The organism is Dictyoglomus sp., from assembly GCA_025060475.1.
In the GTDB taxonomy this organism is placed as follows: Bacteria; Dictyoglomota; Dictyoglomia; order Dictyoglomales; family Dictyoglomaceae; genus NZ13-RE01.
Genome location: JANXBZ010000005.1, coordinates 1 through 57,671 on the forward strand (window position 1 = coordinate 1; position 57,671 = coordinate 57,671).

Below are 57,671 nucleotides of genomic sequence, written 5' to 3' on the forward strand. Positions count from 1 at the left end.
AAGGCACCTCCGAGAAGAGGAGGTAGATAGGCCGGAGGTGGAAGCGCAGCAATGCGTGGAGCCGACCGGTACTAATATGCCGAGGCTTTGGCGCCTGGCTGGTTATTATGTGATGTCTAATAGTAGAGATAAAAAAAGGGAGGAGGCCCTGGTGATTAGAGCGGAGGGGAAACGCCCGTTCCCATTCCGAACACGGAAGCTAAGCCCTCCAGCGCCGATGGTACTGCCCTGGTAACGGGGTGGGAGAGTAGGTCATCGCCAGGAAGCCTCCTTTTTTATTTCAACTTGAGGATATGGTATTCGAGGATGTCTCATACTTAATAGGGTTTTTATAAAACTTTGAGAAATTTTTTCTAATTCTTCTAAAGTAAGATTAGCATTTTCCAATTGCCCATCTGTGATCTTTTCGCTTATCACTTTTCTAACAATTTTTTCTATTGTTTCAGGATTTGGATTATTTAGAGATCTTGTTGCAGCTTCAACGTTGTCTGCTAACATTACTATTGCAGCCTCTTTAGATTTAGGTTTAGGACCTAAATATCTAAAATCCTCTTCAAAAACATAAGTATGAGATAACTCTTTTTGTTTATGAAAAAAATAAGTTATTAGACTTGTTCCGTGATGTTGCTCTATTATGTCTATTATTGATTTTGGAAATTTATACTCGTCTGCTATTTGAGCCCCTTCTTTTGTATGATTTTTAATTATAAGAGAACTTATATAAGGACTAAGAAAATTGTGAGGGTTTTTTTGTCCAGGCATGAGATTTTCTATGTAATATTGAGGTCTTTTTATTTTGCCAATATCGTGATATAGTGACGCAACTCTTACAAGATAAATATTAGCATTTGAGGCTTCTGCTGCTCTTTCCGCTAAATTGCCCACAATTAAGCTATGATAGTAAGTCCCAGGAGCTTCTAAAAAGAGTTTATGAAGGAGAGGATGATTAGGGTTAGAAAGTTCCAGGAGTCTTAAAGGAGTTGCAATTCTAAAGATATTTTCTATGAAAGGTAAAAAACCAAGAGCTAACACTGTAGATAAAAGCGGGTTTACTAGAGTACTTAAAAATTCTGAAGATTCAATTTTATAATCTCCTGAAAGGAAATTGAAGATAGATATAATAAGTATATTGCTTAGAAAAAGGTAAAAAGTAATTTTTATAAATTTTACTCGATCTTCAATGTCTTTTAAAAAGTAGGCAATAATAAGAAAGTTAAAAAAGGAAATTATTAAAAGTAAGAAGGAATTGTTAATTAGACCAAAAAGTATAGAAAGTTGAAAGTTCATAATAATGGAATAAGAAATATTTAGTGTAGTTAAGATTAAGAAAAAGACTGAAGCTAAGGGAGAAAGATAGGGTGAAATTATAGAGAAAAGTTTAATCAAGAGTAGGCCTAAGGAAAAGAGTACTTGTGAAAGTACAAAGATATTTAAATCTGGATTAAGAGAAAGTTTAAAATAAAAGAGCTTTTGAGATATTTGAAATAGAATAACAAGTATTAATAGACTTATGAACTTAATGATATTATTAAAAGATGTAGTAAGACCAAAAGCGTCTAATATTTTATATCTTTCTTCATTAATTATCTCTCCTCTTTTAACTATAATATCTCCCTTTGAGATTAATTTTTCTATGGGTTTTATCGATTTTAGTAATTCTTGTTTTTTTAGTTCTGTTTCTTTTTCATCAATGTACATGTTAGATTCTATAAGGATTTTAGCGATTTCCTTAGAGAAATAAGAAGGAATATTAAACTCTCTTATTAGAAAATTTGTTAATTCCTCTCTTCTTTGTTCTATATTATCCTTTGAAATTCCTTTTGAATATATATCAGACAACCAAATTTCAGTTTTTTCTATGATTTTATTTATTTTTGAAACAGGAACAGAGGATAAATATTTTTTAGATTTTTCACTAATTCCATAGAAATTTTTAAATACCTCCTCTAATTTTCTTAAAGCACTTATAGTTATATTCTGATCAATCTTATAAACTGGCTTTAATTGAGATAAAAGAAGATTTTTCATTCTATTTGTTTCATCCTTGTCAATATATACAATTGATCTCGGAGCTTCAATGTTTCTTGGGGAAATTTCTCCCAGTCTTAATGGGGGATTTATAAAAAAATCTACTCCGAGAATAATGATATTTATCGCTATGAAGATTAAAAAAGTAATTAAAAAAATTTTTTGCCTTATTTTTTCTTTAATTTTCTCTATGTTTTTTCTTGTTCTTTTTTTAATAATCTTATTTTTCCTCACAGTAGAAATATTTTATCATTTATTGACCAGTTTTTCACCATAGGCTATAATTTAATGTAAACTGGGGAGTAGCCAAGCTGGTAAGGCAGCGGACTTTGGATCCGCCATTCGCTGGTTCGAATCCAGCCTCCCCAGCCACTTTTTCTATTATTACATGAAAGATTGGGTTGCAGTTATATTATCAGCGGGACAAGGAAAAAGAATGAAGACAGAGCGGCCCAAAGTTCTTCATCTTATTTTGGATCGCCCAATTATTTATTATCTTACAGATTTAGTATCGAGGATTGTAAAAGAAAGATATTTCATAGTTGTTAGTCCTAAATTATATAAAATCTTATATAAAGAATATGAGGATCACTTAGTTATCCAAGAGAGACCATTAGGCACAGGAGATGCAGTAAGACAATTGATACCTTTTTTGAAAGAGTTTAAAGGAAATATTCTTATTTTGCCTGGAGATGTTCCTTTAATTAAAGAAGAAACTCTTAAATTATTATGTGAAATTCACGAGAAAAATAATAATGTTTGTACTTTACTCACTACATATATTGAAAATCCTAAGGGATATGGCAGAATAGTAAGAGATGTCAATGGAAATATTTTAAAAATTGTTGAGGAAAAGGATGCTACTGAAGAAGAAAAAAAGATCAAAGAAGTTAATGCTTCCATATATGCATTTTCATGGGAGAGTTTAAAAGAGGTTCTACCTTATTTATCTAATAATAATACCCAAAAGGAATTTTATCTTACAGATACTATATCTTTATTATTGGAAAAAGGAAAAAAGATTGAAACTTTGAGGACTGAGCCTTATGAGGTTATGGGAATAAATAACCAGTTAGAATTGGCAGATATTCAAAGAGTTCTTCAGGAAGCGATAAATAGGAAGTGGATGGAGGAGGGAGTTTCATTTATATCTCCCAATTTAACTTTTATAGGAAAATATGCCATATTGAATAAAGACGTAATTATTTATCCTTGTACTTTTATTTTTGGACAAAGTTATTTAGAAAAAGGAGCAAAAATTTCTTCTAACGTCATGATAGAAGATTATTATATCGGAGAAGATGTAGAGATTGGGTCATTTTCTTTTATTTCATCAAAATTAAGAATTAAAGGAGATTAGCTATGACTCAAAAATGCTTGGCATTATATAGTGGGACATCTAATCCTGCATTGGCACGGGAGGTTGCAGATTACTTAGGGGTAGAATTGGGGGATATAGAGATAAGGCGATTTTCTGATGGGGAGATCTATGCAAGAATTGTTAAAAGTGTTCGAGGGGCAGAAGTTTATGTTATTCAATCTTTAGGAAGTTCTGTAAATGAGTATTTTATGGAATTATTGATTATTATTGATGCTCTTAAAAGGGCCTCTGCAGAGGCGGTTACTGCAGTTATTCCATATTTTGCTTATGCTCGTCAGGATAGAAAAACTAAGTCAAGAGAACCTATTACAGCAAAACTTGTGGCTAATTTATTAACTGTAGCTGGAGCTGATAGAGTTGTAACTATGGATCTTCATGCAGGCCAGATTCAGGGATTTTTTGATATACCTGTGGATAATTTATCTGCATTACCTCTATTTACAAGATATTTCCAAGATATGGATCTTAAAAACCCTGTAGTGGTTTCTCCAGATATAGGTGGGGTTGCTCGAGCAAAAGCTTTAGCTAATAGATTACATACTCCTTTAGCTATAATATATAAAAGAAGACCCTCCCCTGAAGTAGCAGAGGTAGAAGAAATAATTGGAGATGTAAAAGATAGAGATGTGATTATTTGTGATGATATTGTAACTACAGGAAATACTTTATTTTCTGCAGCAAAACTTTTAAGAGAAAAAGGAGCGCGAGATATATACTCTGCAGTTACTCATGGAATTCTTACAAACAATGCTTCAGAAGAACTTCAGAAGTCTGAAATCAAAGAATTAGTTGTAACAAATACTCTCCCTATTGATAAAATTAAGATTGTACCTAAGCTTAAAATTCTTTCTATAGGTAGTCTATTGGGAGAAGCTATTAGAAGAATCTCAAACAAAGATTCTTTAAGTTCATTATTTGATTAAAAGGAGGTTAAAAAATGGATATACTTGAGATAAAAGCATATAAGAGAAAAAAATTAGGAAAGGAATGGGCAAAGAAGTATAGAAAAGAGGGAAAAATTCCTGCTATAATGTATGGAAGTCACTTGGAAGAGAATATTCCTTTAATTTTAGATAAAAAGGAATGTCAAAAGATATTTAAAAAAGGAAAATATGAAACTGAATCTCATATTCTAAAAATTAATATTATAGACGACGGAGAAGTAAGAACGGAGAATGCCCTTTTACAAAGTTTTCAGATTGATCCTCTAACAGATTCTATAATCCATATTGATTTTCATGCTGTAAGGCTAGATGAAGTTGTAGATACTCATGTACCAATAATATTAGTAGGAGAGGCTATAGGAGTTAAAAGAGGTGGAGTTCTCCAGCATGGTATTAGCGAAATTTATATTAGGGCTTTACCTTTAGATATTCCGAGTCATATAGAAATTGATATTTCAAATCTAGATATTGGAGATTCAATATTAGTGAAAAACATTAAGCTTTCTGAAAAAATTAAAATTTTGACGCCCTTAGATGAAGTTATTGTGTCAATTCTTGCTCCTCAAAGGGGTGAGATAGAGTCAGAAGTTCAAGGTGAGGGTGGTGTTTCTTCCTAAAATATTTTTATAAGGAGGAAAAAAATGATTAGAATTGTTACCGATAGTACTGCTGCTTTACCTGAGGAGTTTATTAAAAAATATAATGTACTGGTTGTTCCTTTAAAAGTAGCTTTTGAAAATGAAGTTTATAGAGATGGTTTGGACATAACTCCTCTTCAGTTTTTTGAAAAAATTAAAAGAACTAACATTTTTCCAAAAACTTCGCAACCTTCGGTAGAAGAATTTTATAATGTATATAAAAATTTGGAAGATGCTGATGCTATAATTTCAATTCATATATCTTCAAAGTTAAGTGGAACTATTGGCTCTGCAAATACTGCGAGAGCTATGCTTCCTTTTGCTGAAAAAATTCATGTTATAGATTCTTTAGTAACAGAGTTTGCATTAGGATATATGGTAATTGAAATTGGAAGAGCAATTGAAGAAGGAAAGAATTTAAATGAGATTTTTGATATAATAGATAAAATGAAAAAAAATAATGAAACATTATTTACTGTGGATACATTAGAGTATCTTTATAGAGGTGGAAGAATTGGGGCAGCTCAGGCGTGGATGGGGAGTATTCTACAGATAAAGCCAATTTTAGAATTGAGAAATGGAGCAATAGAGCCTGTAGAGAGGGTAAGAACAAAACAGAAAGTTAAAGATAGGATTTTGGAAATTATGAAGGAGAGGATCGGAGATACTCCTGTAAAGGTAGCTGTTGCTTATTCTGATAATGCTGAAGAACTGAAAAGTATAGAAAAAGAAATTTATGAAAGATTTAATGTTAAAGAATATTATTTTGTCTCTTTCAGTTGTACGATTTTATCCCATATTGGACCAGGTTCATGGGGGATTATTTGTTATAAGATATAGGAAAGGGCTAAGATATGAGACAAGAAATTTTAGACGATCTTGATAAATTATTAGAGATTTTTCCTGAGGATATTAGAAAAAGGTTAAAAGAGGACGAGGACATAAAAGATCTTATTGAAGTAGTTATAGATCTAGGTAGAGAGATAGAGGCTCGTTTTTACAAAAAAAATATCATCTTTCATGGAAGATATGCGACAGAAGAAGATATTAACTATGTTCTTTCTAGAGTAGGAGAATTTAGTGGAGACAAAAGAGCTGGAATTGAAAGAACTCTTCATAGAATTTCTGCAATTGAGAATAGACATGGAAGAATTATCGGTTTGACATGTAGAGTAGGGAGAGCAGTTTTAGGTACTGTAGATATTATAAGAGATGTTATTGAAACAGGGAAAAATATACTTCTTTTAGGAAAGCCAGGAGTTGGAAAAACTACTCTTTTAAGAGAAACAGCAAGGGTATTAGCAGATGAATTGAACAAAAGAGTAATAATCATTGATACATCTAATGAAATAGGAGGAGATGGTGATATTCCTCATCCAGCTATTGGAAGGGCAAGAAGAATGCAGGTTCCAAATCCTGCAAAACAACATGATGTTATGATTGAGGCAGTGGAAAATCATATGCCAGAAGTAATAGTAATTGATGAAATTGGTACAGAGTTAGAAGCAAAAGCAGCAAGAACAATAGCGGAAAGAGGTGTGCAATTAATAGGAACAGCTCATGGGATAACTCTTCAAAATCTTCTTTTGAATCCTACACTTTCTGATTTAGTTGGTGGTATTCAAGTTGTAACCTTAAGTGATGAAGAAGCAAAACGAAGAGGTACTCAAAAAACAGTCTTAGAAAGAAAGGCCCCTCCAACTTTTGATATTGTTATTGAAATCCAGGAAAGAGATAGATTAGCTATTCACCACGATGTGTCAAAGACTATAGATGCTATGCTAAGGGGATATATTATTCCTCCTGAGATTAGAATTAGGACTCCTGAGGGAAAGGTAGAAAAAATATTTGTTCCTCCAGCAAAGATTCAAGAAGAAAAAGAGTCTCCTTCTATGCAAAAGAAGTCTGAGATTTTAAAAATTTTTCCTTATGGAATTAGTAAAAATAAACTAGAAAAAGCAATTAGAAATTTAGGGGTTCCTGCGTACGTTGTTAGAAATTTCTCTGAGGCAAATTGTTTATTGCTTTTGAAAGCTCATCAAAAGAGAGCTAGGGATTTGATAAATGAGGCTGAGAGAAGAAATATGATTTTTTCTATTTTAAGAAGTAACACTGTAACCCAAATGGAAAGATTTTTATCTGATTATTTTAAAATAGGAAATCTTAAGAGTGTAGAAGAAGAGAAGGCTTTAAGAGAGGCTCAAGAGGGGATAGAGTATGTATTGACTCACGAAGAGCCTTATGAGTTATCTCCTCAACCTGCTTATATAAGAAGATTACAGCATCAGTTAATACAGGAATATGGTTTACGTTCTGAGAGTGTAGGGGTTGAGCCAAATAGAAAAGTAAAGATATTTCCTTACTAGGTATGAGTAAATGGAAAGTATTTTTATTACTTTTGAGGGATTGGATGGATGTGGAAAAACCACTCAGGCAAGACTTCTTAAGGAGTTTTTAGAAAGAAAAAATTATAAAATTTATCTTACTAGAGAACCAGGAGGAACAATTTTAGGTGAAAATATAAGAAATATTCTTCTAAACTCTGATATTTCTATTCATCCATGGACCGAGGCGTTATTATATCTTTCTTCAAGAGCTGAAAATTCTTTAGTGATTAAAGAAAAACTTAAAGAAAAATATATAGTAATATGCGAGAGATATATAGATTCAACTTTAGCATACCAAGGATATGGAAGGGGACTTCCTATTAATAAATTAAAAAAGTTAAATGAATTAGTTACCTTTGGGTTGAATCCTGATGTTACTATACTTTTAGACATATCTCCTGAGAAGATATTTCAAAGGAAGGAAAGTCTTGATAGGATTGAAAAAGAGAATTTGAATTTTTATCATAAAGTTAGAGAAGGATATTTAAAGATTGCAAAGGAAAATAAGAGCAGAATTTTTGTAATATCAGGAGAACTTTTAATAGAAGAAATTCACCATATTATTTTAAAAATTATCTTAAAAAAATTGGAGAGGTAAATCTATGAAATTAATTTTAGCAGTTATTCAAGAGGAAGATTGGAAAAAAATAAGAGAGATTTTCATAGAAAAGAACCTTCCGTTTACTTTCTTTAAAAGTAAAGGTGGATTTTTACAGGAAGCGAGTATTACAATACTTACGGTAGTAGAAGAAGAAAAATTAGAAGAAGTATTGACTATCTTAAAGGAAAATTGTAAAGAAAGAGAAAAAGTTATTATTCCTCCTTTACCTTCTGTGGAATTATTGAGAAGTGTTCCTATGCCTGTGAAAATAAAAGTTGGAGGAGCAGTAGTTATTGTTTTAGAAGTATCTCACTTCGAGAAGATTTAGATGGCTTTTCGAGAGATTATAGGACAAAAGCAAGCTATTGAAATTTTAAGGAAAAGCATAAAAGAAGAAAAAATATCCCATACTTACCTTTTTGTCGGTCCCGAAGGTGTGGGAAAGAAGTTAACTGCAATATCTTTTGCTCAAGCTTTAAATTGTCCAGTATTACCAAAGGAAGGATGTGGGGAATGTCCTAAGTGTAATGATATAAAAAATATAAATTTTCCTGATCTTCTTTATTATGAGCCTGAAGGTATGTGGTTTAAAATTCAGCAAGTAAGAGAAATAAAGAAAGAAATACATTGGAAGCCTTTTCAAAGTAAATGGAAGATTATTATATTAGATTCTGCTCATCAACTAAGAAATGAGTCTGCAAATGCTCTATTGAAGTCTCTAGAAGAGCCTCCTCCTTATACTATTTTTATTTTAATTGCTTGGCGTCCTGAGATGCTACTTCCTACAATAATATCTCGAAGCCAGATTGTAGCCTTTACTTATCTAAATGATGAAGAATTAAGATTAATTTTTAAAAATATCCCTGAAGATAAAAAGGAAATATTAATTTCTCTTGCTCAGGGAAGTCCTGGAAAAGGATATTTTTGGTTGGATGAAGAAAATTGGCAAAGAAGAGAAGAATTTTTAAAAGAATTATCTCTTCTAAAAAAAGATAATTTAAATCAGATTTTTGAGCTAGTTGAATTTTTAGTTGAAGATAGAAAAGTAGAATATATTTTGGCTTTATTAGAAATATTATTGTTTTGGTGGAGAGATCTTTTCTTTTGGAAATTATATGAAAAAGAAGAATATATAACTCAGAAAGATTTTGTAAGAGAAATTGCAAGAAAATCTCAAGAATTTTCTTTGGAAAGAATAAGAAGAAATTTCAGGGCAACTCAAGATACAATGAGAGCTATTAGAAATAATGCTCATCTGGTTTTAAGTTTAGAAACTCTATTTTTGAGGCAGGTGTATTAACATGAAAGAATCGTTGTATATAGCTGGAGTTAGGCTAAGAACTTTTAAAATATATTATTTTTCTACTGAAAAAACAAATTTGAAAAGAGGAGACTGGGTGATAGTAAAAACTGTTCAAGGAGTAGAGGCAGGAATAGTTGTTATTCCTCCTTTTCTTGCCCCTCCTGATTTTAAACCTGCAACTCCATTAAAACCAATTCTTAGAAAGGCAAATAAAGAAGATTTAGAAAAAATTAGAAAATATAGAGAGGAAGAAAAAGAAGGAGTTAAATTTGTACAAGAAAAAGCAAATAAACTAAATCTTCCAATGAAGATTCTAGCATGTGAAATCGCTTTTGATTATAGTAAAATCACATTTCATTTTGCTTCTGAAGAGAGGGTGGATTTTAGAGAACTTGTTAAAGAATTGGCTAATCATTACAAAACTCGGATTGAACTTCATCAAGTTGGAGTTAGAGATGAAGTGAAATATTTAGGAGCACTAGGTATCTGTGGAAGAGAAGTTTGTTGTCATACCTTCCTTCCTGAGTTTTGCTCTATTTCAGTTAAAATGGCAAAGGAACAGTCTTTAGCTCTTAATCCCTTAAAAATATCTGGAATTTGTGGTAGATTGATGTGTTGTTTAGCCTATGAATATGAGATTTATCAGGAAATTAAAAAGGAATTTCCACCTAAGGGCAGTATAGTAGAAACTTTACAAGGTCAGGGAGTCATTGTAGATTATCATGTACCTTTGAAGAAAGTTATCGTTGAGTTTGAAGAGGGAAGAAGAGAATTTTTTTCACTAGATGAGCTAAAGAGGATCCATGTTAAAGAAGAGGATAGAAAGCAAGATAAAATAATGGAAAAAATATTGAAAATGTTAGAAGAAAATTAAGAAATTTTATGAAAAATGAAAATAAAGAGAATTATTTTGAAAATTTTTTAGAAAAGTTAGAAGAAATTCGACTTAAAAGAACTCTGAGGTTAAGAGGTTATACTATTACCGAAAGCTGTTCTCTAAATAGGGTAATACTACCGAAGAAGCAAGATATAAAAATATGGGAGACATATTATCAACTTCTTTCTCACTATCGTTTTAGAAGACTTATTAGTGATTTGATTCAAGTTAAAACCTCAGGCTTTATTGATTTAAGCTTATTATTAACGAAATGGACATGGGAAGAAATTTCTAATTATTTTAAATTTCTTGAAGAAGCAGGTATTCTTGAAAGAATAGGGGATAAATTTTATTTTTTGTATGATTTAATCGATAATTTTGGAGAAACTTTAGAGTGGTTTGTAGCACAAATTCTCAAAAGAGAGTTTTCTATTCCTGCCTTTTGGGGAGTTAAGCTTTTAGGTATTTCTGGAGGAGGAGATTTTGATGTACTAGGATTAGTAGAAAATTATCTTTTGTATATTGAATGTAAAACTAGTCCTCCTAATAATATTAGATTGAGAGATCTTTGGGAATTTTTAAGAAGAAGAGAAGTTTTAGGCTCTCAACTTACTATATTTCTTATAGATACTACTCTAAAAGTAGAGAGAAATATTGTCGATAATGTTAAACTACTCTTAGATAGAAGATTTTCTCCATATAAGAAAAATGAGGTAATAAAAGAAAAAGAGGGAGTATATTTTTTCTCTCCTAACCTTTTTATACTTCAGAGTAAAGGAGATTTTATAGTCAATTTTCAACATGTTTTTAGAAAATTTCTTGAGAAAGTTTTTAACTACTAATGGAACAAGAAAAATTTTTTAAAGAAGATAGAAAATACCAACCCCTTGCTTATAGAATGAGACCTCGAAATTTCGAGGAATTGGTAGGATTATCGGAGATAATTGGTGAAAATTCTTTTTTAAGGAGAACTGTAGAAAAGGGTTATCTTCCCTCGCTTATAATATATGGTCCTCCTGGATCTGGAAAAACTACTCTCTCTATTCTTCTAGCTCAAGCTATAGAGGCTGATTTTATAGAATTAAATGCAGCAATTATAGGGGTTTCTGAAATAAGAGAAGCCCTTCAAAGAGCAAAAAGAAATATGGAGATTTTCAAAAAGAGTACAGTTATCTTTTTAGATGAAATCCACCATTTTAATAAGCTTCAACAGGATGTTCTCTTACCTTGGATAGAAAAGGGTTTAGTCATTCTTATTGGAGCAACGACAGAAAACCCATTTTTTACTTTGAATAATACCCTTTTATCTAGATGTAGATTACTAGAACTGAAGCCTCTTTCTAATGATGATATTAGAATAATTATAAGAAGAGCTCTTCAAGATAAAGAAAGAGGTCTAGGTAATCAAAATATTATTTTAGAAGATTTAGCAGAAGAAGAAATAATAAGATTTTCAAATGGAGACGCAAGAGTTGCATTAAATACCCTAGAACTTGCATCGTTTCTTGCTATTCCTGATTCTGAGGGCAGAAATGTAATCAATCTTTCAGTAATTGAGGATGTGATTCAAAAAAGAATTTTTAGATATGATCAAAGAGGAGATGAGCATTATCATGTTATCTCTGCTTTTATTAAAAGTATAAGAGGTTCAGATCCAGATGCAGCGGTGTATTGGCTTTCAAGAATGCTTCTTTCAGGAGAAGATCCAAGATTTATAGCAAGACGTCTTCTTATTCATGCTGCTGAGGATATTGGAATGGCAGATCCTTTTGCTTTAGTGATAGCCCAAGCTGCAGCTTTTGCAGTAGAGTTTGTAGGAATGCCTGAAGCACAAATTCCTTTAACTACTGCCACAATATATTTAGCTTGTGCCTCTAAAAGTAACAGTTCTGTGGTTGCTATAAATAAAGCTAATGAATATCTTAGAAAACATGGTCCTTCTCCTGTTCCTTTACATCTGAGAAGTTCATCCTTTAAAGAATATAAATATCCTCATGATTATCCTGGTCATTTTGTGGAACAAAATTATCTTCCTGAGAATGTGAGGGAAAGATTCTATTATCCTTCGGAAGAAGGAAAAGAGAAAATAATAAGAGAAAGATTGAAGAAGTTATGGGGAAAAAGATTCGAAGAATAATTTTTTTATTAGCATTTTTACCTCTATTATTTTGTTGTAGAAAAAATGAAATTTTAAAAAAAATGGATGAATCTATAATAGAAAACAAAAAAGAAACTACTATTAATCTTGAAATAAATGTTTCTTACGAGATTTTTTCCGAATTTCAGAGGAAATATTCTCAGGATATAAGAAAAATAAATGTAAAAGTAAGAGAGGAGGTTTTTTCGAATTATAACTTAATTTGGAACCAATATGAAGTATATTGGCATAAGTCTTGGGAAGAATTAAAAAATAGCCTGAGGTATGAATTTTCGAGAAGAAATTTAAAATATAAACTAAAAAAGTTAAGGAATTATGATGAAATTATAGTCTTTTATTCTTATTCTTTACCTACTTTTAAAAAAGTTGATTTAAGGCTTTTTAATTTTTATTTTCCAATTACGTTAAAAAAAGAGATAAAAAAACCTCTTCTTGCTATTGTTGTGGATGATATTACTGAGAAAAATTACTGGACTGATAGACTTTTCTCTCTTTCATATACATTAAATTTGGCAATAATACCCACCTCGAAGATAGGAGAATTGCTGAAAGAAACAAAGAGAAAAAATTGGTATGCAATTATACATATGCCTATGGAGTCTATAAGTTATCCTAAAGATGCAAAATATCTTGTATCTTATTCTATATTGCAAGGAATGAATAAAGAAGAAATAGAAAAAATAGTTAATAAAAGCATGGAATATTTCGAAGATTACCCTATTGAGGGAATAAACAATCACATGGGATCTAAGGTTACTTCTGATCCTGAAACTATGAGAAATTTATTTGAAGTATTAAAGGAAAAGAAATTATTTTTTCTAGATAGTAAAACTTCGCATAAAAGTGTTGGGAAAAGAATAGCAAAAGAGGTTGATATTCCCTTTTTGGAAAATGATTTGTTTTTAGATCATGAGAATGATAAAGAGATGATCAGAAAAAGGTTTCAACAAAGTATTGATATTGCGAAAAAGAAAGGTAAAGCTATTGTTATTTGTCATATCAGGCCAAAGACTATTGAAGTTATGGAAGAATTAGAAAAAGAAAATTTTTTTAGAGATGTGGAATTGGTAAAACTTAAAGACTTATTAAATGAATAATAATAGGAGGACGCAAATATGATTTTAGTTTCTGGAGAAGCATTGATTGATTTTACTCCTACAAAAATAGATGATAAAAATGCTTTTATTATTTCTCCTGGCGGTTCTCCATATAATGTTGCTATAACTCTTGGAAGATTAAAAGCAGATGTTTCTTTTTTTGGAAAAATATCTGAAGATATATTTGGGGAAATTTTAGTTTCTTTTTTAAAAGAAAATAATGTCGACTTGAGATATTTAGTAAGAGGAAAAGAGCCTACAACTCTTGCTTTTATTGTTATAGGACCTAATAATGAACCCAATTTTGTTTTTTATGGGGATAATACTGCAGATAGTTCTTTGAAATTGGAGGATTTACCTTCTTTTTCTCCCTCAGAAATAGATTTAATTCACTTTGGATCTATATCTTTAATAAGAGGTTCTACTGCTTTTACTCTAGAAAAATTAATGGAAAGGGAAAAAGAAAGAATTTTAATCTCTTTAGATCCTAACGTTCGTCCCATGCTTATTAGTAATAAGCAGGAGTATATTAAAAAACTTGAAAAATGGATTTCTTGTTCTGATTTAGTTAAAGTAAGTAAAGGAGACTTAAATTGGTTATACCCTGAGAATTCTATAGAAGATATTGCAAAAAATTGGCTTAATTTGGGACCAACTCTTGTGATAGTTACAAAAGGAGATAAAGGAGCAATAGCTTTTAGCAAAGAAGAAAGTGTGGAGGTTCCTGCTTTAGAAATTAACGTAGTAGATACTGTTGGAGCAGGAGATTCTTTTATGGGAGGATTTCTATATTGGCTTTGGAAAAACAAAAAACTTCAAAAAAATAGATTTAAGGATCTTTCTCTATCAGAGATCAAAGAAGGCTTAAAATTTGCTACTAAAGTTGCTGGGATTACTTGTACTCGGATAGGTGCAAATCCTCCATTTTTAGAAGAATTAAATTGAAAAAAAGCTAATTATTGAGTAAACTTATTTATATAATTTTTGATGTTAAAAATAAACAAAAGATTGTTCCATTTAATGTTTTGGAGATTGTAGTAAAAAAAGGAGGTAATTAGAAAATGACACCCTTATGGGTTTTATTAGTTTTTGCTCTTCTTATTATTCCTCACGAGTTTGGGCATTTTATTGCATCGAGAATTTTTGGGGTAAAGGTTTACGAGTTTTCTATAGGTTTTGGCCCAAAAATTTTTGAGATTAAAGGTAAAAAAACAAAATATGTACTAAGAATGATTCCTTTAGGTGGATTTGTTAAAATGGCTGGAGTAGATGATTTAGGAGAAGAAGGCTCAATTTCAAATGAAGAGAAATTTAATAATAAAGCTCCTTGGCAGAGATTTCTTATTCTTTTTTCTGGATCATTAATGAATTTTATTTTAGCTATATTTCTCTTTTGTCTTGTGTTTTTATTAGGGGTTTCTCATCCTGTTCCAAGAGTTAGAGAGGTTCTTCCGGGAAAACCAGCAAGTATAGCAGGATTTCAGCCAAAGGATAAAATTATTTCCATAAATAATATAAAAATTGAGAAAGTTGATGATGCGATAAGAATAATAAGAGAATCTGTTCCTAATCCTCAAATAAGAAAACCTGTTAAGTTTGAAATTGAAAGAAATGGTAAAATATTGACTTTGGAAGTTATTCCTGAGTGGGAAGAGGAAAGAAAAGGGGGTTTTATTGGAATTGCTTTTGATTATGAAGTTAGGCGATATCCTCTTTTTTTAGCAATTAAAGAAAGTTTTTCTTTATTTCTAACTATAATAGTTTTAACTTTTTCTGTTTTAGGTATGTTATTTAAAGGAGCGCAGGGAATATCCTTTACTGGACCCATAGGAATTGCTAAATTGACAGGAGAGGCAGTTTCCGCAGGATATCAATATCTTTTGAATTTTATGGGATTTTTTAGTATTCAGTTGGGAATATTTAATCTTATTCCCTTCCCTGCGTTAGATGGGGGGAGAATTCTTTTTATATTGATTGAAAAGATAAGAGGAAAGCCCTTGGAAACAAGAAAAGAAGAAATAATTCATTGGATTGGGCTTTTAATTTTATTTTCTTTAATGCTATTAATTACATTTTTTGATATTCAAAGGTTGAGAAAATAATGAGAAAAACAAGAGTTGTAAAAGTTGGAAATGTTCTTATTGGTGGAAACAATCCCATAAGGGTACAGTCTATGACAAAAACTCCTACCTATGATGTAAAAAGAACTCTTATGCAAATTCACAGACTATATAAAAGAGGATGTGAGTTAGTAAGGGTGGGAGTGCCTGATAAAGATTCTGCGTTAGCTCTGGGAAAGATTAAAAAGAAGAGTCCTATTCCTATTATTGCTGATATACATTTCGATTATAAATTAGCTTTAATCGCTTTAGAACAAGGAGTGGATAAATTAAGATTAAACCCAGGAAATATTAAGAATCCTAAATATATCTCATTAATAGCAAAGGAAGCTAAAGCAAGGGGGGTGCCGATAAGAGTAGGTAGTAATGCTGGTTCTTTGAGTCAGGAAATTCTAAAAAAACATGGAGGAGTAACACCTCTTGCGTTGGTAGAAAGTGCTCTCTCAGAAATTAGAATCTTAGAAGAAGAAGATTTTCATGATATTGTGGTTTCTGTGAAGGCATCTTCTGTCCCCTTAACTATATCTGCTTATAGAATTTTAAGTGAAAAAGTTGACTATCCTTTACATGTAGGTATTACGGAAGCAGGAACTTTGATTTCTGGAAGTATAAGGTCAAGTATTGGTATAGGAGTATTATTATTAGAAGGAATTGGGGATACCATAAGAGTTTCTTTATCTACAAATCCTGAAAAAGAAGTAGATGTTGCTTATGAGATATTGAGCAGTTTGGGTTTAAGAAGTAAGGGTGTAAGAATAATTTCTTGTCCTATGTGTGCCCGTTCCCATTTTCCTGTGGATAGGATGGCAAAAATTATAGAAAGGGAATTTAGAAATTATCCTCTAAATCTTACTATTGCGATAATGGGATGTGAAGTAAACGGCCCAGGAGAAGCAAAAGAGGCAGATTTAGGTATAACAGGTTCCTCTAATAGGGTTTTTCTTTTTAAATATGGTAAGATAATAAAAGAGGGTTCTTGGGACTATATAATGGAAGAATTAAGGTTAGAACTGGAAAGGATTAAAAAGGAGGTGAAGAGCAATTAATACCTTAATTTATATACTAATATTTGTTATAGGTTCTCTGTTAGGATATTTTGCAAGAAAGGTAATAGAGAAGAAGATTTCTGAAAATGCTGAAAAGAAAGCAAAGGAACTGTTAGAAAGTGCGAGAGTGAGAGCAGAAGAAGAAAAAAAGGCTATTATATTGGAAGGCAAGGAGGAGATTTATAGATTAAAAACAGAAACAGAAAGAGAATTGAGAGAAAAAAAACAAGAATTATTAACTTTGGAAAGAAGAATTCTTCAAAGAGAGGAAAATCTTGAAAGAAAGGAAGAATTATTACTAAAGAAAGAACAGGAAATTGATCATAGATTAAACGAGATAAAAGAATTACAAAGAAAGCAGATAGAAGAGCTTCAGAATATTGCACAATTGACTAAAGAAGAAGCCAAAGAACTCTTATTGATTAAGTTAGAAGAGGAATTACAAAGAGATATTGCTATTAGAATAAAAGAAGCAGAAACGAGATTTAGAGAAATAGCGGATAGGAAAGCAAAGGAAATATTAAGTGAGGCTATTCAGAGATGTGCAGTAGAACATACTATAGAATCTACTGTTTCTGTTGTTTCGCTTCCCAGCGAGGAAATGAAAGGAAGGATAATTGGAAGAGAAGGGAGAAATATCAGAACTTTTGAAACCTTAACAGGAGTAGATCTAATAATTGATGATACTCCTGAAGCAGTAGTACTCTCTTCCTTTGATCCTATAAGAAGAGAAATTGCAAGAATTGCTCTTGAAAGATTAGTAAAAGATGGAAGAATTCATCCTGCAAGGATAGAGGAAATGGTTAATAAAGCAAAGAAGGAAGTAGAAAATAGAATAAGAGAAGAAGGAGAAAGGGCAATGCTGGAAGTAGGAATTCATAATCTCCATCCAGATCTTATTAAAACCTTAGGAAGACTTTATTATAGAAGTAGCTATGGACAAAATGTTCTTCAACATTCCATTGAAGTTGCAAAATTGGCAGGGATAATAGCATCGGAGTTGCACTTGGATGCAGGAATAGCAAAAAGAGCTGGATTACTTCATGATATAGGAAAGGCAATTGATTATGAAACAGAGGGCTCTCACGCTATATTAGGATCCGAACTTCTTAAAAGATATGACGAACATCCTGATATTGTTCATGCTGTGGCAGCTCATCATGAAGAGATACCTTTAGTAAAGCTCTTAGATATTATAATCCAAGTGGCAGATAGCATTTCCGCTGTAAGACCTGGCGCTCGAAGAGAGAGTATCGAGGTTTATATAAAAAGATTAGAAAAATTAGAAGAAATTGCTATGTCTTTTCCAGGAGTTGATAAGGCCTATGCAATACAAGCTGGAAGAGAAGTAAGAGTTATAGTTGATCCTGATAATATAGATGATTTATCTGCAACTCGTTTAGCATATCAAATAGCAAAAAAAATAGAAAAGGAAATGGAATATCCTGGACAAATCAAGGTTACAGTTATAAGAGAAACAAGAGCTATAGAGTATGCAAGGTAAAAAAATATGAAAGTACTTTTTTTAGGTGATATTGTAGGTAACATTGGCAGAAAAGGTATATCCCTATTTCTACCTGAAGTCAAAGAGGAGTATGATATAGATTTAGTAATAGGAAATGTAGAAAATGCTGCTGCTGGTTTTGGAATTACAGAGAAGGTTGTTAAGGAAATTATTGAAGCAGGGGTTGATGTATTGACTAGTGGGAATCATATATGGGATAAAAAAGAGGGAATATCCCTATTAGACTCTTGTGAAAGAATATTAAGACCTGCAAATTATCCCAAAGGGGTACCTGGAAAAGGTTATATTATCCTCTCGCATTTTGGAAGAAAAATTTGTATAATAAATCTACAGGGGAGAATATTTATGGAAGCCATAGATAATCCCTTTACAGTTGTAGAAGAAGTAGTTGAAAAAGTTAAAAAAGAGACTAATATAATATTGGTAGATATGCATGCAGAGGCTACGTCAGAGAAAATGGCAATGGGGTATTTCTTAGATGGTAAAGTTTCTGCAGTTGTTGGAACTCATACTCATGTTCAAACTGCTGATGAGAGAATTTTAGAAGGGGGGACAGGATATATTACAGATGTAGGTATGTGTGGTGCAGAAAATTCTATTTTGGGGGTGGAAAAGGAGGCTGTTCTTAAAAAATTTCTTCTCCAAATTCCTCAACGTTTTGAAATTCCAGAAAAAGGACTTTTTAAAATGGAAGGGGTGATTATCGAGATAGAAGAATCTACAGGTAAAACTAAAAAAATAGAAAGATTGCAAAGGAGGGGAAGAATATAGGAGAGAAAGAAAAATCTGCCATGGGAGAGAAGAAGTGGACAAAAGGAGGTAAAATCATGGAAGTTTTAAAAGTATCAGCTAAATCTAATCCTAATGCAGTTGCAGGAGCATTAGCAGGTGTAATTCGTGAAAGGGGTCGTGCAGAAATTCAAGTTATAGGAGCAGGAGCAGTAAATCAAGCAGTAAAAGCTATAGCGATTACTAGAGGTTATGTTGCTCCAAGTGGCATTGATTTGATTTGTATCCCTGCTTTTACTGATGTACAAATTGATGGAGAAGAAAGAACAGCTATCCGATTTATTGTTGAGCCTCGTTAGAAAAAAATATTTTTGAAATTTCGTTGGAAGGCGGAGAATGTTTTTCTCCGCCTTCTTTAATTTTTATGATATAATTCATAAGATTATAAAGTTATAAAGAAGGAGGATTTTTATAAATTATGAAAAAAGGAATTCATCCATTAATGAAAAAGGCAAAAATTGTTTGTGCCTGTGGAGCAGTATATGAAACATTGTCTACAAAAGAATATATGACAACTGAAATATGTTCTAAATGCCATCCTTTCTTTACAGGGCAAAGAAAATTTGTAGATACAGAAAGAAGAGTAGAAAAGTTTTCTAGGAAATATAATTGGGAAATTAAGTAGTGTTAAGGGTAGAGCTTATTTCTTATACGCCAGAGCCTGAGAAAGTATGTGCTCTGGCTATGCGTCTTTGTCATTTTAAAGGATCCTTAGAAGAATTAAGGGATGCTCTAAATCCTTTAGAGATAGATAGACTTTTAAAAAAAGCAAAAAAGCTTCAACATTTGTCAGTTTTTGAGCATGCTTATTTTACTTTTTATATAGAAGGAATTTCTCGAGTAACTACCCATCAATTAGTAAGACATAGAATTGCCTCATATTCCCAGCAAAGCCAGAGATTTGTTAAAGTAAAAGAGGAAACGATAATTCCTATTAGTATCGAGAGAAATGATGAAATTAAAAAGCTTTATGAATCTGCTATTGAAAATGCTTTTCAATGTTATGAAAAATTAATAGAAATGGGAGTTCCTAAAGAAGATGCTCGTTATCTTTTACCTCAGGCGGTGGAGACAAAAATTATTGTTTCTATGAATGCTAGAGAACTTATGCATTTTTTCTCTCTAAGAACATGCAATAATTCTCAATGGGAGATAAGAGAAATGGCATGGAAAATGTTAGAAAAGGTCAAAGAAGTAGCACCTATTATTTTTTCTGATGCAGGTCCTTATTGTTTTAGGGGTCCATGTCCTGAAGGAAAAAATTGTGTTCCTGAAAGAAGGTGAGGAATTATGGAATTTATTAATAATCCTTCAGGATGGATAGAAGTTATCTGTGGTGGAATGTATAGCGGAAAAAGTGAGGAACTTATTAGAAGAATAAGAAGAGCTCAAATTGCAAGGCAAAAAGTTCAAGTTTTTAAACATAGTTTAGATACAAGATATGGAAGAGATTATGTTATATCTCATACAGGACTAAAAATAGAAGCCATATTAGTGTCTAATAGTGCTGAGATTGAAGAAAAGTTAGATAAAGATGCTCAAGTAATAGCTATCGAAGAAGGACAATTTTTTGATATGGGACTGGTTAAGGTTTGTCAAAAACTAGCAGACCAAGGAAAAAGGGTAATTGTGGCGGGATTAGATCAAGATTTTCGTGGAGAGCCCTTTGGTCCTATGCCATATCTATTAGCAGTAGCGGAGTATGTAGATAAACTTCATGCTATATGTATGAAGTGTGGGAATCTTGCTAGTAAAACTCAAAGGATTATAAATGGTAAACCTGCTTACTATGATGACCCTATAATATTAGTAGGAGCCTTTGAGGTATATGAGGCTCGTTGTAGAAAATGTCATATTGTTTTAAGAAGGGATGATCTATGAAAAGAGAAGAAAATATTGGAGGACAAGCAGTATATGAAGGTGTAATGATGAGGCGGGGATTAAATCTCGCAATAGCGGTAAAGAATTCCCAAGGAGAGATTTTAGTAGAAAAATATCAATTACAATCTTTTCTAAAAAAATGGTTAAATTTTCCCTTTCTAAGGGGTTTAGTAATTCTAATGGATTCTTTAATTTGGGGAATAAAAGCATTAAACTATTCTATAAATGTTTCTTCTCCTTCTGATGAGAAAATTGATGAAAATTGGGGGATATTTTTTGCTTTTTTATTAAGTATAGTTCTTTTTATTGCCCTTTTTATTGTTCTTCCTTTATTAATAATAAAACCTGTAGAAAAATTTATATCATCCTTAATAATTTTAAGATTATTAGAAGGACTAGCTCGTTTAACTATTTTTATAATTTATTTACTTTTTGTAAGTAAAATAAAAGAGATTTATAGAGTGTTTCAATATCATGGAGCGGAACATAAGACTGTTCTTTGTTATGAAGCAGGGGAGAATTTAACTGTGGAAAATTGTAGAAAATTTTCAAGGTTTCATCCTCGATGTGGTACCTCTTTTCTTCTTGTGGTAATGATTATCAGTATATTAATTTTTTCGTTATTAGGAAAGCAGAGCTTTATAGAAAGAATAATCTCAAGAGTTCTGCTTATTCCTATTATATTTAGTGTTTCTTATGAAATAATTAGACTAGCTTCTAAATATAGGGATTTTTTATTATGGAGAATACTAATTTTACCTGGCTTATGGATGCAATATTTTACAACAAAAGAACCTGATGATTCCCAGTTGGAGATTGCTATTAGAGCTCTTAAGGAGGTGTTAGAAGAAGATGCTACACCAAAACTTTCTTCAGAAGCTTCAGAGTATAGAGAATAGGTTTAACGAGCTAGAGGAGCTCTTAGCAAATTCTGAGGTTGTTTTGGATATTAATAGGTATCAGAATTTACTTAAGGAAAGAGGTAAATTAGAAAAAATTGTTAATGATTTTAGAGAATATAAAAAACTTTTAAAAGAAAAGGAAGATACTGAAAGTTTATTGGATGAGACTGAGGATGAAGAATTAAGGCTTTTAGCGGAAGCAGAATTAGAAAAATTACAAAAAAGGCTTGAGGAATTGGAATTTTCACTAAAATCCTCTCTTATCCCAGAAGATCCTAATGACGAACGAAATATAATTATGGAAATAAGAGCTGGAACAGGCGGAGAAGAGGCTGCGTTGTTTGCAGCAGACTTATTTAGAATGTATGTAGGATATGCTCAGAAAAAAGGTTGGAAAATTGATATAGTAAGTTCTAATCCTACGGGTCTAGGAGGTTTTAAAGAAATAATATTTTTAGTAGAAGGAAAAGGAGCTTATAGTAGGTTAAAATTTGAGAGTGGAGTTCATAGAGTCCAAAGAGTTCCTATAACTGAATCTTCTGGAAGAATTCACACCTCTACAGCTACTGTTGCTGTTCTTCCTGAAATGGAAGAAATTGAAGTTGAAATAGATCCAAAAGATTTAAGAATTGAGACCTTTCGTTCTAGTGGAGCAGGAGGACAGCATGTAAATAAGACTGAATCAGGAGTAAGAATAACTCATATTCCTACAGGTATTGTGGTTCAGTGTCAAGATGAGAGGTCTCAACATCAGAATAGGGAGAAGGCTATGAGAGTTTTGAGAGCACGTCTATATGAACATTTAAAAGAAGAAAAAGAAGCAGAAATAGCGTCTAAAAGAAAGGCTCAAGTAGGTTCGGGAGAGAGAAGTGAAAAGATTAGAACATATAATTTTCCTCAGAGAAGAGTTACCGATCATAGGATAAATTATTCTTCTTTTCAATTAGAGGAAGTTCTCTCAGGAGAATTAGATGAATTTATAGATAGACTAATTCTTATGGAAAAAGAAAATCAAATTAAGAAAATTTTGGAGGAGGTAGCCACTGCTTCTTAGAGAAGCTCTACTTAAAGCTAAAAAGGAATTGGAAAAAATTAATTCCTCTGCTTCTCATTTGGAAGCAGAGATATTATTGTCATTAGCTTTAAATGTTGAAAGATCTTATATTTATCTATTTGATTATCTTAATGACGAACAAGAAAAGAAGTTCAATTATCTACTAAAGAAAAGATTGCAAGGAATACCAATAAACTATTTACAGAAGAAGAAATATTTTTATGATTTAGAATTAGAAATAGAAGAAGGGACTTTTATTCCTCGCCCAGAAACTGAATTGTTGTTAGAAAAGTCAATAGAAATAATTAGAGATAGAAATATCAATTCTTTAGTAGAAATTGGAATTGGTTCTGGAAATATTATTATCCCTCTTGCCTTAAGATTTCCCAATTTAAAAATCTTTGGTTGTGACATATCTTCAAAGGCATTGAAAATAACAATGAAAAATGCCAAAAAATATGGAGTACATGATAATATTGAGCTTTTTTTAGGTCCATTTCTTTTTCCTATCTTATTGAGAAATATATCTGTAGATCTCGTAATATCTAATCCTCCTTACATATCTTCTATGGAGATGTTTCTGCTTCCAAAAGAGGTTAAAAAAGAGCCTTGGGATGCTCTTTATGGTGGATTTGATGGGTGTAATTTTTATAGAGAATTGTTTAAAGAAATAAAAGCTTTAGATAAAATTATTATGATCTTAGAAATTTCTCCTTTTATTTTAAATAGACTTTTAGAGATTTTAAATTTATTTTTCAAAAATTTTTCCTTTGAGATTTATAGAGATTATTCAGATAAAGCGAGAATTCTAAAAATAGAATGTCAAAGTATTTAAAAATTGATCCCAATAATATCTCAAGAGAAGATTTAGATTATGCTGTAAAGATTCTAGAAGAAGGTGGCTTAGTTGCTTTTCCTACAGAAACTGTATATGGGTTAGGGGCAGATGCTTTTAACCCTCTTGCGATAAAAAAGATATTCATAGCAAAAGAAAGACCGTTAGATAATCCTATAATAGTACATGTAGGTAAAATAGAGGAAGTTTACTCTCTTGCTGAGTATATACCCCATGAGGCAGAAAAATTAATTAAGAATTTTTGGCCTGGTCCTTTGACATTGATACTACCTCGTTCTTCTTTAGTAAATGATTTAATAACTGCAGGAAGTGATAAGGTTGCTATAAGACAGCCTAGTCATCCCGTGGCTTTGGCTTTATTAAGGGCCTTTGGTAGACCAATTTGTGCTCCATCTGCGAACTTGTCAGGAAGACCAAGTCCTACAAAGGCGGAGCATGTTATTAAGGACTTAGGAAATAGAATTGATTTGATTTTAGATGGAGGAGAAGTAACTTGGGGAGTTGAGTCTACAGTTTTAGATTTGACTTCAGAAACTCCAACAATTTTTAGACCAGGAGCTTGTCCTAAAGAAGATATTGAAAGAATTTTAGGAAAAAAAGTTGAAATATGGAAGGGAAAGGGGAAAAATGTTCCATCTCCTGGTTTAAAACATAAACACTATGCTCCAAAAGTTCCTCTATATATTATCGAAAATTTTAACGATGAATGGAAAAATAGGATAAATAAATTTATTGAGGAAGGAAAAAGGGTAGGAGTTTTAGCATCGGAAGAATATAGAAGTTTTTATCCTGATAGTGTAAAATTAGTAATAGTTGGCACAAGAAAAAATTTAGCTACTATAGCAAGCAATCTTTTTGGAGCAATGAGATATTTAGAAGAAGAAGTTGATATTATTCTAAGTGAAGCCTATCCCTTAGAAGGTTTAGGCTTGGCAATAATGGATAGGTTGAGGAGAGCGTCTTATGAAAATAGCAATTGGCTCTGATCATGCAGGTTATGAGTTAAAGGAAGAATTAAAAAAATGGCTCGAAGAATGGAATATAAGTTATCATGATTTTGGGACTTATTCTCCTGAAAGGGCGGATTATCCAGATTATGCTATATTGGTTGCAAAAGCAGTTGCAAAGGGTGGTTTCGATAAAGGAATTTTAATTTGTGGTACTGGAATTGGCATGAGTATAGTTGCAAATAAAGTTAAGGGAATTAGAGCAGCATTATGTCGAGATCCCTACGAAGCAAGAATGAGTAGAGAGCATAACGATGCTAATATTCTTGCTCTAGGAGGTAGAGTTTTAGGAAAAGATTTAGCAAAGGAAATTGTTAAAGTTTTCCTATCTTCAGAATTTGCAGGTGGTAGACATAAATTAAGAGTACAAAAAATTTTAAAATATGAGGAGGAGTTGTTGTGAGATATCTTCCTTATGTAGATCCTGAGATTTACTCTGCAATTATAAAGGAAGAAGAAAGAGAAGAATATCATTTAGAATTGATTGCATCTGAGAATTTTGTTAGTCCTGCAATCTTAGAAGCACAAGGCTCGGTTCTCACTAATAAATATGCAGAGGGATATCCTGGCAGAAGGTATTATGGTGGTTGTACGTATGTAGATGAGGTTGAAGAACTAGCAAGAAGTAGATTAAAACAATTGTATAATGCTGAGCATGCTAATGTTCAACCTCATTCAGGAAGTCAGGCAAATATGGCAGTTTATTATGTTGTTCTGAATCCGGGGGATACTGTTTTAGGTATGAATCTTGCTCATGGTGGGCATCTTACTCACGGAAGTCCTGTAAATATATCAGGAAAATTTTTTAAATTCTATTTTTATGGTGTAGATAAAGAGACAGAAAAAATAAATTATGACGATGTATATAAGTTAGCTAAAGAAGTAAAACCTAAATTGATTGTTGCAGGTGCAAGTGCTTATCCAAGAATAATAGATTTTGCAAAATTTGCAGAAATTGCTGAGGATGTGGGAAGTTATCTTATGGTAGATATGGCTCATATAGCAGGTTTAGTTGCAGCAGGATTACATCCCTCGCCTGTGCCCTATGCTCAATTTGTGACAAGTACTACTCATAAAACTTTAAGAGGACCAAGAGGAGGATTTATTCTTTGTAAAAAGGAATTTGCAAAGGAAATTGATAAAGCAGTTTTTCCAGGAATTCAAGGTGGTCCCCTTATGCACGTGATTGCTGCAAAGGCTGTAGCATTTAAAGAGGCCATGTCCAAGGAATTTGCAGAATACCAGAAACAAATCATTCTAAATTCTCAGGCGTTAGCTGAAGAATTGTTAAAATTAGGATATAGACTTGTTAGTGGTGGAACAGATAATCATCTTATCCTTGTAGATTTAAGAAATATAAATCTTACAGGAAAAATAGCTGAGAAAATTTTAGAGGAGGCAGGTATTACGGTAAATAAAAATGCAATTCCTTTTGATCCTCAACCCCCAACAATAACCAGTGGCATAAGAATTGGAACTCCTGCTCTAACTACCCGAGGAATGAAAGAAAAAGAGATGAAATATGTTGCTCAGTTAATTCATGAGGTTCTTTCCTCTCCTGAGGATGAAAAGACAAGAATAAGAGTAAAAGAGAAAGTTAAGGAATTATGTGAAGAATTTCCTATTTATAAAAATTTCTTGAGAAAGGAGTAAATAAATGGTTCATGTTGTAGAACATCCATTAATTCAACATAAATTAACAATGCTTAGAGATAAGAATACGGGTCCAAAGGATTTTAGAGAACTTTTAGAAGAAATTTCAAGTCTTATGGTGTATGAAGTAACAAAGAATCTTCCTTTAGAAGAAATAGAAATTGAAACTCCTTTAAAAAAGACAAAGGGTAAGGTATTGGCAAATAAAGAAATTGGAATAGTCCCTATTTTAAGGGCAGGTTTAGTTATGGCAGAAGGAATTCTTAAGCTTTTGCCTTCTGCGAAGGTAGGACATATTGGTTTATATAGAGATCATGAAACATTACAACCTGTTCAGTATTACACGAAGCTTCCTGAAGATATAGATAAAAGAGAAGTTATAGTGGTAGATCCTATGCTTGCTACTGGTGGATCTGCCATTGCAGCTATTTCTATATTAAAGGCCAAAAAAGTTAAAAATATAAAGTTTGTATGTTTAATTGCCTCTCCAGAAGGAATCAAGGCTTTAGAATCTTCTCATCCTGATGTAGAGATTTATACTGCAGCTATTGATGAATATCTAGATGAGAATGGATATATAGTTCCAGGGCTTGGAGATGCTGGAGATCGACTATTTGGGACAAAGTAAATCTGAGGAGACAATTTTATGGGAGAAAGTTTCATAATAGAGGGAGGACATAGGTTAAAAGGAGAGATTAGTGTTTTTGGAAGTAAAAATTCTTCTCTCCCTATAATGGCAGCGTCGATTCTTGCGGGAGGAAAGTTGATATTAGATAATGTACCCCCCGTTAAAGATATATTTACTATGGCAGAAATTCTAAGTTATATTGGCTTAGAAATCAATATTGGTGATAATCAGGTAATTATAAAAGGAGAACCTAAAAATTTTGAGGCCCCATATGAATTGGTTTCTAAGATGAGAGCTTCCTTCGAATTGTTAGGTCCATTATTGACAAAATTTGGAGAAGCAAAGATACCATATCCAGGAGGATGTAGGATTGGGTTGAGACCTATTGATCTTCATCTTAAGGGATTTGAAAGCATGGGAGCAGAAATTACTGTAGAAAAGGGATTTGTTTATGCAAGAGCTAAAAAAGGGCTTAAGGGGGCAAAAATATATCTTGATAAACCTAGTGTTGGAGCCACAAGAAATATTATGATGGCAGCAGTTTTAGCGAAGGGAGAAACTGTAATAGAAAATGCTGCGTGTGAACCTGAAGTTGTTGATTTGGGAAATTTTTTAAAAGCTCAAGGTGCAGAGATAGAAGGCTTAGGAACCTCTGTGATCTATATCACTGGAAAAAATGAACTTAAGAGTATAGAATATTATAAGGTCATTCCTGATAGGATTGCTGCTGGTACTTATATTATTGCTAGTGTTATGATAGGTAAGGAAGTGCTAATAAAAAATGTGGAAGTTGATCACTTACAAAGTTTATTTATAAAATTAAAAGAGGCGGGAGTGGATAATTTTCTAATAAAAGATAAGGAAGTATTGATTAGAGGAGCTAAAAACTGGAAGGGTATAGAGATAAATACTATGCCTTATCCTGGATTTCCTACTGATCTACAGCCTCAAATTATGGTTTTTGCTTGCCTTGCCCAAGGAAGCAGTGTTATAGTTGAGAATATTTTTGAAAATAGATTTTCCCATGTAGGAGAACTTCTTAGGTTGGGTGCAAAAATAAGTATTGAGGGAAGAACTGCGATGATACAGGGAGTTTCTAAGCTAATAGGGGCACCTGTGGAAGCTACAGATTTGAGAGCAGGTGCAGCTTTAGTAATTGCAGGTTTAGTTGCAGAGGGTGAAACAGAAGTATTAGAAGCAGGGGAACATATAGATAGGGGTTATGTAAATTTAGAAAAAGAATTTTCTAATTTGGGTGCTAAAATTAAAAGAGTAAGAAAATCATGAGAAGAGTTTTAATAATTTTAATAACTTTATTAGGTCTTTTTTGGATAATAATTCTATCTTCTCCCTTTTGGATAAAGCCCCTATTTTTGTATATCTTAGAAAGAAATTTGGGTGGAAGAATAGAAATAGAAAAAGTAAGTTTTGCTTTTCCGAACAAAATCTATGCTGGGAATATTAATATTGGCAATAATATTATACTTGCAAATATTGGTTTATCCATTGGAAACATCTTAAGATTTTCCCCTATAAGTTTGGATTTAATAAAACCTAAAATTGTAATAATTCGTAACGAAAAAGGAGAATGGACTTTCCCTTCAATCCCTGGATTAGAAGGAGCATCAGGAGGGACATTTCCTAATATAGAAATAAAAGCAAAGATAAATGACGGTGTTGTAATTGTTAGAGATGTGTCAACTAAAAAAGAAATTACTATTTCCAAATTAAATGGGAATTTAGTATATAAAGATCATAAAATAACATACACAGTAACCTCATTACTAACTGAAGAAGTTTATAAAAGTTTTGGAGTATATAATCTCTCTAATAATTCAGGAAATTTGTCTTTTGAATTTAAAAATGCAAATGCTAAAGATTGGGCTCCCTTTTTTATACCTGATTTATTTTTAATAAATTCTGGAAAGTTTAATGGTAATATTACTGTATTTAATGAGGGTGTTAATTGGTTTGTAAAAGGGAATATAGATGCTAGTAAAGTCAAAATTAGTTTGAAAGATTTTAACTTAACTGTAGATAATTTTGATACAAAGATAATCTTTGATAAAGAAACTATAAAATTAGAAAAGGGACTTGGAGAATGGAATGGTGCAATTATAAATACTTCGGGAAGAATTCTTCCTGAATTATTCCTTGATATAAATATTAAAAACTTGAATCTATTAAGATTTAATTTACCTATAATTGGACAAGGAGATGGAAATCTTAAAATAACTGGGAAATTAGAAAATCCTAATATCTTAGCAAAATTTTCTATTAAAGAAGGTAGTATATATGACTTATCCTTTTCTAACCTCGAAATTACCTCTAATTCTGTATTTCCTAAATTAAATATAAATATTTCTACTTTCTTGGAATCAGGAAGAATTGAAGGTATTTTAAATTATGACCTTAATAAAACTCAGGGAAGCGTTTCTCTTAAAGGTTTAAATATTAATATAAAAAATTTGGCAAAATCTTTAAATCTTCCTCCTCTTGAGGGGGTTGCCTCTTTAAAAATAGAAGGAAAAGGAGAAAAAATTTGGAAATTTAATATTGAAGGAGAAATATCTGAAGGAAAATTAGGAGAATATTCTGCGGAAAAAATAAAATTTAATATAGACGGAGAAGGAGATTTCGCAAATTTTTTTTCCCAAGCAAAGTAAAATTTAATTTTGAGACATTATCTTCTAATAGAATTATTCTAAATTCTAAAATTAATGCTTATTATTCTTATGTAACAAAAACTTATATAATTAGCGGGAAAATTCATCCTGGTACATTAAAAAGTATAAATATAGTAGGAATCTTTGATCCAAAAGAGAAAAAGGGAAATATTCGACTTATTTTCCCCTTAATGGATGTTAGTGAAATTTCCTCTTTATTCCATGCAAATTTAAGAGATCTTAAAGGTAAAATATATGGTTCTATCAGAATAAAAGGAGAAATATTTAAGAATCCTTTTTTCGAAATAAGCATTACGGGAAAAGATTTAAAATATCAAGAATTTTCTATAACAAGATTGTATATTTTATCAATGGGAGAAGATCTATCAAATCTGACTATAAGAAATGTTACCTTTAATATTGACAAAAATTATTTTAACGGTTCAGGATCCTTAAATCTTTTAAGAGGAAGTGGAGAGATTAAAGGAAATATTTATGTCAGTCCTTTGAATAGTCTTTTTTCCTTCTCTTGGAAGGGAGATTTAAGAGAAGGAAAGGGGGAAATAATTCCAAGAGATTTTCGTCAAAAAGGTAAGATAACTTTTAATAGTAAGGGAGATATTTCTGGAAGCTTTTCTATTCCTATATTTAGGGGAATTCTTAGCTTAGAAATTACAGGGAAAAATTGGAAGTGGAAGGTTTATGGAAAGGGAGAAAATCTTGAGAAATATTTGAAATTAATAGAGTTTACAGTAAAAGATGATTTTAGTTTCCATGGGAATTTATCATTAGATTTAGATGATAATATGATTGATTTAACAGTATCGGGAATTTATAAAGATGGAAAGATTACTGGGGATTTGGAAATAGGTGATTTGAAGGGAAAAATAATTTATGATTTTAAAAATCTTGTTGAGATTAAAGATATATACTATTCCAAACTTAGATTAGGAGAGATCATTTTGGATATTAACTCTCAAGGCTTAGATATAAAGGGAAATGTATTAGAAGGGGAGCTTTATGGAAGATTTAGTTCTGATAGAGTAGTAATAGATTTTAATGAGATAAATCTGAAATCAATATCGGAAGATTTAAGAGGTAAAGTTAATGGGGAAATTGTGTTTGAAGATTTTCCTAAATTTAAGATCGTCAGTGATGAAATTCTTTTTAAAGATATAAAATTTAAAAGAATTAATCTTACTGGAAAAGTCAAAAAGGGATTATATTTTGATAGTTTTTCTTTATTCCTTTTTGATAAGTTCGAAATTAATGGGAACATTTATGTTCAAGAAAGAAATGGAAAGTTTGAGATTAAGGGAAAGATATTAGAAAATGAATTTTTAGGAGAATATGAGAATGGAGCCTTAAATTTATATGGAGATAGATTTATTTTGAATCAACCCAAATTTATTGTAGAAAACTGGAAAATATATTTTGATGATAAAGATTTTTTAAATTTAAGTTTGAGAGGGGAGATTTATGGAATTTTATTAGAAATTAGGGGTATCTTGAAGGATGAGTTTGATTTCAAACTTTCTTTAGCTCCTTTATCGAATTTTAAGCTTTTTTCTCCTTATAATTATCTTATAAAAAGTGAATGGAGAGGAAATTTAGAATTTAAAAATAATATCAATTTAACTCTAAATTTATTAAAAACTGAAGTTCCAAGAATTATGAGTGGTAAGATATCGGGAAATCTTCAGGATACAATTTGGAATTTATCGGGTAATTTTGATTTTATAGATAATGGTAATTTAAAATTCTTCTTAGAATCTAATGGAAGAGGAAAAATAGAAGGAAAGTTCTTACCGTTGGATATATTGAAAGATCTAAAAATTATGAATATCTCTGGAAATATTTTAGATATAAATCTTAATTTAGAAGCTTTTTCCTTAGAAAATGGAGATTTATATCTTGCTTTTGATTTTCCGCCAGTGAAAAAGAAATTAGAGAGTAATTTAAGAATAATAAAAGAAGATAAATATAAAATCAAAGGAGATATTTTAAAGCTTAGCAAAAATAAGGGAGTAATTGATGGAATCTTTGATTCTAAAAATTTTGAGGTTAATATTTTCTTACCTGATAGTGAGTTTTTATATGTACTCACACCAATAGAGAATATAAAAAATTTAGAAAAGGGAAGAATTAATATTAATATTTCAGGAAGTTTTGAAAAGTTTAAAGGTATAGGAAAGATATTGTTTTCTCAACCTGTTATTATTCCTTCTTTTCTAAATAAAATCTATTCTATGGATTTTATATTAACATACGAAAAAAATAAGATTTCTATAGAGTCTTTAGAGATAGAAACAGAAAGTTCAAAAATCTCTGGATGTGGAGAGATTTATCCTGAACTTAACTTATATTTAAATCTTCCTAGAATTTCTTTGAACTTTCCTTACTTTTTCCAAGGTTATAGTGATTGGGAAGTCAACATTAAAAATATAAAAGAACCTCTATTAGAAGGAAATGTTCTGATTTATAACTCTATGATTTCTTATTCTCAAGGGGAAATAAAGGAACTTTCTAATCTTCCGAAGATAAAACTTTCTCTAGATGTGAACTTAGGAGAAAATATTAATTTTTATCTTCCTAACTTGCTAAATTTATCTCTAAAAGGAAGAGTTAAAGTTTTAGGAGAACTTTCTAAGCCTCTTTTAACGGGAAAAATTGATTTTGTAAAAGGGAATATACAGTTATTAAACAGGAATTTTTTAATAGATTATGGATATATAAAGTTTCCTGGTTTAAGTTACGAGGAGAATATTTGGGAATTGTCTGGATTTTCTTTTATACAAAATTACTTAGTTACTTTAAAAGCCTATGGTTTTATGGGACAATCTTCTATTTATCTTACTTCAAGTCCCCCTCTTTCGCTAAAGGAGATATTATTTTTATTATTGGGACAAGAAAGATTAACTCTTGCAAAGGAAGAAACTATTCCATTTTATTCCCTTTTAGAGGACATTCCTTTAGGAATTCAAAGTTTCTTAAGTGGAATTTTAACTGAATATCTTTTAAATCCTCTACTATCGGAGATTAGTAGAATTCTAGGTTTAGAATCCATAAGGATACAATATACTTTAGAATCCTTCCTACCTACTTGGAATAAAATAATTTTGGAGAAAAAATTAAGAGAAGATATAATAATGAGGATGGATTATTCTTTAGAAAAAGGTTTATTTAGTAATTTGGAATTGGAGTATTTATTGAAAGGTGGATTAATCCTAAAATGGATTTATACTTTTGAAGGGGAAACTTTATTTTCTTTTGAATATAAAACAAAATTTTAGAGAAAGGAAGGTGGAAATTTTTGAAAAAGTTTATCTATATATTAGTATTATTTTTAGTAATCTTTAATCACGTCTTTTCTCAACAGGTACCATACAAAATTTTAAATATAGATATTCAAGGAAATCAGAAAATTAGCAAAGAAGAGATCTTAAAAATTATTAATATTAAAATTGGATCAGAAATTGACGATAAAAAATTGGAAGAAGTTAAAAAAAGATTAGAAGAGACAACATTTTTTCTTTCTGTAAACATATTAAAAGAGGTTAAGAAAGATGGTATTATTTTGACTTTTCAGCTCATAGAAACACCCTTTCTAGTTTGGATTTCTGGAATAAGATTTTTAGGTTTAAAAAATGTTGAGATAAATACTATTAAAAATCTTCTCTTTCTTCCCCATCTTGGATGGAGTACTGATTTGAAGATTTGGGATCAGAGAAAAAGATTTTTGGAGACGGGTTATTTCGAAGATATTGAGATAAAAGAGGAAAAAACAGAGAGCGGTATAATTCTTAACTTTATATTTACTGAAAGACCCATTCTAGAAAGAATAGGATATTTTGGAGTAAATAAAGCTTCTCTAGAAAAAATTCAGGAAATAGTACAGTTAAAACCTGGAGATTTTATATCAAAATCCCTCTTAGAAGAAAAGAAAGAAAGTCTGATACAAACAGGTTTCTTTTCAAAGGTAGACTTTATTTTTACTGAGGAAAATAAAAGAGCTTATGTGTTTTTCTATTTTGTCGAGAATCCTTTAATATCTGAAATATCCTTTGAAGGATTGAATAATATAACTAATTTGGAGATAATAGAAATTTTAGATTTAAAAGGAAAGATAGAAAATAATGTTTTTAAACCCTCAGAGAAATTATTCTATTCTGAAAAATTGATGGAAAATTATATAGAAAAGTTATTGACTACGGGATATTTCGAAAAGATTTCCTGGGAGATTGAGGAAAAAGAAAATATTAAAGTTAGATTAGTCTTTAAAGAAAATCTACCAATCTTAAGAATTTCTATTCAAGGAAATGTTAATCTTCCAACGGACAAAATAATTTCTCTTCTCTCTTTAAGGAAAAAGGAGTTCTATAACGAAGATTTTGTTGAAGAAAAAAGAAATATTTTATTAAATAGTTCTTATTTTGACAGTGTAGAAGTAAAAAAGATATTTAGTAGTTCTGGAGTTTATCTTACTTTTATAGTGAAGGAGAACCCAATAATATCTTCGATTAGATTGGAAGGATTAAAATACTTAGATTTTGATGTTTTAGAAAGATATATTATTTTGAAAAAAGGAGATTTCTTAAATGAAAATAAAATAAAGGAGCAAATTTCAAAATTTGAAGAATCAGGATACTTTCAAGATATCGATGTGGTGAAAAACATAAATCAAGATAAAGTAGATTTAGTTTTTAAATTAAAAGAAAATCCAATCATTAATAAAATAACCTTTAAAGGTCTTTATAGCTTGGCTTTTGACGAACTCAAAAAGATTATGAGTTTAAAAGAAGGAAGACCTATAAATTATAATCTTTTGAGAGAAGACATAAATAATTTACAAAAATACTTACAACAAAAAGGATTTGTTTTTACAATTTTGCAGGAATTTAGATTCACCGAAGAAGGATATTTAATATTCTTCTTTAGAGAATATATTGTTGAAGAAATTAACGTTCAAATTCAACCTGCAACGGAAACTTCTACTCTTTCTTTCATGGCGTTTTTAAGAAGACCAACAGAAGAAAATGTGGTAAGAAGGGAGATATCTTTAAAAGTCTTAGAGGCCTTTAACTGGGAAAAGGTAAAGCAGGATTTACAGAGAATATATAACACTGGAATATTTGAAGATGTATCCATAAAATTAGAACCTGGTTCTGAAGAGGATAAGATTAAAGTAATTTATATTGCTAAGGAAAAGTTAACAGGATCTATAAATTTTGGGGGTGGATATGGCATATCTACTGGTTTCTATGGATATATAGAATATATGGAAAATAATCTATTTGGAAAAGCTCAGAAGTTGAGTTTAAATCTTCAAATAGTAGGATCAGGAAAGATGAATTATCAAATTAGTTTCTCTGATCCTTGGTTTTTAGGAGATAGAAATAATTTTCAATTAAAGTTATATGATAAGAAAAGTACAATTACAACAATTATTGAGAATGAGTCAAAAAATATAGATGAGGAAAGAGTTGGTGGAAGTTTTTCCTTTTATTATCCTATTGTAGGAAATTTAAGTTTAGGCTTAGGTTTTAAATATGAAAAGGTATGGCAGAGAATCTCTGGAGCGACTTATACGGAAAATGATATTGCTAGTATAAATCTTAGTGTGATGAGAGACACAAGGGATTTTATTTTAAATCCTACTCAGGGTTCAAGACAAGTATTGAGTGCTGAATTTGCAGGTGGAGGAAGTAGTTCTAACTATGCAAAATACCAAGGAGAACTTCAGTGGCATTTCCCTTTAACTAATAGAGATGCCATTACTTTATCTCAAATGAAAGAAAGACAAGTTTTATCCTTAAAATTCGGTATTGGATTATCAGAAGGAAATTTACCTTCCTCTGAATTATTCACATTAGGAGGAGCGAATTCCATCAGGGGATATGTAGATAATGAATTTAGAGGAGATGCTTATATTGTACTTAATTTACAATATAGATTTCCTTTGGGGAGTGGATTATACGGAGTTTTATTCTTTGATTTAGGAAATGCCTTTTCTTTAAGAAGTATTTCTTCTCTTAGAGATATTAAGCTTTATAGTGGAATAGGAATAGGAATAAGGTATGAGACTTTAGTTATTCCCATAAGACTGGATTTTGGATATAATTTTGGGCAAGATCCATTAGATCCTAATACAAGATGGAGAATTCATTTTAGTTTTGGAGATGTATTTTAAGAAATGGAGGGAAGAAATTGAGAAGGAGTTTTTTAATATTAATAATTTTTCTCTTTATTTTTAATTTGGCATATGGTGAAGAATTTTTCCTTCAGGGAGTTATATTTAAAGGAATTAAATTTACTCCTTATTCTCAAATACAAGATTTAATAAATATTAAACCCTTTCAAAGTTACACCAAGGAAAAAATAGAAGAAGAGATTAAAAAAATAAAAGATACGAAAATATTTGAGGATGTAGCCTATTCTTTGAATAAAATCAATGGAGGATATGAATTAATAATTGAGGTAAAGGAATATCCTGTAATAGAAAAGGTAGTATTTCCTAAAATAAGGCTATTAGATGAAAAGGAAATTAGAAAAAATATTTATTCAGATTCTGGAAGATTCTTTATATTAGCCCAGGTTCAAGAAGATATTGATAAGATTAAAAATTTATATAAAAACTATGGTTTTCTTCTTGTAGAGGAGCCTAAATTTAAATTTGAAAGAAACATACTAAGTTTTACTTGGAAAGAACTTCTGCCAATAAAAGAAATTATATATGAAACAAAGTCTTATAAAGAAGAAGAAATTATAAAAAAATTAGTAAATATTAAAATAGGCGAAGATTTAAATATTAAGAAAATAGATTTGGCAAATCAAAAATTATTAAGAGATGGGATACCTCTAATAATTAAATATAATTATAAACTTGAGGAAGATGGTACTATTTTATACCTTTCTTTGGTATATCTTTTCAAAAATTCTATTTCCTTTTCTCTAACTTCTCCTTTAAATTTCCATATAAGTTATTCTTTTTATGATTTAAACTGGGGCAGGATAACCTTAAATTCATTAATTATGAGAGAAAATCCCTCTTTATATAAACTGACATGGGAAAAGGAAAATTTTCATGTTCTACTGGATAATAACTATATATCTCTTTTATTTTTAAGGGAATTCGGAGAAGATGTCATAGCAAAGGTAGGATATCGATTTGCTCTTAATCCTCAGGGAAACAAAGCTCTTCTCTTTTCTTTTGAGAAAAATACCTTAATTAAAAGAGAATTTATTAATACAAATGGTAATTTACTATGTCTATCTTTGGATTTTATAGGAGGAGGTTCTCCTGAAAACTACACTCTTTTGAGATTATTAACTGATAATTATTGGAGCTATGGAGAAAAATTTGAAGAAAGAATTTTAGAAGCAAAGGGAGAATTAAGATATGTTTTAGGGAAATCTCAAGAAAAAAGCGGTATAAATATTAAATTTAGTTATGGATTCCCTCTGTCCTTAAATAGCTATATTTTTATAAATATTGGAGGTGAGAGTGAATTTGATTCATCAGAAATTAAGAGTCTCTCAGATGTTATTTTCAACCTTTGGGGTGGTTTAGATTTTATTTGGACTGATAACCCATGGATTCTTAAGTCTTCTATTATTTTAAAATCTATTGAAAAATTAGAGTGGAAAGCTTGTACCACAATAAATTTTTAAAAATTTAGGAGGTATTAAAAATGAAAAATTATAAAGTAAGTATAATATTAGTAATAGCTATAGCATTTCTCTTTATGGGCTTAAGATTTGTAACTGCCCAGACTCCTGCTGTTAGAATAGCTTATGTAGATCAGCAGAAAATTATTCAAAGCTATACTCCTTTATTTAATGCCTATAATAAGCTTAATCAAGAGTATCAAACAAGATTATCTAAGCTTCAGGAAGCTCAACAACAAGGAAAATCTCAGGAAGAGATTAAAAAATTAGCAGATCAATATGATAAGGAACTCCTTCCCTATAAACAGGCAGTAGATACTCTGATGAAAGAGGTAGAAAAAGCCTTTTCAGAATTAGCTAAAAAAGAAGGCTATAACGTGGTTTTAGATAAAAACGCAGTAGTCTGGGGTGGGATTGATATAACTGATAAGATAATCTCTCAACTTACAGGGAAAAAGTAAGGTGATTTTTTATGAGAATTTTTATTTATCTTATTCTGTTTTTTCTTTTTGTTGTCTTATTTTTTAATTTTATATATTCTCAATCTACCTCCATAGGATATATTGATTACTTAAAGGTTTTTAGTGAGTATAAGGAAACAAAAGAATTACAAATTCAGATTCAAAAGAAGCAGGCAGAAATTAATAAAATAATAGAAGAAGCAAAGAAAAAGGGGCTAGATCAAAAAAAATTAGATGAGCTAAAAAGGGAGAAAGATAAGGAATTAGGAGAAGTAATAGCAAAAATTAGAGACACACTAAGAAAAAAAATATTGTTGGAAGTAGAAAAAGTTGCAAAGTCTAAAAATCTAAGTATAGTTTTAGAAAAAAGTTCTCGAGTTTGGGGAGGAGTAGACATAACTAAGGAGGTTTTAGAAAATTTAAATAAATAGGGGCTAAAATGTGGTTAAAAGAAATAGCTGAAATTATAGAGGGTGAGCTTAAGGGAGAGAATTGCTTTATTGAGAGAGTATCTGATTGGAAAGATGCAGGAGAAAATGATTTAATTTTTGTATTTGATGAAAAGGATTTTTACAAAGCAGAAGAAACAAAAGCAAGAGCTCTTGTTGTTCCAAAGGTCGAATTTTCTTCCAAAAAACCTCTTATAATGGTTGAAAATCCAAGGCTTGCTATGGCAAAGATCTTAAGATATTTTGATTGGCGAAATTTTTCCGAGGGAATTCATCCTACAGTAATATTAGGAGAAAATATAAAACTAGAAGAAAAGGTAGGGATTGGTGCTTATTCGGTTATTGGAAATAACGTAAGGATTGGTAAGGAGACAAAGATAGGTGCAGGTGTTATTATAGGAAATAATGTTTTTATCGGAGAAAACTGCATAATATATCCTAAGGTGGCTATATATGATTATTGCTATATAGGAAATAATGTCATAATTCACTCAGGATGTGTTATAGGTAGTGATGGGTTTGGATATGTTTGGGATGGAAAAAATCATGTTAAAATTCCTCATATAGGAAAGGTTGTTATAGAAGATGATGTAGAGATAGGTGCTAATTGTACCATAGATAGAGGAACCTTAGGCGAGACAAGAATAGGAAAGGGGACAAAAATAGATAATCTTGTGACTATTGCTCACAATGTAAAAATTGGAGAAAAATGTGTTATTGTTGGACAAACAGGAATTGCTGGAAGCAGTGAAATAGGAAATAATGTAATAATTGCAGGACAAAGTGGAATTTCTGATCATGTTAAGATTGGAGATAGAGTAGTTATTCTTGCAAGAGCAGGTGTAACTAAAGATATTCCAGATGGTTCAATAGTTTCTGGATTTCCTGCAAGGCCCCATAAGGAAGAATTAAAATTGCAGAGTTTATTAAGAAAACTTCCTGAAATATGGGAAAAAGTTAAAAAATTATAATATAAATGAACTTTCAAAGAACTATTAAAAAAGAGATTAAAATTAAAGGCTATGGACTTCATAAAGGAAAAGAGACAGAATTAGTCTTTTTAAAAGCTCCAGAAAATACAGGTATAATTTTCATAAAAGATTATGAAGAAGTTCCAGCTTTTGTAGACTATGTTGTGGATACACAACGTGGAGTTTCCTTGGGGAAGAACAATGTAAGAATAATGACTGTAGAACATCTTTTATCTGCTATTTATAGTTTAAAAATTTCTAATTTATTTATTCTTGTGAAAGGAGAAGAAATCCCTATTTTAGATGGGAGTTCTCTTCCTTTTATAGATGTTTTTAAAAAAGTTGGTATATTAATACAGGAATCTCCTCTAAAAATATATGACTTGGAAAAACCAATATTAGAGAAAGAAGGCAGAGGTTTAATTCTCCTTTTTCCCTCTTCTTCCTTTGCTGTTACCTCTGTAATATCTTTCCCTAATACAATACTTTATTGGCAAAAATTTACCATTAAGGATCTAGATAGTTATGAAAAGGAAATTGCCTTTGCAAGAACCTTTGGCTTTTGGTATGAAATTGATGAATTAAGAAAAAGAGGATTAATAAGAGGTGGAAGTTTAGAAAATGCTCTTTTAGTAGGAGCGAAGGGATATGAAAATAAACCAAGATCTTTAGATGAACCTGTAAGACATAAAATTCTTGATATATTAGGAGATTTTGCTTTACTTGGGGGATATTTAAGAGCTAATATCTACGCTCTTTCTTCTGGGCATGCCTTGCATGTAAAAGTTGTTAAAAGGCTTTTACAAGAAAAACTTTTAAGGGGGATTTTTGAATGACCGTGGATATTTTTAAAATTCTTCCTCATAGATATCCCTTTTTGATGATAGATCGAATTCTAGAATGGAAGAAAGGAGAAAGTATTAAAGCCATAAAAAATGTGTCTATAAATGAGCATTTTTTTATGGGGCATTTTCCTGAAAAACCTGTGATGCCAGGTGTCTTAATAATTGAAGCTCTAGCACAATCTGCTGGTATACTTATGTTTCTTTCTTTTGCTGAAGAGAATAAGAACTATATAGCCTATCTTACTGGTGTGAATAATATGAAATTTAAAAAACAGGTTCTTCCAGGTGATGTCTTAGTGTTAGAGGTAAAATTAAAACAGAAACTAAGAAAAATTTTTAAATTTGAAGGGGTAGCTAAAGTAGGTGATGATATTGTAGCAGGAGGAGAGATAACCCTTGCCCTTGGAGAATAATTTTAATTATACAGTTTTTATTCATCCTTCCTCTAAAATTGAAGAAAACGTGGAGATAGGTCCCTTTACTTTTATAGATAAAGAAGTAAAAATAGGAAAAAATACAAAAATAGAAAGTAATGTTATTTTAAAAGAAGGAACTATTATTGGAGAAAACTGCCATATTCACTCAGGAGTTATATTAGGAGACTTACCTCAGGATTTAAATTTTAAAGGGGAAAAAAGCTTTTTAATAATTGGTAATAATGTGGTTATAAGAGAATATTGTGTAATTCATAGGGCTACTGGGGAAGAAAAAGCTACTATAATTGGTGACGATTGTTATATTATGGCATACTCTCACCTAGCTCATAATGTGAAATTAGGTAAAAGAGTAATTATAGCTAATGCAACTCAGATTGGGGGTTATGTGGAAATTGATGATCAGGCATTTATCAGCGCTCTTGTAGGTATTCATCAATTTGTAAGAATTGGAAAATTGGCTATGGTAGGAGGATTATCAAAGATTGTAAAAGATGTTCCTCCTTATGCTTTAGTGGATGGGAATCCTGCAAGAATATATGGGATTAATACAGTAGGATTAAAAAGAGCAAATTTTTCCATAGAGAAAAGAAATCTTATTAAAAAGATTTTTCATATTCTTTTTTCAGATCTTCCCTTTGAAGAAAGAATTAAAAGAATTTCGGAATTTGAGGAAGAGGAGGCAAAGGAAATATTAGAATTTATTAAAAATTCTAAAAGAGGAATAACTCCAGCAGTATGGAGGAGAATTGAAGAATGAAGATAATGTTTTCTGTTGGGGAAGTTTCTGGGGATGTTCATGGAGCTTATTTAATTAGAACTTTAAAAAAATACAATTCAAATCTTTATTTTTTTGGCTTAGGTGGAGAAAGAATGGAGGAAGAAGGCTTAAATTTGATTGCTAATGTTACTAAATTTAGTACTGTTGGTTTTGTTGAACCTCTTCCTTATATTCCTATTTTTTTAAAGCTTTTAAATAACCTTGAAAGAGTCTTAGAGAAGGAGAAACCAGATCTTTTAATTCTTATAGATTTTCAAGGATTTAATATTCCTCTTGCAAAAAGAGCTAAAAAATTAGGTATCCCAACAATTTATTATTTTGCTCCTCAGTATTGGTTATGGGGAAAGAGAGAAAATGCTTATGAGGTTTCAAAATATCTAAATTGGATAATAAGTGTCTTTCCTCAAGAATATGAAGTATATAGAAAATATACTCATAAAGTTTCCTTTTTTGGCCATCCTTTAGTAGATTATATTTCCCAACTAGAAACTCAAAAGAGAGAAGATTATTTAATAGGACTTTTTCCGGGAAGTAGAAAACAAGAGATTAATAAACTTACTCCTCTTTTTGTCAAAATTGCTACTCATTTTTCAAAAAGAGGTTTCAAGTTTTTATTACCTATTGCCTCAGAACAATTTTTACCATTAGTAAAGAAATATTTAGATGATAGTTTAAATATAGAACTTCTTTCGGGTAAAGAAAGTTATAAAGTTCTCCAAAGGGTAAATTTTGCATTGGCATCCTCTGGAACGGTAACTTTAGAGGCAAGTCTTCTTTACTGTCCTTTATTTGTATTCTATAAAATTTCAAAATTAACCTATTATATTGGGAAAAAATTAGTTCATCATAAATATATATCCCTTCCTAATATATTGTCAGGAAAGGAAATTTATCCAGAATATGTGCAAAAAATTAATATAGATAAAGTAATTAGCGATATAGAAGATTTTATTAATAATTCTAAGAGAAGAGAAGAAATGCTTTTAGATTTAAAAAAGGTTGTGTCTTCTTTAGGAGAAAAAGGAGTTTTGGACAGAATTGCCAATTTTATCTTGAGTAGGAGCTATGTTTAATTTTTATTTTATAGTCAATGGACCAGGAGAAATTTCAGGTTGGTTGTATCCTTTAATTAGTTATATAAAAGAAAAAAATTTAGATTGGACTAAAAATGTAAACTTTTATACTATTTTAGTTCCTTGCCAATTTGCAACTGGCGAAGAGGAAAGAGTTTTAGAAGAATTTGGTTTTTTTAAGAAGATCTTTTCTCCTAATGAATATTGGAAAAATTTTATTTATAAACCCCAAAATAAAAATATAATTTTTCATCTTGGAGGAGATTTATTTTTCAATGGAATTTTAGGAAAATTATGGAAGTCTTATTCTATTGCTTATGTAGAGAAAAAACATACTTGGACTTTTCTATTTAATCTTATTTATTCTTCTAAAGATTTTAAAAATCCAAAAATGAAATATGTAGGGGAACTTAGATTTGAAAATCTTAATAGGTCCGCTTTTTCAAAAGAAAGTAATAGAATTGCTTTTTTCCCAGGAAGCAGAGATTATGCATTAAGATTCTATTTTCCCTTTTATTTAGCTTTAATAAAAGAGATTCATAAATTCTATCCTGACCTTAAATTTGTTATATTTATTTCTCAATTTTTGAAAAAAGATGTGGTAAGAAAGTTTCTTCTTAGATTTAATTCTTTTATAAGAGAATTACCTATTGACATAGAATTTTTAGGAGACTGGCAAAAACAGATAAATAATTTATTATTTGCTGTTACTCTTCCCGGAACAATTACTTTACAGCTAGGATATTCAGGGATACCTATGTTAGTTTTATTACCTCTTCATAGGCCTGAATATTTGCCTATGGAAGGTTTTGCAAACTTTTTGAAAGGAAGGATTCGTAATTTGGTCATAGATATATATTTGAAAAAAAATTCATATTTATCTTTTCCTAATAAATATAGTCCAGGAGTAGTTCCTGAAATAATAGGAAAATTTGATTTTAAGAAAGTGATAAAATATTTTTTGGAGATTTTAGGTAACAGAGAATTAATAGAAAGGATGCATAAAAATTTAATAGAGATATTTCCTGATAATGATATACGTCCTTCGGAGATTATTTGGGGTGATATATATGAAATATTGGAAAAGAATATTTGAATTATTAAAGCCCAATTTTTTGTATCTTTTAGGCGGATTTTTATGCATTTTAATAGTAAATTCTTCTCAATTATATGCTCCTAAATTTGTGGGTGAGCTTATTGATGAGTTAAATAGGACAAAAGATTTGTCTTCTCTAAATAAAATTGCATTAATTATTGTGGGATTACTTTTTTTAAGAAGCTTATTCTTATATGGACAGATATATCTCTTATCTTTTGTAGGTCATAAATTAGTAGCAGATTTAAGAAATAAACTATTTTCTAAGATTCAATATTTATCCTTAGAGTATTTTAATAAATGGTCTAGTAGTGAATTAATATCAAGAACTCTTCAAGATACTCAACTCATTCAAACTTCTTTTTTATCAAGTCTTTCTGATTTTTTCTATTCCATAATTCTTCTTACTGGAATTATATTAATTCTTATTTTTTCCCATTGGCAATTGGCTTTGGCAACTTTTATTATAATCCCTCTCTTTGTATTGTCTGTATCAGGAATAGGAAAAGAAATACAAAGATGGTCTCTTGCAGTACAAAAGAAAATTGCTGATCTTACAACGATTATTCAGGAAAGTATTAAGGGTGCAAGAATAGTTAGAATATTTGTAAAGGAAGAGGATGAGATAAATAAATTTAAAAGGGAAAATGAAAAGAATTTCTGGAGAAACGTAAAAATTGCCCAATTAACTGCTACTCAGATTCCCCTTGCAAGTTTTTTAAGTGCTCTTGCTATAGTTTTTTTAATATGGTTAGGTAGTAGAAAAATTGCTCAAAATCAGCTTACTCTTGGTTCTTTTATTGCTTTTTTAACTTATGTAGGAATGGCTTTGGAACCTGCAACAACTCTTTTAAGGGTTTTTTCTGGTATAAAACAAGCTTCTGCTTCTTTTGAAAGGATCTTTGAAATATTAGATCAAGGAAAAGATGTAATAGAATTCCCTAACGCAAAAGTTTTACCACCCATAAAAGGTTTAGTAGAATTTGAAAATGTTTATTTTACCTATGATAACAAAAATTGGGCTTTGAAAAATATAAATCTAAGAATTAGACCTGGAGAAAAGGTTGCTATTGTAGGAATCAGTGGAGCTGGAAAGACATCTTTAGTAAATCTTATTCCACGATTTATAGATCCTACGCGAGGAAAGGTAAAAATAGATGGTTATGATGTTAGAGAAGTGAAATTAAGTTCTTTAAGAAATCAAATTGGTTTTGTAACACAGGAAACTGTAATATTCCATGGAACGGTAAAGGAGAATATCGCATATAGTAAACCTAATGCTACCTATGAGGAAATTATACAAGCTTCAAAAATGGCGAGAGCACATGATTTTATTATTTCTTTACCTAATGGATATGATACTATAATTGGGGAAGGAGGATCAGGATTATCAGGAGGACAAGCTCAAAGAATAGCTATAGCAAGAATAATCCTGCATAATCCTAGGTTAGTTATTTTAGATGAAGCTACATCTTCTTTAGATGCCGAATCTGAAGCTTTAATTCAAGAGGCTTTAGAAGAGTTGATAAAAGGAAAAACTACTCTTATTATTGCTCATAGATTATCGACTATCAGAAAGGTAGATAGAATTATAGTTTTAGATCAGGGAGAAATCGTGGAAGAAGGAAGTCATGAGGAATTGCTAAATAAGAAGGGGGTGTATGCAAGAATAATTCACTGGCAATTAGAAGAAGGTGAGGTGAAAACATGAAAAAGATAAAAGTAGGGGTAGTAGGAGTAGGATATTTAGGACAGCATCATGTGAGAATTTTTAGTGAGCTTCCATATGTAGAGCTTGTAGGAATTGCAGATATCAATGAAAAAAGAGTAAGAGAAATGGCTTCCTTGTATCAAGTTCCTTTTTATACTACAGATTATAAGGATTTATTAGATAAAGTAGACGCAGTGAGTATAGTTACTCCTACATCTTCTCATTTTAGAATTGCCAAAGATTTTTTGGAGAAGGGTGTTCATATATTTGTAGAAAAACCTGTAACTCAAACTTTAGAAGAAGCAGAAAAATTAGTAGAACTTGCATCGGGAAAGGATTTGGTTTTTCAAGTAGGGCATATTGAAAGATTTAATCCAGCAATACAGGAACTGAAAAAGTATATTAGGAATCCTTTTTATTTAGAAATTCATAGAATGGGATCCTATGATGGAAGGTCAGAAGATATAGGGGTAGTAATGAATTTGATGATTCATGATTTGGATATTCTTTTTTATATTCTTGGAAAGGAGAAAAAGATAAAAGATATTCAGGCAATAGGATATTCTCTTTATACTCCTTACGAGGATTTTGCTCATGTTAATCTCTTCTTTGATGATGGAATAACTGTAAGTTTGACTGCAAGTAGATTAAGCTCTAAAAAATTGAGAAAGTTAGAAATTCACGAAATTGATGGGACATTTATTCATGTAGATTATATTGATCAAAGTATAACAATAACTCGAGGTTCCGGTAGATTTTTGGAGCCCAATATTGAAACTCCAGTTCTAGAAAGAGAGGAGCCTTTAAGATTGGAGTTAGAACATTTTATAAGTTGTATATTAAATGGGGGAAGTCCTCTAGTAACCTTGGAAGATGGAAAATTGGCTATATATATAGCCTCAGAAATTTTAAAAGAAATAAGGATATATAATTTAAAAAATGCTTCTATTTATTAGTAATGGCTTTGGCGAAGATTTAATTGCAAGAGAAATTATAAAAAATATTCTTGAAATTAAAGATATTAAGATTTTTGTTCTCCCCTTAGTAGGAGAGGGAAAAGCTTACTTAACTCTTCCTATCGAAATTCTTAATCCAAGAAGGGATTTTCCTAGTGGTGGCTTTGCTTTTAGATCTAGTTTGAAGTATATCTTTAAGGATTTAAGGAATGGTTTATTTTCTTTTCAGAAAGAACAATTGAGAACCTTAAGGAGTTTTAGAGAGAAAAAAATAGAAGTGGTATGTATAGGAGATACATATAACTTAGTAATGGGATCTTTTACTCAAAAACGCCCTTTTTTTCTTCCTACTGCAAAATCTATATTAAATTCCTCTTTTTATTTCCCAGAGATTTATTTAATGAAAAAACTTGCTAAATTTGTCTTTACTCGTGACGAACCTACATATAAGTATTTAAAAAATTTTATTCCTCAAACTTTCTACCTGGGAAATCCTATGTTTGATGGGCTAGAAAATGGAGAAGAAAAATATGAGGATATTATTGCTTTGCTTCCAGGAAGTAGAGAAGAGTCTATTGCTAATATTGAACTAATGTTAAAGGCTTGTGAAATAGTATTTAAGGAATTTCCTAATTTCAGATATGTTGTTATCGTTTCACCTTACCTTCCTGAAAAATGTAGGGATTATTTTAGAAATATTATTAAAAAATTTGATTTACCTGTGACTATATCTTTTGGGAATTTTTCGTCTATTGTAAAAAAGGCTTATATAATACTTGGGTTAGCAGGAACTGCTAATGAACAGGCAGTATTTCTAAAAAAACTAGTGGTATCCTTTCCTGGAAAAGGTCCTCAAATTACCTCTAAATTTTTAAAAATGCAGAAAGCTCTGTTAGGAGAGGGATTAGAGGTAGTAAATAATTATAAGGAGGCAGGAGAAAGAATTATTTATTTCATAAAAAATCCCGAGGAAGTGAGATTAAGAGGAGAAAAAGGAAGGGAAAGATTAGGTGATAAAGGTGCAGATAAAATTGCAAAATTTATATTGGAGAATATTAATCTTTAGTTTAATTCTTTTTAATTTAAGTTTTTCATATAATTGGAAAACTCTTGAAAAAGAATATGAGAATATCTTATTAAAAGATTCAAAAAATTTAGAAATTCTTTTTAAACTATTAGTAGTTTATTCTGCACAAGGTAAGTTGGATAAAGCTTTTGAGTTCTATAAAAAGATAAACGAAATTGATCCAAGGTTTTTAAGTAGAAAGGTAGAAGAGATTAATGAGAAAAATGATGATTCCTTTTCCCTTTATCAATTAGCCTTTGCATCCTATTTTGGCAATAGAAGAGATAAAGCTTTGATATATTTCCAGAGACTTTATGAGAGATATCCTAAAGATGACTGGATAATTTCCTTTTTAGCATACTTATATTTTGAAAAAGAGAATATAAAAGAGGCAGAAGGATTAATAGAAGAGGGTTTAAAGATAAATAAAGATAATGAAATGTTGCATGCTCTTAGATGTGTTATATATTATAAAAAAGGTAATTATATTCTAGCTTTAAGGGAGTATTTTATTACTCTAAGTATTCTTCAAAAAAAAGGATATAAAGAAATTTGGGAATTATTAAGGGGATTGGTTAACCAGTAAATTGACATCTCAGTTCTTTTTTCTTAACATTATCTTAAGATATGTCATTAGAAACTGTAGGCATATATAAATATTATGGTAAAAGATGTGTTGTTAAGAATGTGTCATTGCAGGTAGAACCTGGAATGGTTGTAGGTTTATTAGGTCCTAATGGTGCAGGAAAAACTACAACCTTTTATACTATCATGGGAGAAGTTTTTGCTGATGAGGGTAGAGTTCTTTTAGAGGGCAAAGATATTACATATCTTTCTATGCCTAAAAGGGCAAAAATGGGATTAGGATATTTAGCTCAAGATCCTACAATATTTAGAAAATTATCTGTAGAAGATAATATTAGATTAGTATTAGAATTAACAAATTTGACCCCTAGAGAGCAAAAAATGAAACTAGATGAACTCATTGAAGAATTTCACTTGCAAGAAGTTAGAAAAAATTATGGATATAGTTTATCAGGAGGAGAAAGAAGAAGAGTAGAGATTGCGAGAGTTTTAGCTCTTTCCCCTAAATATATTCTTCTTGATGAGCCTTTTGCAGGTGTTGATCCCTTAACGGTTCAGAATCTTCAAGAAACAATACATTATTTGAAGAATAAAAATTTAGGAATTTTAATAACTGATCATAACGTGAGAGATACCTTAGCTATAACTGATTATGCATATATTATCTATTCTGGAGAAATACTTATTTCTGGAACTCCTCAGGAGATTGTGAATAATGATTTGGCAAGAAAATTCTTCTTAGGTGAGAGGTTTAATATTTAATGTCTGGATTTTTCTTAATTTTAATACTTCTTATTTTAAGTGGAGTCATAGCTTATTTAGGAGATTATGTAGGAAGAAAAGTAGGTAAAAAGAAATTAACTCTTTTTAACCTAAGACCTAAATATACATCTCGTCTAATAAGTGTTTTTACAGGAATATTAATTATGCTTTTTACTCTATTAATTCTTTCTTTATCTTCTGAAAATGTGAGAACTGCGATTTTTGGATTAGATAGATTAAAAAAACAGTTAAGTTCTTTACAGGTTGCTGTAAGCATAAAAAATGAAGAATTGAATAGTGTTATTCAGAAGCTTTCTGAGAGAACAAAAGAAAAAGAATTGATAAGAGAAGACCTCGAGAAGTTTAGAAAGGAACTTGAAAAATTAGAGCTGGAAAGAAAAAGATTAAATGATGAGGTTTCTAGGCTTAATTTAGAAAAAAATAATCTTATTAAAGATAAAGAAAATCTTCAGAGAGCTTTATATGATATATCTAAAAGAGTATCGGTTTTAGAGAAAGAAAAAGAAAAATTAACTGAAGAAAAAAGAGGGTTAGTAGAAGAAATAGAATTCTTATCGAACACTATTAATCTAATTAGGAGCGAAGGAATAGTATTTAGAAGAGGAGAATTGATTTTAAATTGGGTAAGTAGAGGCAATCTATCAAAGAACGAAGCCATTAATGAAGCTAAAACATTGCTCCATATTTTAGAGCAAATTGCTTTAAATAGAGGTGCAGGATCCTCGAATGATAAGGGAATAGTATGGCTTCCAAAATCTGAGTGGGATAAATTAATAAACTCTCTTATGACCCCAGGTGAAAAACTCATTAGAATTATAGCAATGGTAAATACTTTTGAGAGAGAACCAGTATTAGTCAATTTGCAAATTCATCCTCATTATCTGGTTTTTCGTAAAAATGAGGTTATTCTAACGAGAGTCGTAGATGGAAGTGATACAAAAGATAAAATAGAAGCAAGACTTTTTGAAATATTATCCGATGTAAATAGAATAGCGCAACTTAGAGGAGTGTTACCAGATCCATTAACTAATACTGTGGGAGATGTTTCTTTGGAAGAGTTCTATGATATAGTTTATAAAATAAAAGAAAAAGGGAAAAAAGTTATATTAAGTGTGATAGCAACTGAAGATACATATAATAGTGGCCCTTTAAAAATAAGATTTGAATTGTAGGAGGTTTTAACATGGAAGAGAAAAAATTTGTAGAAAGTATTACTTCTCAAAAAGAAGATTTTTCTCGTTGGTATACTGATGTAATTCTAAAAGCAAAACTTGCAGATTATGCTCCTATCAAAGGATGTATGGTTATTAGACCCTATGGATATGCTCTATGGGAAAATATTCAAAAAGTCTTGGATGAGAAAATAAAAAAAACAGGACATGAAAATGCATATTTCCCCCTTTTTATTCCTAAAAGTTTTTTGGAAAAAGAAGCAGAACATGTAGAAGGATTCTCTCCACAAGTTGCGTGGGTAACTAGGGGAGGAGATGAAGACTTAGTAGAACCCTTAGCGGTAAGACCCACTTCAGAATCAATAATATGTAGCATGTTTTCTAAATGGATTCAATCTTGGAGAGATCTTCCCTTACTTATAAACCAATGGGCAAACGTGGTAAGATGGGAAAAAGAAACAAGACTTTTTCTCAGAACTACTGAGTTTTTATGGCAAGAAGGACATACTGCCCATAGAACTCAAGAAGAGGCGGAGGAAGAAGCTATAAAGATGTTAAATGTATATAAGGAATTTTTTGAGAAAGATTTGTCTATACCAGTTATAGCGGGAGTAAAAACAGAAAACGAAAAATTTGCAGGTGCCTTGAGAACATACTCTGTTGAGGTATTACTTTCTGATGGAAGAGCGCTTCAAGCGGGAACCTCACATAATCTTGGGCAACATTTTGCTAAGGCTTTTAATATAACCTTTCAAGATATCGATGGAGAGAGAAAATATGTATGGCAAACTAGTTGGGGTGTTTCTACGAGAGTTATAGGGGCTCTTATAATGACTCATGGAGATGATTTTGGCCTTGTTTTACCCCCTCGAGTGGCTCCATATCAAATAGTTATAATTCCCATATGGAAAGAGGAAAAGGACAAAGAAAAAGTATATGAATATGTAGATGATATTGTATTAGTATTAAAGGAACATTTTAGAGTCTTTGTAGATAAAGATGAAGAACACACTCCTGGATGGAAATTTAATGAATGGGAATTAAAAGGTGTACCTATAAGAATTGAGATTGGACCGAGGGAGGTGGAAAGAGAAGAAATTTTCGTTGTAAGAAGAGATCTGAGAGTTAAAATTACTTATAAAAAAATTAATATGGTTTCTGATTTAAAAAGTTTATTAGAAGATATTCAAAAAACTATGTTTGATAAGGCGTTAAAATTTAGAAACGAAAACACCTATGAAGTGAAATCTTTTGAGGAGTTTAAAAAAATAATTGATGAAAGAAGAGGTTTTATAAAAGCAAGTTGGTGTGGAGATGGACATTGTGAACTAAAAATAAAAGAGTTAACTTCTGCTACTATTAGGAATCTTCCCTTCGATTGGGAAGAAGAAAAAGGTAATTGTATCCTTTGTGGAAATTCTACAAACATAAAAGCATTGTTCGCAAAAGCATATTAATTTAAAAAATGGAAAGAATACAAATATATATAGAAAGAATCGATAAAAGTTTGCCTCTTCCCTCCTATTTTACAGAAGGAGCATGTGCCCTTGATCTTTTCTCGAGAGAAGATTTTATTCTTCCTCCTTTTAATGAGATAAATGGGGGAAAATTAATACCTACAGGAATAAAAATTGCCCTTCCTGAAGGTTTGCTCGGGTTAGTTCTTCCTAGAAGTGGGCTCTCAGCAAAGGAGGGAATAACTATACTTAATACTCCAGGTTTAATTGATAGTGATTATAGAGGAGAAATTCTTGTAAATCTCATTAATTTTTCAAGCAAGACCTTTTTCGGCAAAAAGGGTATGAGGATTGCTCAACTTCTGATTCTTTCTTTTCAGAGAATTGAATGGAAAGAAGTAAACTCTCTACCTCCAAGTAAGAGAGGAGAAAAAGGATTTGGAAGTACTGGGATTTGATGTTAATGAAATTGTTTTTTTCTAAAAAATTTAAAATAAAGGGAGGTTAAGAGTATAAAATGAAACAGTATACAACTGAAGATTTAAGAAATATTGGACTATTTGGACATGGTAGTTCTGGAAAAACCACATTATCAGAAGCTATACTTTATTCTGCAAAAGTTATTGATCGTATGGGAAAGGTAGAAAATGGAAATACAGTCTCAGATTTTGAACCTGAAGAGATAAAAAGAGGGATTTCTCTTAATCTATCTCTGCTTCCTTTGGAGTGGAAGGGAAAGAAAATAAATCTTGTAGATACTCCAGGATATGCAGATTTTATTGGGGAAGTAATAAGTGCTTTTTTGGCTGTGGATTCTGTTATTCTAGTGATAGATGCTATTTCAGGTATTCAAGTTCAGCATGAAAAAATATGGGGTATGGCTCAGGAAATCGGTCTTCCAACTGCATTTATTATTAATAAGTTAGATAGAGAAAATTCTGATTTTTTTGAAGTTTTAAAAACATTAAGGGAAAGATTTGGGAATAAAGTTCTTCCTGTTTTTATTCCTGTAGGAAAGGAAGCAAACTTTCAAGGGGTTATAGATCTTTTAAATAAAAAAGCTTATATATATCCTGATGAAAAAGGAGACCCAAAGGAGACAGATATTCCCTCGGAATTAAATTCCCTTGTTGAAAAATGGAGGCAAAATTTAATTGAAAACGTAATTGAATCTGACGAGGAATTGCTTCAAAAATACCTAGAGGGTGAAGAAATTGAAGGTAGTATAATAGTTAAAACTTTAAAAAAAGTCTTTTTAGATAGAGAAATTTTTCCAGTATTTGGAGTCTCTTCTCTCAAAAATATAGGAGTTTCAAAATTCTTAGATTCTGTTATAGAATTCTTTCCTAATCCTAAAGAAAGAAAGTCCATTAAAGTAGAGGATGTAAAGACTAGTGAAGAAAAAGATATAAAAATTGGAGAGAATAATCACACTTTAGTTTTTGTATTTAAGACCTCTGCAGATCCATTTGTGGGAAAGTTAAATTATCTTAGGATCTTATCAGGGAATTTAAGACCTGATTCTAATTTATATAATGTGAATAAAGATGTTCAGGAGAAGATTGCCCAAATATATTATCAAAGAGGAAAGAATCAAGAACAGGCTATAGAAGTAGTTGCTGGAGATCTTTGTGTTGTTTCTAAGCTTAAAGAGACATCAACTAACGATACCCTTGCAGATAAAGATTATCTTTTGAAAATAAAACCTTTAGAATTTCCAGAGCCTGTATTTTCTGTTTCTGTTATACCAAAGACAAGAGCAGATGAGGATAGAATGAGTTCTGCTCTTTCACGAATTGTAGAAGAAGATCCCACTATAAGGGTTCAAAGAAATTTTGAAACCAATGAAACTTTAATATATGGATTAGGAGATTCTCACTTAGAAGTAGTGGTGGAAAGAATGCAAAGAAAATTTGGGGTTAATGTTACTTTAGGGACTCCACAAGTTGCATACAGGGAGACTATAAGAACATCTGTAAAAGCTGAAGGAAAAGTGAAAAAGCAAACAGGTGGAAGAGGGCAATATGGTCATGTATGGCTGGAACTTGAACCTTTACCTCGAGGTGCAGGTTTTGAATTTGTCGATAAAATTGTAGGTGGAGTTGTTCCTAAAAATTACATACCTGCTGTAGAAAAGGGAGTTAGAGAAACAATGGAAAAAGGAATATTGGCAGGGTATCCTATAGTAGACGTTAAAGTAACTTTATTTGACGGATCTTATCATGAAGTAGATTCTTCAGATATGGCATTCAAAGTTGCAGCTGCAAAAGCTTTTAAAAAAGGATTTATGGAGGCAAAGCCTGTTTTGTTGGAACCCATCATGCTTGTAGAGGTTACAGCTCCCGATAATTATACTGGAGATATAATAAGTGATCTAAATGGTAGAAGAGGCAAGGTATTACAAATTGACTCTATAGGAAAATTACAAACTATTAAAGCACTAGTTCCTCTTGCAGAAATGTTGAGATATTCTTCTACTTTAAAATCTATAACTCAAGGAAGAGGATCTTATACTATGAAGTTTTCTCACTACGAAGAAGTACCTACCAAAATTCAGGAAGAGATTATTGCGAAAGCCAAACCTAAATTAGAAGAAGAGGAAGAATGAGTATAAAATTTGAGGTAGGGGATATTATAGAACTTCCTAAACCTCATCCTTGTGGTGGAAAAAAGTGGATAGTTTTATTTGTTGGTGTGGATATTAAGTTAAAATGTGAAAAATGTGGTCATATTGTAATGATTCCAAGAATTAGAATAAAATTCAAGGCTAAAAAGGTGGGGAAAATTGAAGTTGAATCAGAATTATAGAAGAATTGTAATAAAAATAGGGACCTCAAGTTTAATAGATTCTTTGGGGTCCCTTTCCCAAGAGAAACTTCTTAGAATTGTAGAACAGTGTGTTAAGTTAAGACGTTTAAATAAAGAAGTTATTTTGGTATCTTCAGGAGCTATAGCGTCAGGAAGAGAAGTTTTAAAAAGTTTAGCAAATAGAAAAGATCTTCCTGCAAAACAAGCTTTAGCTGCAGTAGGTCAAATTCGATTGATGCAATACTATTCTAATCTTTTCTCTCTTTTTAAGCAACCTGTAGCTCAAATTCTTCTAACTGCAGAGGATCTTAATGATAGGAAAAGGTTTCTAAATATTTCCTATACTTTTGAAACTCTTCTAAAGGAAGGAGTAATACCTATTGTCAATGAAAATGATACTGTAGCAGTAGATGAGATAAAAATTGGAGATAATGATACTCTTTCCGCAAAAGTTGCCTGTGCTGTTAATTCAGATCTTTTAATAATCTTATCCGATGTAGACGGAGTATATACTAAAGATCCCCATTTGGATCCCAATGCAGAACTTATTTCAGAGATATATGAAATTGATGAAACTATTGAAAAAAGTGCAGGTCCTGGGAAGGGAACAGGTGGAATGAGTACGAAAATATCTTCTGCGAAGATTGTAATGGAAGCAGGAATACCTATGGTTTTGGCAAATTCAGAAGAAAATGATGTAATTATAAGAATAATAAATGGAGAAAGAATAGGAACATATTTTGTTCCTAAAAAAGAATATAGAAAAAAGAGAAAACATTGGCTTCTTTTTATTACAAAACCAGAAGGGAAGATATATATTGATGAAGGAGCTGTGGAAGCTATTCTTAAGAAAGGTAAAAGTTTATTGCCTGTAGGAATAAAAAAGGTAGAAGGAAATTTTTTAAATGGGGATGTTGTATCAATCTGTGATATGAAGGGAAAAGAAATTGCAAGGGGTATTTCTAATTATAGTAGTTCTGAACTTACCAGAATTATTGGAAAGACAAGAGAAGAAATTATTGAATTAACTGATTTTGTCTATGAAGAAGCAATTCATAGGGATAATTTAGTTACAAGAGACGAGAAAGAATAGATTAATATTTGAATTGTAAACTGTCTAAATATATTTTTCCTTCAATGCTTTCAGAATTTATAAATACTAGATATATAGAATGAAGACTAAGAGGATAAACAGGCTCAAAATTCCATGAAGGAAGTAAGGATTTTAGTTCTTTGAGATCTTTTTCAATGGTTTTCCAATCGTCATCCCAATTTATACCTTTATATGGAGTTAGATCTAAAACATAGGGTTTTCCAGTACTATCATAAAATAAAGCTCTTAGCCATCCCTTTTTATTGTCTCCCAGTACCTTTAAAGATATTTTTGATATTTTAATGGGTAAAGGAATATTCAGTTCTAAGTATATAAAAGAATCTCCTTTAAGAGTTTTGTAAGATAGTTCAAGAGATGAAGATCCATCATAGAATTTATTTCTAGTTATAGTATAAGTAGTGTATAGATGATCAAAATTCTTTCCTGTTATTTTCCAGTTTTTATCTCTTTCAAAGTCCTCGTTTAAGAATTTAGGATATACTATGATTTTTCTTTTTACATTTATATCTCCAAAACCTATAATTAATTCTCCTTCTCCCCATTCTAAGGCTTCTATTTCCATAGTTTCTTTGTTAATACTTATAATAGATGGAGTTATAGTCCAAGATAAATTAGATAGAGGTATTTCAAGTTTATGAAAATTTTCATCTTGTAAGAGTAAAGATATTTTTTTTCTTTCTCCCTTTTGAAGATACAGAGGATCCTCTAAGGGAAATAGGGTAAGATATTTTGGGGTACCTACAGGTAAAATGTTTTTTAGAATTAATGCGGATGCAATTTCTCTATCTGTATTTATAATAGGATTTTCCCAAAGAACCATATTACTAGAGCTACCACCATCTAAGTTTAATGCATTTTCTATTCCCATATTCTTCAATAACTCTGCTGCTTCTTTTAAACTTAATCCTGTACTATTTTCTTTTCTTCCCTCAAAAAAGAAAAAATAAATCATATCTTGTTTTGTTCCTACTATCGTTCTTGGATGTTTTCCTTCTATAATATTACTATCCAAGGGAATTTCATTAGTTTTTCCTAATACTATAGCCCCATCCTTTAAAAGAATGGGTCCTCCCCCAATAGCTTCTTTAACAGGAATAGTAGGTTTTGATTCTACAATTATTTCTAAGTCTTTTCCGATACTGAAATATGGAAGATATTTTAAAGCCAAACCTCCAAGGGAGAGAACACATCCATTTTCTGGAATAATAGAACTTGAAACACCATATTCTATATTTGTTACTCTTCCAGTAATTTTTCCATGAAAGGGAAGCTTGTCATTTAATTCAATAATTATATTTACACCAGCAAAAGAGTTCTTTTGAATATTAGAAGATTTAGCAAACCATTTAGTAAAGAGAACTGCATCATTACCGCCCCTTGGAGTATTGAGATTATTGACAATAATTAATTTGTCATCTATTTTGATTCTTATAGAAGTTTCAAAAATGTCTATTACCGCTCTATTATCATATGTAATTGCAAAAGCTCCCCTTCTAATTGGTAACTTTATTAATTCTCCATTACTTACAAAAATTCCAATAGGTTCTCCTGTATCAAGATTAAAGAAGTTTCCATTTATTGCAAGATCTGCAGAATATCTTCTTGCAATATCACTTAATTTTTCTCTTCCTAATACTTGGTTTTGGGCTAAAATACTTACTAAATCAATATTAGGATTAGGAAACTCTATAGTAGCAATATGATAAACTAAAGATTTCTGTTCTATTTTTCTATAAAATACCTTTGGTGCAATAATTATCTCTTGAGAAAAACCCAAGTTATATATATGAAATAAAATTAAAAAAAGACTTATAATTTTCTTCATTTTTTCTTTTTTTCTTGTGTTTTTAAATGAGCTATATATAATCTTGCTCTTACCTCTAAGGAAGCAGTTTCAAGCATAGAAGGAGAGGGTTTGCTTTTCCATTCGTTTATTATCTTTTCTTCTATGCTCTCATACCAATCTTGAGTTTCTTTAGAAGTTTTTAAAAATGACAGATAATTACTTATTAGTTCTTTAATATTTTTCCACCTTCTTAGAATAAGCTCTACAAAAAACAATAGTATTATAACTAGCAATATTGGAAGGGTCAAATCTTTAGGTTTAGTAGAAAGAAATTCCCAAGGTCTAAATACTTCTTTTGGCTCTTTTAAAATTTTACCATTAGTAGTAGAGGTTAAAAGATGTGCTAATTTTTCATTAAAGGGTTTAGGAAGAAACTCAGGAGTATTTGGAGAAAACCAAGATAATTTGGCAATAATTTTATCTTTTTCCCATAAAGTTATCTGATATTTCCCTAGAGTTTTTAGAGAAAATTTTCCTTGGTAAAAACCAGGCCCTTTTTGTTCTAACTCTCCTTCATACTCTCTGCCCATAGGGTCAGTTATTAGATATTTTATGTTCAAAAAGTTTTTATAATTACCATAAGAATCCGCGGATCTCAAGTTTATAATTCCCTCTTCTCCTTGTTGAGTAATACTTACCTGAATGTTGGGAATAAAATGGGGAATAGAATTCCTTAATAGTTCACTCCAAAATCTTCCTAAATCTTTCCATTTCAACCACTCTTCTCCCCAATAAGATTTTAAAGCAGAGGTAAAGACAAAGACTTGTCCTAGTCCAAATTGGCCAAAGGCAAGAATTGGGTCTCCCATTGGAGAACTCAATAGAACAGGATAAGGATATTTTGAGGACGTGAG

General features: G+C 30.9%; 55 protein-coding genes, 1 tRNA gene and 2 rRNA genes (1 of these 58 running past the window's edge). 55 read left to right on the plus strand and 3 right to left on the minus strand.

What is annotated here, in order from left to right:
- Both NZ841_03485 and rrf read left to right on the plus strand, forming a co-directional pair.
- Positions 1 to 95 (plus strand): 23S ribosomal RNA (locus tag NZ841_03485); the annotation flags it as partial.
- A 52-nt stretch (positions 96 to 147) separates the two neighbouring features.
- Positions 148 to 264, plus strand: a 5S ribosomal RNA gene (rrf, locus tag NZ841_03490).
- Here the strand turns inward: rrf and NZ841_03495 are convergent.
- Complete coding sequence (locus tag NZ841_03495; GenBank protein ID MCS7201821.1) at positions 253 to 2,262, minus strand: HDIG domain-containing protein; 2,010 nt, start codon at positions 2,260 to 2,262, stop codon at positions 253 to 255. The two genes, rrf and NZ841_03495, sit on opposite strands and share 12 nt — an antisense overlap.
- A gap of 62 nt (positions 2,263 to 2,324) precedes the next feature.
- Here NZ841_03495 and NZ841_03500 point away from each other — a divergent pair.
- From NZ841_03500 to proB, 53 genes are all read left to right on the plus strand, one after another.
- A tRNA-Gln gene (locus tag NZ841_03500) sits at positions 2,325 to 2,400 on the plus strand.
- Between the two features lie 16 nt (positions 2,401 to 2,416).
- Entirely contained in the window at positions 2,417 to 3,388 is a 972-nt protein-coding gene (locus tag NZ841_03505) for a sugar phosphate nucleotidyltransferase (GenBank protein MCS7201822.1), read from the plus strand.
- Positions 3,389 to 3,390: 2 nt separating this feature from the next.
- The gene (locus NZ841_03510) at positions 3,391 to 4,332 is read left to right on the plus strand and encodes a ribose-phosphate pyrophosphokinase (GenBank protein ID MCS7201823.1); all 942 of its coding nucleotides are present in this window, start codon (positions 3,391 to 3,393) and stop codon (positions 4,330 to 4,332) included.
- Between the two features lie 14 nt (positions 4,333 to 4,346).
- Complete coding sequence (locus tag NZ841_03515) at positions 4,347 to 4,970, plus strand: 50S ribosomal protein L25/general stress protein Ctc (protein MCS7201824.1); 624 nt, start codon at positions 4,347 to 4,349, stop codon at positions 4,968 to 4,970.
- 24 nt (positions 4,971 to 4,994) lie between these two features.
- Positions 4,995 to 5,831: a DegV family protein gene (locus NZ841_03520; GenBank protein MCS7201825.1), complete on the plus strand. Its 837-nt coding sequence runs from the start codon at positions 4,995 to 4,997 to the stop codon at positions 5,829 to 5,831.
- 14 nt (positions 5,832 to 5,845) lie between these two features.
- Positions 5,846 to 7,357 carry an AAA family ATPase gene (locus NZ841_03525; protein ID MCS7201826.1) on the plus strand — a complete coding sequence of 504 codons (1,512 nt, stop codon included), beginning with the start codon at positions 5,846 to 5,848 and terminating at the stop codon, positions 7,355 to 7,357.
- A 10-nt stretch (positions 7,358 to 7,367) separates the two neighbouring features.
- On the plus strand, positions 7,368 to 7,976 hold the full coding sequence (gene tmk / locus NZ841_03530; protein MCS7201827.1) for a dTMP kinase: 609 nt from the start codon (positions 7,368 to 7,370) through the stop codon (positions 7,974 to 7,976).
- Positions 7,977 to 7,980: 4 nt separating this feature from the next.
- The gene (locus NZ841_03535) at positions 7,981 to 8,307 is read left to right on the plus strand and encodes a cyclic-di-AMP receptor (protein MCS7201828.1); all 327 of its coding nucleotides are present in this window, start codon (positions 7,981 to 7,983) and stop codon (positions 8,305 to 8,307) included.
- Positions 8,308 to 9,279 carry a DNA polymerase III subunit delta' gene (gene holB, locus NZ841_03540; GenBank protein ID MCS7201829.1) on the plus strand — a complete coding sequence of 324 codons (972 nt, stop codon included), beginning with the start codon at positions 8,308 to 8,310 and terminating at the stop codon, positions 9,277 to 9,279.
- Position 9,280: 1 nt separating this feature from the next.
- A complete protein-coding gene (locus NZ841_03545) occupies positions 9,281 to 10,156 on the plus strand; it encodes a stage 0 sporulation protein (protein MCS7201830.1) in 876 nt (291 codons plus the stop codon).
- Positions 10,157 to 10,164: 8 nt separating this feature from the next.
- Positions 10,165 to 11,001, plus strand: a complete 837-nt coding sequence (locus NZ841_03550; protein ID MCS7201831.1) for a hypothetical protein — start codon at positions 10,165 to 10,167, stop codon at positions 10,999 to 11,001.
- Positions 11,001 to 12,296: a replication-associated recombination protein A gene (locus tag NZ841_03555; protein ID MCS7201832.1), complete on the plus strand. Its 1,296-nt coding sequence runs from the start codon at positions 11,001 to 11,003 to the stop codon at positions 12,294 to 12,296. Before NZ841_03550 ends, NZ841_03555 begins: the two co-directional genes overlap by 1 nt.
- Positions 12,272 to 13,414, plus strand: coding sequence for a divergent polysaccharide deacetylase family protein (locus NZ841_03560; protein ID MCS7201833.1), 1,143 nt, complete (start codon positions 12,272 to 12,274; stop codon positions 13,412 to 13,414). The genes NZ841_03555 and NZ841_03560 overlap by 25 nt, the downstream gene beginning before the upstream one ends.
- A gap of 18 nt (positions 13,415 to 13,432) precedes the next feature.
- On the plus strand, positions 13,433 to 14,359 hold the full coding sequence (locus NZ841_03565; GenBank protein MCS7201834.1) for a carbohydrate kinase: 927 nt from the start codon (positions 13,433 to 13,435) through the stop codon (positions 14,357 to 14,359).
- Positions 14,360 to 14,475: 116 nt separating this feature from the next.
- The gene (rseP, locus tag NZ841_03570) at positions 14,476 to 15,516 is read left to right on the plus strand and encodes an RIP metalloprotease RseP (GenBank protein ID MCS7201835.1); all 1,041 of its coding nucleotides are present in this window, start codon (positions 14,476 to 14,478) and stop codon (positions 15,514 to 15,516) included.
- Positions 15,516 to 16,580: a flavodoxin-dependent (E)-4-hydroxy-3-methylbut-2-enyl-diphosphate synthase gene (gene ispG / locus NZ841_03575; GenBank protein ID MCS7201836.1), complete on the plus strand. Its 1,065-nt coding sequence runs from the start codon at positions 15,516 to 15,518 to the stop codon at positions 16,578 to 16,580. Before rseP ends, ispG begins: the two co-directional genes overlap by 1 nt.
- Positions 16,581 to 16,593: 13 nt before the next feature.
- A complete protein-coding gene (gene rny / locus NZ841_03580; GenBank protein ID MCS7201837.1) occupies positions 16,594 to 18,084 on the plus strand; it encodes a ribonuclease Y in 1,491 nt (496 codons plus the stop codon).
- Between the two features lie 6 nt (positions 18,085 to 18,090).
- Entirely contained in the window at positions 18,091 to 18,876 is a 786-nt protein-coding gene (locus NZ841_03585) for a TIGR00282 family metallophosphoesterase (protein MCS7201838.1), read from the plus strand.
- Positions 18,877 to 18,932: 56 nt separating this feature from the next.
- On the plus strand, positions 18,933 to 19,193 hold the full coding sequence (locus tag NZ841_03590) for a stage V sporulation protein S (protein ID MCS7201839.1): 261 nt from the start codon (positions 18,933 to 18,935) through the stop codon (positions 19,191 to 19,193).
- Positions 19,194 to 19,312: 119 nt separating this feature from the next.
- Positions 19,313 to 19,519, plus strand: coding sequence for a 50S ribosomal protein L31 (gene rpmE / locus NZ841_03595; GenBank protein MCS7201840.1), 207 nt, complete (start codon positions 19,313 to 19,315; stop codon positions 19,517 to 19,519).
- Complete coding sequence (gene thyX / locus NZ841_03600) at positions 19,519 to 20,178, plus strand: FAD-dependent thymidylate synthase (GenBank protein ID MCS7201841.1); 660 nt, start codon at positions 19,519 to 19,521, stop codon at positions 20,176 to 20,178. The genes rpmE and thyX overlap by 1 nt, the downstream gene beginning before the upstream one ends.
- Before the next feature lie 6 nt (positions 20,179 to 20,184).
- The gene (locus NZ841_03605) at positions 20,185 to 20,775 is read left to right on the plus strand and encodes a thymidine kinase (GenBank protein ID MCS7201842.1); all 591 of its coding nucleotides are present in this window, start codon (positions 20,185 to 20,187) and stop codon (positions 20,773 to 20,775) included.
- The gene (locus NZ841_03610) at positions 20,772 to 21,674 is read left to right on the plus strand and encodes a DUF1385 domain-containing protein (protein MCS7201843.1); all 903 of its coding nucleotides are present in this window, start codon (positions 20,772 to 20,774) and stop codon (positions 21,672 to 21,674) included. Before NZ841_03605 ends, NZ841_03610 begins: the two co-directional genes overlap by 4 nt.
- The gene (gene prfA, locus NZ841_03615) at positions 21,628 to 22,731 is read left to right on the plus strand and encodes a peptide chain release factor 1 (protein MCS7201844.1); all 1,104 of its coding nucleotides are present in this window, start codon (positions 21,628 to 21,630) and stop codon (positions 22,729 to 22,731) included. The genes NZ841_03610 and prfA overlap by 47 nt, the downstream gene beginning before the upstream one ends.
- Positions 22,721 to 23,566, plus strand: coding sequence for a peptide chain release factor N(5)-glutamine methyltransferase (locus NZ841_03620; GenBank protein MCS7201845.1), 846 nt, complete (start codon positions 22,721 to 22,723; stop codon positions 23,564 to 23,566). The genes prfA and NZ841_03620 overlap by 11 nt, the downstream gene beginning before the upstream one ends.
- Positions 23,551 to 24,573, plus strand: coding sequence for an L-threonylcarbamoyladenylate synthase (locus tag NZ841_03625; protein ID MCS7201846.1), 1,023 nt, complete (start codon positions 23,551 to 23,553; stop codon positions 24,571 to 24,573). The genes NZ841_03620 and NZ841_03625 overlap by 16 nt, the downstream gene beginning before the upstream one ends.
- On the plus strand, positions 24,551 to 24,997 hold the full coding sequence (rpiB, locus tag NZ841_03630) for a ribose 5-phosphate isomerase B (protein MCS7201847.1): 447 nt from the start codon (positions 24,551 to 24,553) through the stop codon (positions 24,995 to 24,997). The genes NZ841_03625 and rpiB overlap by 23 nt, the downstream gene beginning before the upstream one ends.
- Positions 24,994 to 26,247: a serine hydroxymethyltransferase gene (locus NZ841_03635; GenBank protein MCS7201848.1), complete on the plus strand. Its 1,254-nt coding sequence runs from the start codon at positions 24,994 to 24,996 to the stop codon at positions 26,245 to 26,247. Before rpiB ends, NZ841_03635 begins: the two co-directional genes overlap by 4 nt.
- A 4-nt stretch (positions 26,248 to 26,251) precedes the next feature.
- Positions 26,252 to 26,875, plus strand: coding sequence for a uracil phosphoribosyltransferase (gene upp / locus NZ841_03640; GenBank protein ID MCS7201849.1), 624 nt, complete (start codon positions 26,252 to 26,254; stop codon positions 26,873 to 26,875).
- Between the two features lie 18 nt (positions 26,876 to 26,893).
- Entirely contained in the window at positions 26,894 to 28,162 is a 1,269-nt protein-coding gene (gene murA, locus NZ841_03645) for a UDP-N-acetylglucosamine 1-carboxyvinyltransferase (protein ID MCS7201850.1), read from the plus strand.
- Positions 28,159 to 29,541, plus strand: coding sequence for a hypothetical protein (locus NZ841_03650; protein MCS7201851.1), 1,383 nt, complete (start codon positions 28,159 to 28,161; stop codon positions 29,539 to 29,541). The genes murA and NZ841_03650 overlap by 4 nt, the downstream gene beginning before the upstream one ends.
- 191 nt (positions 29,542 to 29,732) lie before the next feature.
- On the plus strand, positions 29,733 to 32,834 hold the full coding sequence (locus NZ841_03655; protein MCS7201852.1) for a translocation/assembly module TamB: 3,102 nt from the start codon (positions 29,733 to 29,735) through the stop codon (positions 32,832 to 32,834).
- Positions 32,835 to 32,854: 20 nt separating this feature from the next.
- Positions 32,855 to 35,731, plus strand: coding sequence for a BamA/TamA family outer membrane protein (locus NZ841_03660; GenBank protein ID MCS7201853.1), 2,877 nt, complete (start codon positions 32,855 to 32,857; stop codon positions 35,729 to 35,731).
- 17 nt (positions 35,732 to 35,748) lie between these two features.
- Complete coding sequence (locus NZ841_03665) at positions 35,749 to 37,212, plus strand: hypothetical protein (GenBank protein MCS7201854.1); 1,464 nt, start codon at positions 35,749 to 35,751, stop codon at positions 37,210 to 37,212.
- Positions 37,213 to 37,232: 20 nt separating this feature from the next.
- Positions 37,233 to 37,670, plus strand: a complete 438-nt coding sequence (locus NZ841_03670; protein MCS7201855.1) for an OmpH family outer membrane protein — start codon at positions 37,233 to 37,235, stop codon at positions 37,668 to 37,670.
- An 11-nt stretch (positions 37,671 to 37,681) separates the two neighbouring features.
- Positions 37,682 to 38,101, plus strand: a complete 420-nt coding sequence (locus NZ841_03675; protein ID MCS7201856.1) for an OmpH family outer membrane protein — start codon at positions 37,682 to 37,684, stop codon at positions 38,099 to 38,101.
- A gap of 8 nt (positions 38,102 to 38,109) precedes the next feature.
- On the plus strand, positions 38,110 to 39,090 hold the full coding sequence (gene lpxD, locus NZ841_03680) for a UDP-3-O-(3-hydroxymyristoyl)glucosamine N-acyltransferase (protein MCS7201857.1): 981 nt from the start codon (positions 38,110 to 38,112) through the stop codon (positions 39,088 to 39,090).
- Between the two features lie 5 nt (positions 39,091 to 39,095).
- Positions 39,096 to 39,926 carry a UDP-3-O-acyl-N-acetylglucosamine deacetylase gene (gene lpxC, locus NZ841_03685; GenBank protein MCS7201858.1) on the plus strand — a complete coding sequence of 277 codons (831 nt, stop codon included), beginning with the start codon at positions 39,096 to 39,098 and terminating at the stop codon, positions 39,924 to 39,926.
- Positions 39,923 to 40,348: a 3-hydroxyacyl-ACP dehydratase FabZ gene (fabZ, locus tag NZ841_03690; protein MCS7201859.1), complete on the plus strand. Its 426-nt coding sequence runs from the start codon at positions 39,923 to 39,925 to the stop codon at positions 40,346 to 40,348. The genes lpxC and fabZ overlap by 4 nt, the downstream gene beginning before the upstream one ends.
- On the plus strand, positions 40,338 to 41,129 hold the full coding sequence (gene lpxA, locus NZ841_03695) for an acyl-ACP--UDP-N-acetylglucosamine O-acyltransferase (protein MCS7201860.1): 792 nt from the start codon (positions 40,338 to 40,340) through the stop codon (positions 41,127 to 41,129). The genes fabZ and lpxA overlap by 11 nt, the downstream gene beginning before the upstream one ends.
- A complete protein-coding gene (lpxB, locus tag NZ841_03700; GenBank protein MCS7201861.1) occupies positions 41,126 to 42,223 on the plus strand; it encodes a lipid-A-disaccharide synthase in 1,098 nt (365 codons plus the stop codon). The genes lpxA and lpxB overlap by 4 nt, the downstream gene beginning before the upstream one ends.
- Complete coding sequence (locus NZ841_03705; GenBank protein ID MCS7201862.1) at positions 42,216 to 43,319, plus strand: hypothetical protein; 1,104 nt, start codon at positions 42,216 to 42,218, stop codon at positions 43,317 to 43,319. Before lpxB ends, NZ841_03705 begins: the two co-directional genes overlap by 8 nt.
- Positions 43,294 to 45,030 carry an ABC transporter ATP-binding protein/permease gene (locus NZ841_03710; GenBank protein MCS7201863.1) on the plus strand — a complete coding sequence of 579 codons (1,737 nt, stop codon included), beginning with the start codon at positions 43,294 to 43,296 and terminating at the stop codon, positions 45,028 to 45,030. The genes NZ841_03705 and NZ841_03710 overlap by 26 nt, the downstream gene beginning before the upstream one ends.
- A complete protein-coding gene (locus NZ841_03715) occupies positions 45,027 to 45,986 on the plus strand; it encodes a Gfo/Idh/MocA family oxidoreductase (GenBank protein MCS7201864.1) in 960 nt (319 codons plus the stop codon). The genes NZ841_03710 and NZ841_03715 overlap by 4 nt, the downstream gene beginning before the upstream one ends.
- On the plus strand, positions 45,970 to 47,052 hold the full coding sequence (locus NZ841_03720) for a lipid-A-disaccharide synthase-related protein (GenBank protein ID MCS7201865.1): 1,083 nt from the start codon (positions 45,970 to 45,972) through the stop codon (positions 47,050 to 47,052). Before NZ841_03715 ends, NZ841_03720 begins: the two co-directional genes overlap by 17 nt.
- On the plus strand, positions 47,018 to 47,638 hold the full coding sequence (locus tag NZ841_03725) for a tetratricopeptide repeat protein (GenBank protein MCS7201866.1): 621 nt from the start codon (positions 47,018 to 47,020) through the stop codon (positions 47,636 to 47,638). Before NZ841_03720 ends, NZ841_03725 begins: the two co-directional genes overlap by 35 nt.
- Positions 47,639 to 47,679: 41 nt before the next feature.
- The gene (lptB, locus tag NZ841_03730) at positions 47,680 to 48,399 is read left to right on the plus strand and encodes an LPS export ABC transporter ATP-binding protein (GenBank protein MCS7201867.1); all 720 of its coding nucleotides are present in this window, start codon (positions 47,680 to 47,682) and stop codon (positions 48,397 to 48,399) included.
- A complete protein-coding gene (locus NZ841_03735) occupies positions 48,399 to 49,592 on the plus strand; it encodes a DUF3084 domain-containing protein (protein ID MCS7201868.1) in 1,194 nt (397 codons plus the stop codon). The genes lptB and NZ841_03735 overlap by 1 nt, the downstream gene beginning before the upstream one ends.
- 11 nt (positions 49,593 to 49,603) lie before the next feature.
- A complete protein-coding gene (proS, locus tag NZ841_03740) occupies positions 49,604 to 51,049 on the plus strand; it encodes a proline--tRNA ligase (GenBank protein ID MCS7201869.1) in 1,446 nt (481 codons plus the stop codon).
- A gap of 8 nt (positions 51,050 to 51,057) precedes the next feature.
- Positions 51,058 to 51,507, plus strand: coding sequence for a dUTP diphosphatase (gene dut, locus NZ841_03745; protein ID MCS7201870.1), 450 nt, complete (start codon positions 51,058 to 51,060; stop codon positions 51,505 to 51,507).
- A gap of 59 nt (positions 51,508 to 51,566) precedes the next feature.
- Positions 51,567 to 53,657: an elongation factor G gene (gene fusA, locus NZ841_03750; GenBank protein ID MCS7201871.1), complete on the plus strand. Its 2,091-nt coding sequence runs from the start codon at positions 51,567 to 51,569 to the stop codon at positions 53,655 to 53,657.
- On the plus strand, positions 53,654 to 53,857 hold the full coding sequence (locus NZ841_03755) for a DUF951 domain-containing protein (protein MCS7201872.1): 204 nt from the start codon (positions 53,654 to 53,656) through the stop codon (positions 53,855 to 53,857). Before fusA ends, NZ841_03755 begins: the two co-directional genes overlap by 4 nt.
- On the plus strand, positions 53,835 to 54,950 hold the full coding sequence (gene proB / locus NZ841_03760; GenBank protein MCS7201873.1) for a glutamate 5-kinase: 1,116 nt from the start codon (positions 53,835 to 53,837) through the stop codon (positions 54,948 to 54,950). The genes NZ841_03755 and proB overlap by 23 nt, the downstream gene beginning before the upstream one ends.
- A 1-nt stretch (position 54,951) precedes the next feature.
- Here proB and NZ841_03765 read toward each other — a convergent pair whose 3' ends face one another.
- Both NZ841_03765 and NZ841_03770 read right to left on the minus strand, forming a co-directional pair.
- The gene (locus NZ841_03765) at positions 54,952 to 56,796 is read right to left on the minus strand and encodes a phosphodiester glycosidase family protein (GenBank protein MCS7201874.1); all 1,845 of its coding nucleotides are present in this window, start codon (positions 56,794 to 56,796) and stop codon (positions 54,952 to 54,954) included.
- Positions 56,793 to 57,671, minus strand: partial view of a VWA domain-containing protein gene (locus NZ841_03770; GenBank protein MCS7201875.1) — the 3' end only. 1,797 nt of this gene lie beyond the right edge of the window; only the last 879 of its 2,676 coding nucleotides appear in the window; its start codon lies off the right edge, out of view — the gene reads right to left on this strand; the stop codon is at positions 56,793 to 56,795. Before NZ841_03770 ends, NZ841_03765 begins: the two co-directional genes overlap by 4 nt.

Bases quoted from the DNA above. Each gene is read 5' to 3' on its own strand.
- NZ841_03735 (MCS7201868.1), top strand. From the start codon at position 48,399: ATGTCTGGATTTTTCTTAATTTTAATACTTCTTATTTTAAGTGGAGTC.
- NZ841_03720 (MCS7201865.1), top strand. From the start codon at position 45,970: ATGCTTCTATTTATTAGTAATGGCTTTGGCGAAGATTTAATTGCAAGA.
- upp (MCS7201849.1), top strand. From the start codon at position 26,252: ATGGTTCATGTTGTAGAACATCCATTAATTCAACATAAATTAACAATG.
- dut (MCS7201870.1), top strand. From the start codon at position 51,058: ATGGAAAGAATACAAATATATATAGAAAGAATCGATAAAAGTTTGCCT.
- lpxB (MCS7201861.1), top strand. From the start codon at position 41,126: ATGAAGATAATGTTTTCTGTTGGGGAAGTTTCTGGGGATGTTCATGGA.
- NZ841_03650 (MCS7201851.1), top strand. From the start codon at position 28,159: ATGAGAAGAGTTTTAATAATTTTAATAACTTTATTAGGTCTTTTTTGG.
- NZ841_03565 (MCS7201834.1), top strand. From the start codon at position 13,433: ATGATTTTAGTTTCTGGAGAAGCATTGATTGATTTTACTCCTACAAAA.
- NZ841_03560 (MCS7201833.1), top strand. From the start codon at position 12,272: ATGGGGAAAAAGATTCGAAGAATAATTTTTTTATTAGCATTTTTACCT.
- NZ841_03535 (MCS7201828.1), top strand. From the start codon at position 7,981: ATGAAATTAATTTTAGCAGTTATTCAAGAGGAAGATTGGAAAAAAATA.
- NZ841_03715 (MCS7201864.1), top strand. From the start codon at position 45,027: ATGAAAAAGATAAAAGTAGGGGTAGTAGGAGTAGGATATTTAGGACAG.
- lptB (MCS7201867.1), top strand. From the start codon at position 47,680: ATGTCATTAGAAACTGTAGGCATATATAAATATTATGGTAAAAGATGT.
- NZ841_03505 (MCS7201822.1), top strand. From the start codon at position 2,417: ATGAAAGATTGGGTTGCAGTTATATTATCAGCGGGACAAGGAAAAAGA.
- NZ841_03610 (MCS7201843.1), top strand. From the start codon at position 20,772: ATGAAAAGAGAAGAAAATATTGGAGGACAAGCAGTATATGAAGGTGTA.
- NZ841_03705 (MCS7201862.1), top strand. From the start codon at position 42,216: ATGTTTAATTTTTATTTTATAGTCAATGGACCAGGAGAAATTTCAGGT.
- NZ841_03510 (MCS7201823.1), top strand. From the start codon at position 3,391: ATGACTCAAAAATGCTTGGCATTATATAGTGGGACATCTAATCCTGCA.
- NZ841_03605 (MCS7201842.1), top strand. From the start codon at position 20,185: ATGGAATTTATTAATAATCCTTCAGGATGGATAGAAGTTATCTGTGGT.
- holB (MCS7201829.1), top strand. From the start codon at position 8,308: ATGGCTTTTCGAGAGATTATAGGACAAAAGCAAGCTATTGAAATTTTA.
- NZ841_03625 (MCS7201846.1), top strand. From the start codon at position 23,551: ATGTCAAAGTATTTAAAAATTGATCCCAATAATATCTCAAGAGAAGAT.
- proS (MCS7201869.1), top strand. From the start codon at position 49,604: ATGGAAGAGAAAAAATTTGTAGAAAGTATTACTTCTCAAAAAGAAGAT.
- NZ841_03520 (MCS7201825.1), top strand. From the start codon at position 4,995: ATGATTAGAATTGTTACCGATAGTACTGCTGCTTTACCTGAGGAGTTT.
- prfA (MCS7201844.1), top strand. From the start codon at position 21,628: ATGCTACACCAAAACTTTCTTCAGAAGCTTCAGAGTATAGAGAATAGG.
- lpxD (MCS7201857.1), top strand. From the start codon at position 38,110: ATGTGGTTAAAAGAAATAGCTGAAATTATAGAGGGTGAGCTTAAGGGA.
- NZ841_03515 (MCS7201824.1), top strand. From the start codon at position 4,347: ATGGATATACTTGAGATAAAAGCATATAAGAGAAAAAAATTAGGAAAG.
- NZ841_03590 (MCS7201839.1), top strand. From the start codon at position 18,933: ATGGAAGTTTTAAAAGTATCAGCTAAATCTAATCCTAATGCAGTTGCA.
- NZ841_03670 (MCS7201855.1), top strand. From the start codon at position 37,233: ATGAAAAATTATAAAGTAAGTATAATATTAGTAATAGCTATAGCATTT.
- NZ841_03555 (MCS7201832.1), top strand. From the start codon at position 11,001: ATGGAACAAGAAAAATTTTTTAAAGAAGATAGAAAATACCAACCCCTT.
- fusA (MCS7201871.1), top strand. From the start codon at position 51,567: ATGAAACAGTATACAACTGAAGATTTAAGAAATATTGGACTATTTGGA.
- NZ841_03585 (MCS7201838.1), top strand. From the start codon at position 18,091: ATGAAAGTACTTTTTTTAGGTGATATTGTAGGTAACATTGGCAGAAAA.
- NZ841_03675 (MCS7201856.1), top strand. From the start codon at position 37,682: ATGAGAATTTTTATTTATCTTATTCTGTTTTTTCTTTTTGTTGTCTTA.
- NZ841_03655 (MCS7201852.1), top strand. From the start codon at position 29,733: ATGGATGTTAGTGAAATTTCCTCTTTATTCCATGCAAATTTAAGAGAT.
- rseP (MCS7201835.1), top strand. From the start codon at position 14,476: ATGACACCCTTATGGGTTTTATTAGTTTTTGCTCTTCTTATTATTCCT.
- NZ841_03525 (MCS7201826.1), top strand. From the start codon at position 5,846: ATGAGACAAGAAATTTTAGACGATCTTGATAAATTATTAGAGATTTTT.
- tmk (MCS7201827.1), top strand. From the start codon at position 7,368: ATGGAAAGTATTTTTATTACTTTTGAGGGATTGGATGGATGTGGAAAA.
- murA (MCS7201850.1), top strand. From the start codon at position 26,894: ATGGGAGAAAGTTTCATAATAGAGGGAGGACATAGGTTAAAAGGAGAG.
- fabZ (MCS7201859.1), top strand. From the start codon at position 39,923: ATGACCGTGGATATTTTTAAAATTCTTCCTCATAGATATCCCTTTTTG.
- NZ841_03755 (MCS7201872.1), top strand. From the start codon at position 53,654: ATGAGTATAAAATTTGAGGTAGGGGATATTATAGAACTTCCTAAACCT.
- ispG (MCS7201836.1), top strand. From the start codon at position 15,516: ATGAGAAAAACAAGAGTTGTAAAAGTTGGAAATGTTCTTATTGGTGGA.
- NZ841_03765 (MCS7201874.1), bottom strand. From the start codon at position 56,796: ATGAAGAAAATTATAAGTCTTTTTTTAATTTTATTTCATATATATAAC.
- rpmE (MCS7201840.1), top strand. From the start codon at position 19,313: ATGAAAAAAGGAATTCATCCATTAATGAAAAAGGCAAAAATTGTTTGT.
- rpiB (MCS7201847.1), top strand. From the start codon at position 24,551: ATGAAAATAGCAATTGGCTCTGATCATGCAGGTTATGAGTTAAAGGAA.
- lpxC (MCS7201858.1), top strand. From the start codon at position 39,096: ATGAACTTTCAAAGAACTATTAAAAAAGAGATTAAAATTAAAGGCTAT.
- NZ841_03550 (MCS7201831.1), top strand. From the start codon at position 10,165: ATGAAAAATGAAAATAAAGAGAATTATTTTGAAAATTTTTTAGAAAAG.
- NZ841_03710 (MCS7201863.1), top strand. From the start codon at position 43,294: ATGAAATATTGGAAAAGAATATTTGAATTATTAAAGCCCAATTTTTTG.
- NZ841_03545 (MCS7201830.1), top strand. From the start codon at position 9,281: ATGAAAGAATCGTTGTATATAGCTGGAGTTAGGCTAAGAACTTTTAAA.